Source organism: Lutispora saccharofermentans, from assembly GCF_024363565.1.
Lineage (GTDB): Bacteria > Bacillota > Clostridia > Lutisporales > Lutisporaceae > Lutispora > Lutispora saccharofermentans.
In genome coordinates this window covers 1-57671 of record NZ_JAJEKE010000023.1, presented here as the reverse complement: position 1 = coordinate 57671, position 57671 = coordinate 1, and the positions used below count along the sequence as shown (strand labels likewise).

At 42.7% G+C, this 57671-nt stretch carries 55 protein-coding genes (1 of these 55 running past the window's edge); 52 read left to right on the top strand and 3 right to left on the bottom strand.

All coding sequences use genetic code 11. From position 1 onward, the window contains the following. The 19 genes from ftcD to ade (LJD61_RS18340) all read left to right on the top strand — a co-directional run. A protein-coding gene (gene ftcD / locus LJD61_RS18430) for a glutamate formimidoyltransferase (RefSeq protein WP_255229032.1) crosses the window boundary here: on the top strand, positions 1–359 show its 3' portion. It extends 547 nt beyond the left edge of the window; the window shows 359 of its 906 coding nt (coding positions 548–906); the start codon falls outside the window, past its left edge; it ends in the stop codon at positions 357–359. Between the two features lie 33 nt (positions 360–392). Further along, positions 393–1805 (top strand): allantoinase AllB, encoded by a 1413-nt coding sequence (gene allB / locus LJD61_RS18425; RefSeq protein ID WP_255229031.1) that lies wholly within the window; start codon positions 393–395, stop codon positions 1803–1805. A gap of 313 nt (positions 1806–2118) precedes the next feature. Further along, entirely contained in the window at positions 2119–2733 is a 615-nt protein-coding gene (locus LJD61_RS18420) for a cysteine hydrolase family protein (protein WP_255229030.1), read from the top strand. 19 nt (positions 2734–2752) lie between these two features. Then, positions 2753–3328: a UbiX family flavin prenyltransferase gene (locus LJD61_RS18415; protein WP_255229029.1), complete on the top strand. Its 576-nt coding sequence runs from the start codon at positions 2753–2755 to the stop codon at positions 3326–3328. Beyond that, on the top strand, positions 3318–4679 hold the full coding sequence (locus LJD61_RS18410) for a UbiD family decarboxylase (protein ID WP_255229028.1): 1362 nt from the start codon (positions 3318–3320) through the stop codon (positions 4677–4679). Before LJD61_RS18415 ends, LJD61_RS18410 begins: the two co-directional genes overlap by 11 nt. Before the next feature lie 19 nt (positions 4680–4698). Then, positions 4699–4983 (top strand): BMC domain-containing protein, encoded by a 285-nt coding sequence (locus LJD61_RS18405; RefSeq protein WP_255229027.1) that lies wholly within the window; start codon positions 4699–4701, stop codon positions 4981–4983. A 12-nt stretch (positions 4984–4995) separates the two neighbouring features. Beyond that, complete coding sequence (locus tag LJD61_RS18400) at positions 4996–5298, top strand: hypothetical protein (RefSeq protein ID WP_255229026.1); 303 nt, start codon at positions 4996–4998, stop codon at positions 5296–5298. A gap of 2 nt (positions 5299–5300) precedes the next feature. Beyond that, entirely contained in the window at positions 5301–5639 is a 339-nt protein-coding gene (locus LJD61_RS18395; protein ID WP_255229025.1) for a BMC domain-containing protein, read from the top strand. Beyond that, positions 5640–5921: a BMC domain-containing protein gene (locus LJD61_RS18390; protein WP_255229024.1), complete on the top strand. Its 282-nt coding sequence runs from the start codon at positions 5640–5642 to the stop codon at positions 5919–5921. It begins immediately after the preceding gene. A 32-nt stretch (positions 5922–5953) separates the two neighbouring features. Then, positions 5954–6178 carry a hypothetical protein gene (locus tag LJD61_RS18385; RefSeq protein ID WP_255229023.1) on the top strand — a complete coding sequence of 75 codons (225 nt, stop codon included), beginning with the start codon at positions 5954–5956 and terminating at the stop codon, positions 6176–6178. 204 nt (positions 6179–6382) lie between these two features. Next, positions 6383–6652, top strand: a complete 270-nt coding sequence (locus tag LJD61_RS18380) for a EutN/CcmL family microcompartment protein (protein WP_255229022.1) — start codon at positions 6383–6385, stop codon at positions 6650–6652. A 12-nt stretch (positions 6653–6664) separates the two neighbouring features. Beyond that, on the top strand, positions 6665–8473 hold the full coding sequence (gene ade, locus LJD61_RS18375; protein ID WP_255229021.1) for an adenine deaminase: 1809 nt from the start codon (positions 6665–6667) through the stop codon (positions 8471–8473). A 420-nt stretch (positions 8474–8893) separates the two neighbouring features. After that, positions 8894–10189 carry an NCS2 family permease gene (locus LJD61_RS18370; RefSeq protein WP_408615845.1) on the top strand — a complete coding sequence of 432 codons (1296 nt, stop codon included), beginning with the start codon at positions 8894–8896 and terminating at the stop codon, positions 10187–10189. 190 nt (positions 10190–10379) lie between these two features. Next, on the top strand, positions 10380–11726 hold the full coding sequence (locus tag LJD61_RS18365; protein WP_255229020.1) for a 5'-deoxyadenosine deaminase: 1347 nt from the start codon (positions 10380–10382) through the stop codon (positions 11724–11726). Between the two features lie 19 nt (positions 11727–11745). Further along, positions 11746–12606 (top strand): FAD binding domain-containing protein, encoded by an 861-nt coding sequence (locus LJD61_RS18360; protein ID WP_255229019.1) that lies wholly within the window; start codon positions 11746–11748, stop codon positions 12604–12606. A gap of 294 nt (positions 12607–12900) precedes the next feature. Further along, positions 12901–13395 carry a (2Fe-2S)-binding protein gene (locus LJD61_RS18355; protein WP_255229018.1) on the top strand — a complete coding sequence of 165 codons (495 nt, stop codon included), beginning with the start codon at positions 12901–12903 and terminating at the stop codon, positions 13393–13395. After that, the gene (locus LJD61_RS18350) at positions 13376–14656 is read left to right on the top strand and encodes a xanthine dehydrogenase family protein molybdopterin-binding subunit (RefSeq protein ID WP_333783154.1); all 1281 of its coding nucleotides are present in this window, start codon (positions 13376–13378) and stop codon (positions 14654–14656) included. The genes LJD61_RS18355 and LJD61_RS18350 overlap by 20 nt, the downstream gene beginning before the upstream one ends. Next, positions 14653–15600, top strand: coding sequence for a xanthine dehydrogenase family protein molybdopterin-binding subunit (locus LJD61_RS18345; protein ID WP_255229017.1), 948 nt, complete (start codon positions 14653–14655; stop codon positions 15598–15600). Before LJD61_RS18350 ends, LJD61_RS18345 begins: the two co-directional genes overlap by 4 nt. Further along, entirely contained in the window at positions 15600–17321 is a 1722-nt protein-coding gene (gene ade, locus LJD61_RS18340) for an adenine deaminase (RefSeq protein ID WP_255229015.1), read from the top strand. The genes LJD61_RS18345 and ade (LJD61_RS18340) overlap by 1 nt, the downstream gene beginning before the upstream one ends. Positions 17322–17337: 16 nt before the next feature. Here ade (LJD61_RS18340) and LJD61_RS18335 read toward each other — a convergent pair whose 3' ends face one another. Continuing rightward, positions 17338–17889 (bottom strand): TetR/AcrR family transcriptional regulator C-terminal domain-containing protein, encoded by a 552-nt coding sequence (locus LJD61_RS18335; protein ID WP_255229014.1) that lies wholly within the window; start codon positions 17887–17889, stop codon positions 17338–17340. A gap of 487 nt (positions 17890–18376) precedes the next feature. On the opposite strand from LJD61_RS18335, the gene LJD61_RS18330 reads away from it, so the two are divergent. From LJD61_RS18330 to LJD61_RS18265, 14 genes are all read left to right on the top strand, one after another. Further along, entirely contained in the window at positions 18377–19738 is a 1362-nt protein-coding gene (locus tag LJD61_RS18330; protein ID WP_255229013.1) for a radical SAM protein, read from the top strand. 40 nt (positions 19739–19778) lie between these two features. Further along, the gene (locus LJD61_RS18325) at positions 19779–20663 is read left to right on the top strand and encodes a DegV family protein (protein WP_255229011.1); all 885 of its coding nucleotides are present in this window, start codon (positions 19779–19781) and stop codon (positions 20661–20663) included. Positions 20664–20778: 115 nt separating this feature from the next. Further along, on the top strand, positions 20779–21855 hold the full coding sequence (locus LJD61_RS18320) for a GNAT family N-acetyltransferase (RefSeq protein ID WP_255229009.1): 1077 nt from the start codon (positions 20779–20781) through the stop codon (positions 21853–21855). A 334-nt stretch (positions 21856–22189) separates the two neighbouring features. After that, positions 22190–23407 (top strand): IS110 family RNA-guided transposase, encoded by a 1218-nt coding sequence (locus LJD61_RS18315; protein ID WP_255229007.1) that lies wholly within the window; start codon positions 22190–22192, stop codon positions 23405–23407. Between the two features lie 176 nt (positions 23408–23583). Further along, the gene (locus tag LJD61_RS18310) at positions 23584–24537 is read left to right on the top strand and encodes a PIG-L deacetylase family protein (protein ID WP_255229006.1); all 954 of its coding nucleotides are present in this window, start codon (positions 23584–23586) and stop codon (positions 24535–24537) included. Continuing rightward, entirely contained in the window at positions 24512–25666 is a 1155-nt protein-coding gene (locus tag LJD61_RS18305; protein ID WP_255229005.1) for a glycosyltransferase, read from the top strand. The genes LJD61_RS18310 and LJD61_RS18305 overlap by 26 nt, the downstream gene beginning before the upstream one ends. Then, entirely contained in the window at positions 25650–26141 is a 492-nt protein-coding gene (locus tag LJD61_RS18300) for a DUF4330 domain-containing protein (RefSeq protein ID WP_255229004.1), read from the top strand. Before LJD61_RS18305 ends, LJD61_RS18300 begins: the two co-directional genes overlap by 17 nt. A 12-nt stretch (positions 26142–26153) precedes the next feature. Continuing rightward, positions 26154–26564, top strand: coding sequence for a hypothetical protein (locus LJD61_RS18295; protein WP_255229002.1), 411 nt, complete (start codon positions 26154–26156; stop codon positions 26562–26564). 11 nt (positions 26565–26575) lie between these two features. Next, positions 26576–27823, top strand: a complete 1248-nt coding sequence (locus LJD61_RS20625) for an O-antigen ligase family protein (protein WP_255229001.1) — start codon at positions 26576–26578, stop codon at positions 27821–27823. Between the two features lie 15 nt (positions 27824–27838). After that, positions 27839–28942, top strand: a complete 1104-nt coding sequence (gene csaB, locus LJD61_RS18285) for a polysaccharide pyruvyl transferase CsaB (protein ID WP_255229000.1) — start codon at positions 27839–27841, stop codon at positions 28940–28942. Next, complete coding sequence (locus LJD61_RS18280) at positions 28939–29670, top strand: WecB/TagA/CpsF family glycosyltransferase (RefSeq protein ID WP_255228999.1); 732 nt, start codon at positions 28939–28941, stop codon at positions 29668–29670. Before csaB ends, LJD61_RS18280 begins: the two co-directional genes overlap by 4 nt. Positions 29671–29757: 87 nt before the next feature. Then, complete coding sequence (locus LJD61_RS18275; protein WP_255228998.1) at positions 29758–30585, top strand: transketolase; 828 nt, start codon at positions 29758–29760, stop codon at positions 30583–30585. Beyond that, on the top strand, positions 30585–31520 hold the full coding sequence (locus LJD61_RS18270; protein WP_255228997.1) for a transketolase family protein: 936 nt from the start codon (positions 30585–30587) through the stop codon (positions 31518–31520). Before LJD61_RS18275 ends, LJD61_RS18270 begins: the two co-directional genes overlap by 1 nt. A 38-nt stretch (positions 31521–31558) precedes the next feature. Continuing rightward, entirely contained in the window at positions 31559–33952 is a 2394-nt protein-coding gene (locus LJD61_RS18265) for a Lon protease family protein (RefSeq protein ID WP_255228996.1), read from the top strand. A gap of 368 nt (positions 33953–34320) precedes the next feature. Here LJD61_RS18265 and LJD61_RS18260 read toward each other — a convergent pair whose 3' ends face one another. Beyond that, the gene (locus LJD61_RS18260; protein ID WP_255229040.1) at positions 34321–34881 is read right to left on the bottom strand and encodes a 5-formyltetrahydrofolate cyclo-ligase; all 561 of its coding nucleotides are present in this window, start codon (positions 34879–34881) and stop codon (positions 34321–34323) included. Positions 34882–35036: 155 nt separating this feature from the next. On the opposite strand from LJD61_RS18260, the gene LJD61_RS18255 reads away from it, so the two are divergent. The 16 genes from LJD61_RS18255 to LJD61_RS18180 all read left to right on the top strand — a co-directional run bounded on the left by LJD61_RS18255 (position 35037) and on the right by LJD61_RS18180 (position 50852). Continuing rightward, a complete protein-coding gene (locus tag LJD61_RS18255; protein WP_255228995.1) occupies positions 35037–35585 on the top strand; it encodes a LiaI-LiaF-like domain-containing protein in 549 nt (182 codons plus the stop codon). A 349-nt stretch (positions 35586–35934) separates the two neighbouring features. Beyond that, positions 35935–36672, top strand: coding sequence for a LytR/AlgR family response regulator transcription factor (locus LJD61_RS18250; RefSeq protein WP_255228994.1), 738 nt, complete (start codon positions 35935–35937; stop codon positions 36670–36672). Beyond that, the gene (locus LJD61_RS18245; RefSeq protein ID WP_255228993.1) at positions 36669–37955 is read left to right on the top strand and encodes a sensor histidine kinase; all 1287 of its coding nucleotides are present in this window, start codon (positions 36669–36671) and stop codon (positions 37953–37955) included. Before LJD61_RS18250 ends, LJD61_RS18245 begins: the two co-directional genes overlap by 4 nt. A gap of 165 nt (positions 37956–38120) precedes the next feature. Further along, positions 38121–40088 carry a metallophosphoesterase gene (locus LJD61_RS18240; protein ID WP_255228992.1) on the top strand — a complete coding sequence of 656 codons (1968 nt, stop codon included), beginning with the start codon at positions 38121–38123 and terminating at the stop codon, positions 40086–40088. A gap of 145 nt (positions 40089–40233) precedes the next feature. Then, the gene (locus LJD61_RS18235) at positions 40234–40392 is read left to right on the top strand and encodes a hypothetical protein (protein ID WP_255228991.1); all 159 of its coding nucleotides are present in this window, start codon (positions 40234–40236) and stop codon (positions 40390–40392) included. 784 nt (positions 40393–41176) lie between these two features. Further along, on the top strand, positions 41177–41368 hold the full coding sequence (locus LJD61_RS18230) for a hypothetical protein (protein ID WP_255228990.1): 192 nt from the start codon (positions 41177–41179) through the stop codon (positions 41366–41368). Between the two features lie 54 nt (positions 41369–41422). After that, the gene (locus LJD61_RS18225) at positions 41423–41992 is read left to right on the top strand and encodes a hypothetical protein (protein ID WP_255228989.1); all 570 of its coding nucleotides are present in this window, start codon (positions 41423–41425) and stop codon (positions 41990–41992) included. 196 nt (positions 41993–42188) lie between these two features. Beyond that, positions 42189–43331 (top strand): murein hydrolase activator EnvC family protein, encoded by a 1143-nt coding sequence (locus LJD61_RS20420; protein WP_303740827.1) that lies wholly within the window; start codon positions 42189–42191, stop codon positions 43329–43331. A gap of 110 nt (positions 43332–43441) precedes the next feature. Beyond that, positions 43442–44122, top strand: a complete 681-nt coding sequence (gene ftsE / locus LJD61_RS18215) for a cell division ATP-binding protein FtsE (protein ID WP_255228987.1) — start codon at positions 43442–43444, stop codon at positions 44120–44122. Then, entirely contained in the window at positions 44119–45015 is an 897-nt protein-coding gene (gene ftsX / locus LJD61_RS18210; RefSeq protein WP_255228986.1) for a permease-like cell division protein FtsX, read from the top strand. The genes ftsE and ftsX overlap by 4 nt, the downstream gene beginning before the upstream one ends. Positions 45016–45030: 15 nt before the next feature. Then, positions 45031–46176, top strand: coding sequence for a murein hydrolase activator EnvC family protein (locus LJD61_RS18205; protein ID WP_255228985.1), 1146 nt, complete (start codon positions 45031–45033; stop codon positions 46174–46176). Between the two features lie 126 nt (positions 46177–46302). Continuing rightward, positions 46303–47016, top strand: a complete 714-nt coding sequence (locus tag LJD61_RS18200; protein WP_255228984.1) for a metal ABC transporter ATP-binding protein — start codon at positions 46303–46305, stop codon at positions 47014–47016. Then, a complete protein-coding gene (locus LJD61_RS18195; protein ID WP_255228983.1) occupies positions 46994–47806 on the top strand; it encodes a metal ABC transporter permease in 813 nt (270 codons plus the stop codon). The genes LJD61_RS18200 and LJD61_RS18195 overlap by 23 nt, the downstream gene beginning before the upstream one ends. 19 nt (positions 47807–47825) lie before the next feature. Next, complete coding sequence (locus tag LJD61_RS18190) at positions 47826–48254, top strand: Fur family transcriptional regulator (protein WP_255228982.1); 429 nt, start codon at positions 47826–47828, stop codon at positions 48252–48254. Between the two features lie 117 nt (positions 48255–48371). Then, positions 48372–49571, top strand: coding sequence for a S41 family peptidase (locus LJD61_RS18185; RefSeq protein WP_255228981.1), 1200 nt, complete (start codon positions 48372–48374; stop codon positions 49569–49571). A gap of 12 nt (positions 49572–49583) precedes the next feature. Beyond that, positions 49584–50852 (top strand): hypothetical protein, encoded by a 1269-nt coding sequence (locus LJD61_RS18180; RefSeq protein WP_255228980.1) that lies wholly within the window; start codon positions 49584–49586, stop codon positions 50850–50852. Between the two features lie 26 nt (positions 50853–50878). Here the strand turns inward: LJD61_RS18180 and LJD61_RS18175 are convergent, their stop codons facing one another. After that, complete coding sequence (locus LJD61_RS18175; protein ID WP_255228979.1) at positions 50879–51046, bottom strand: hypothetical protein; 168 nt, start codon at positions 51044–51046, stop codon at positions 50879–50881. Positions 51047–51257: 211 nt separating this feature from the next. On the opposite strand from LJD61_RS18175, the gene uvrB reads away from it, so the two are divergent. The 3 genes from uvrB to LJD61_RS18160 all read left to right on the top strand — a co-directional run bounded on the left by uvrB (position 51258) and on the right by LJD61_RS18160 (position 57252). Continuing rightward, a complete protein-coding gene (gene uvrB, locus LJD61_RS18170; protein ID WP_255228978.1) occupies positions 51258–53234 on the top strand; it encodes an excinuclease ABC subunit UvrB in 1977 nt (658 codons plus the stop codon). Positions 53235–53244: 10 nt separating this feature from the next. Beyond that, on the top strand, positions 53245–56094 hold the full coding sequence (uvrA, locus tag LJD61_RS18165; protein ID WP_255228977.1) for an excinuclease ABC subunit UvrA: 2850 nt from the start codon (positions 53245–53247) through the stop codon (positions 56092–56094). Between the two features lie 129 nt (positions 56095–56223). Continuing rightward, positions 56224–57252, top strand: coding sequence for an NAD/NADP-dependent octopine/nopaline dehydrogenase family protein (locus LJD61_RS18160; protein ID WP_255228976.1), 1029 nt, complete (start codon positions 56224–56226; stop codon positions 57250–57252). Positions 57253–57671: the final 419 nt, after the last annotated feature.

The window sequence follows — 57671 nt, the reverse complement described above, 5'->3', positions numbered from 1 at the left end:
TGGTGGCTTTTAATGTGATTCTGGATACTTCAGATTTAGAAATCGCCAGGAAGATAGCCAGGATCGTCAGAGGACCGAGCGGCGGATTTACTACTGTCAGATCGGTAGGATTAAAGTTCGAGGAGCGTGATAGGGTTTGCGTGTCTATGAATATGTTTGATTATGTCAATACGCCTCTGTACCGCACCTATGAGGTTGTAAAGCTTGAAGCGTCAAGGTACGGCATCAATGTCATCGGCAGTGAGCTGGTGGGAGTAGTGCCCGTTGAATCTCTGATAAATTCCCTGGAATTTTACATAGGTCTGGAGAATTTTAATAGGAATCAGATATTGGAAAATCATCTTCTGGACTTGATTTAGGCTATATAATTTTAAAATAAAGGAGGTAACAAAATGTCTATTGACTTATTGATCAAGAACGCAATGATACCAAAGGGTGACATGACAGTGAAGGTTGATATCCTGGTGGATAAGGGAATTATAGTAGGATTCATGGAACAGGCACAAATCGAAGCGAGGGAAATAATAGATGCCTGCGAGAAGCTGGTGATCCCCGGATGTATAGATTCTCATACACATATCAATGATCCGGGATTCACTCACAGGGAGAATTTTTTGACGGGAACTTCCGCTGCGGCCAGCGGAGGTGTTACCACCATAATAGACATGCCATGCTGCAGCGTGCCTTCGGTGAGAAGCGTAGATAATCTGGAGTACAAGCTGAGCCAGATTGCAGACAAAGCCATAGTTGATTATGGCATGTGGGGAGGAGTTACCGGAGAAGATGTAAGAAATAATTGGCTTCATAATGTCAAGGAGCAGGCTGATTATGGGGTTTGTGCTTTTAAGGTATATATGACGCCTTCTGTGCCTACTTATCCCAGAGTGACTGACCCTGAAATGCTGGAAGCCTTTAAATCTGTTGCAGCCACAGGCTTGCCCATAGGGATCCATGCTGAAAACTATGCTATGTGCGATTTCTATGTCCAGAAGCTAAAAAATGAAGGCAGGCTGGATGGGCCTGCATGGGCCGAAGCAAGGCTTGAGCTGGCAGAAAAGGTTGCCATTGAGCTGGGCATAAGCTTTGCAGAGTTCACGGGAGCAAGGCTGCATATCGTTCATATGAGCACGGGCATTGGTGCAGTTTTGGTTAAAAATGCAAAGATGAGAGGCCTGGATGTGACTTCCGAAACCTGCCCTCATTATTTGACCATCAACTATCAGGATGCCATGTCAAAATATGAAAGCTTTGCCAAGATAGCCCCACCTTTGAGGACTGTAAAGGATAATGAAATGCTCTGGCAGGGTGTGGCAGACGGAAGCGTTGATTTCATAGCCACCGACCACGCTCCTTATGAGATCTCTACCGAGAAATGTGCGGAGGGCATGAATATATGGAACAGCTTCCCGGGAATACCGGGAGTTGAAACAATGGTTCCCGTAATAGTGAGTGAGGGCTATAACAAAGGGAAAATAAGCTTAAGCAGAATGGTTGAAATACTATGCAAGAATCCGGCAATACATTATGGCTTATATCCCAAAAAGGGAGCCATGGATATAGGCTCCGATGCGGATTTCACCATAATCGACCTGGACAAAGAATGGACTATTGAACAAGAAAAGATGTATACAATGGCAAAATATACTCCCCTTCATGGGATGAAGCTCAAAGGGAAGCCAGTTAAAACCATCGTAAGGGGAAGTTTGGTATATGAAGACGGCAAAGGCATAATCGCAAAACCCGGCTATGGACGATTCGTAAAAAGACAGACCATAAGCAAACTGCCAAGGCAGATTAAATTTTGATTTTACTGCATAAGCTATTTGTTGTTCTGACTGATAACGATTGCAGAGCTCCGGGACTAAGAGTTTGTAAGCTTGCATAGGGCTGCGTCAAAACTCGCATACAGCGCTTGTAATTACTGTTAAGAATCAAGTAAGTTATGCGGCTTTCTGATTTAACAGCATATAGGCTCAAACAGTTGACGCAGCTTTTCCTATACTGCGCTAACAAACTCTAAGTCCCTTCACAAAGCACTCTTTTATCAGTCAGAATAACAAGATTATCAAACCGCTGAAAATGAGTTGTTTAAATAAATATAAATAGAGGAGGGCTTTTATGGGAAAGCATTGCATTCTTGTCATCGATATGTTGAATGACTTTATTGGGGAAAATGCAGCCTTAAGATGTCCCGATGGGGAAAAGATTGTCCCCGCATTGCGCAAGCTGATGGATTATGGAAGAACAAGGCCTGAAGATATCCATATCGTCCATATCCAGGAGGCTCACAGGAAGCATGATGCGGATTTTAGAGTAAGGCCTGTCCATGCCGTCGCCGGAACCTGGGGCTCCCGGATAATCGATGAGCTTAAGCCGGCGGGAGATGAATATGTAATTCCCAAGAGAAGGCACAGCGGGTTTATGTATACGGACCTCGATCTATATCTCAGGGAGGAGAATATAGAGACAGTTGTAGTAACAGGAGTGTGGACCAATGTTTGCGTAAGAAGCACTGCTTCGGATGCCTCCTATAGGGCATACAAGGTGATTGCCATATCCGACTGCTGCGCATCAAAGGACGAAGAAATGCATAGAGCTGGGCTTAGAGACATGGCTATCTTTGCCAAGGTGATGACTGTCGATGAATATATCAAGGCATGGGAAGAAGGGGAAGATCCATGGAAGGATGCGGGGCAGCCCGATAATAAAGAAAAAGGCCGCTGCTGCTCCTGATATGTTTGGAGGAATTTAAATGAGGCTTATTATAGGCATCAGCGGAGGCAGCGGTGCAATCTATGCGCTGGGGCTCTTGCAGACCTTAAAGCTACTTGGAATAGAGACACATCTTGTGATGACGAAAATGGGAGAGGATGTAGTCAAATATGAATGCGGTTTGGATAAAAATGATCTGAGAGAGTTTGCCAAAGAGATTTATTCCTATGATGATCTATATGCTCCGATTGCCAGCGGTACATTTAAAACTGAAGGCATGGTGATCATACCATGCTCGATGAAGACATTGGCTGCCGTAGCCAATGGATATTCCGACAATTTGCTCAGCCGCAGTGCCGATGTGGTTTTGAAGGAGAGACGGAAGCTGGTGGTAGTGCCCAGAGAAACTCCGCTGAGCATCATCCATCTGAAAAATATGCTTGAATTATCCAGAGCAGGTGCAGTCATCATGCCGGCTGCGCCTGGATTTTACACTCACCCTCAATGCATTTCGGATATTGTAGCCATAATGACGGGAAAGATTCTGGATGCCTTTGATATAGATCATGATCTCATCGAGAGATGGGGGGAGAAGGGGAAGGTTGGTGAGAGATAGCGTGATTAGGCAGTCGATGAGGGATTACCTGAAAATATTAGAAGAAAAAAAACAGCTCATGATATGTGAGAAGGAAGTAGACCCAAAATTCGAATTAGGCGCGGTGATAAAAAAGCTGAACGGCATCAAACCCATATTGTTTAAAAAAATCAAGGGCTGCGATATAACTGCAGTGGCGGGTATCTGCGGCGAAAGGTCCAGATATGCAGAGCTGCTGAATACAAGCGATGAAGGAATTGTTTTTTCTCTGATGGAGGCTGTTGCAAATCCGATGCCCTATGAGGTTGTCAGCAGCGGGCCTGTAAAAGAAAACATAATCCGTAGGAACATAGACATTAAAAAGCTGTTTCCGATTCCTACCTTTCATGAAAAGGATTCCAATCCTTTTATTACAGCAGGCATAGTCGTAGTAAAGGATAGGAAAACCGGCAAAAGCCATACCTCGGTGAGGAGACTGCAAGTTTTGGGAGGAAACAGGCTGAGCGTGCTCATAGAGTCGCCGATGCTTCTGGACCAATACTTTGATATGGAAAAAGAAGGCGAGCCTATGGAAATTGCGGTCATACTCGGCTATGATCCGATATTTATGGTTTCATCTCAGGTCAATTCTCAGATATACGGGCTGGACAAGTATGAGGTCGACAGCGCCTTGAGAGGAGAGCCGCTGAAGCTAATAAAATGTGAAACCGTAGACTTGTTGGTGCCGGCATATGCCGAGATCGTGATTGAAGGCTTTATGCCGCCCAAAATCCGTGAAAAAGAAGGGCCCTTTGGTGAAATGGCGGGATATTACGGCGGCGGCACCCTGCAGCCTGTTATGGAAATAACGGCTGTATGCCACCGCAGCAACCCTATATTCCAAATAAATTTTCCTTCGAGCTCAGAGCATGTTTTGCCAAATGGGCTGATGAGAGAAATGCATCTCTATCAACAGATAAAGAATATCATACCCACAGTTAAGGCTGTGTATTTGCCAACGATCGGAGGTTGCAGGTTTCATGCGATAGTTTCAATACGCAAGACCTCTGAGGGAGATGGCAAAAGCGCCATCATTGCTGCCCTGGCAAGCAATAAGGATGTAAAACATGTAGTGGTAGTCGATGAGGATGTGGATATTTTTAATGCTGCTGATGTAGAGTGGGCTATAGCGACCAGGGTTCAAGCGGACAAAGATGTGATCATCATTCCGGGGGCAAGAGGCTCGGGATTGGAACCGACCCATGAGCTTAGAGGTGTTACAGCCAAAATGGGCATTGATGCTACAGCACCCTTGGGAGGGCTGGAAGGCAAATTTGAGAGGACAAGCATACCCGGCTGGGAAAGAATAAATATTTCGGATTATTTCCGGTAATATTTCTGGAGGGATATAAATGGGGAGAGAAGCCCTTGGCATGATAGAGACAAGGGGAATGACAGCAGCCATACAAGCTTCGGATTCGATGGTGAAGACCGCCGATGTAAACATATCAAAGTTTTATGTTGTAGGCTCAGGCTTTGTCATTGCCATGGTAGAAGGCGATGTGGCTGCGGTGAAATCAGCAGTGGAGGCAGGGAAAAACTCCATCGGCAATATAGGAGAATTGATAGCCTGCAATGTATTGCCAAGGCCTCATGAGGATGTAATAAGATTCATTTCTCTGATAGATATGATATAGGAGGGATGCGTTGTGCCGAATCCTTTGATGAGAGTCATGCTTAATAACACGATAAACAAACCTTCAATCAATGCACAGGTACAAAACAAGAATACCGGTGCCGCGAATCTCAGGAAAGAGCAAGAAAGGCTGCTAAAGGAGATATTAGCGGAGCATGATCATATTGCCGACAAAGGGATAAAGCTGATTACTTTAGAGGAACTGCAGAAAGATTATCAAAGAGATGAGCCTGCTGAAGAGCAAAATGAAATGAATAAAGCGAGTAAGAATTTAGTGAGTTTGGCTTCTATAGGCAAGCTGTACAGGGAGGTTTGATGATGGCTGGAGGTGCTTTAGGTCTTATAGAGGTAGTAGGGTTGACAACAGCTTTAGCAGCTCTGGATGCTGCCTGTAAAAATGCGGACGTAAGGCTTGTCGGCTGTGAAAAGGTGATCGGAGTGGATAAAGCAATAAGCATCACTATTGAAATAGCAGGTCAGGTAGCTGCCGTTCAGTCATCTGTGGAGGCGGGTGAAATAGCAGCAAAAAAAGTGGGGAAGGTCATTGCTGTCCATGTAATACCAAGGCCCCATGAGGAATTGGAACAAATCTTTATGAAATTCGAAGAGAAATACAATCAGATATTATTGGATAATAAAATTGAGGAGGAAAAGTAAATGAACGGAGAAGCATTGGGATTAATAGAAACCAAGGGCTTGGTAGGGGCAATAGAAGCTGCTGATGCAATGGTAAAGGCGGCCAATGTAACCATAGTAGGCTACGAGAGGATAGGTTTCGGCTTGGTCACCGTTATGGTGCGGGGGGATGTGGGCGCAGTAAAGGCTGCAACGGATGTAGGCGCCGAGGCCGCCAGAGCGGTGGGAGAGCTTTTCTCGGTGCATGTAATACCCAGGCCTCATGCAGAGGTTGAAAGGGTAATGCTGAAAGAAAATAAGTAGATACATGATTGTTGTGATTGGAGGTCTACTCCGTGGCAGACAAACGAAAATTTACTTATGAGGTTCTTCAAAACCTCACGCACGACAAGAGGTCACCGGTATTCACCGAAGCTGAGAGAGGCAAAAGGGTTATCACTGAAAGCGATATAAACGAGTTGAAAGACGGTCAGGAGCTCATCCTTTCAAAGGGATATATCATCACTCCCCTGGCAAAGGATAGGCTGAAACAAAGAAAAATAGCCCTGATCTTGAAATAAGAAGGATGCAGATGCATGTCAAACGAGACTTCATTGCTATGATAGTCCAGCGACCTTGTCATCCTGAGAGCTATGCCCGAAGGATCTAATTTAAGATTCTTCAGTCGCAGGCTCCTTCAGAATGACCGGGACTGTTTTTGTTTACCGTTGTGCGGATACCGCATGATAATTCAGTGTTAAATAGAAGTTTTGGAGGAATATAAAATGCTTATAGGAAGGGTAATAGGTACGGTTATCGCTACCAGAAAGGATGAAGGCCTGGTAGGGTCCAAGCTTTTGATAACCCAGCCCATGGATTTTGTGGGGCAGGATAGGGATAACCCTCTTATTGCAGTAGATACCGTGGGTGCCGGAGTGGGTGAAGTGGTTATTTATGTCACAGGCAGCGTAGCGCCCTATGCTGTGAAAAAATCCGGAGTTCCCGTGGATGCAGCAATAGTTGGAATAGTTGACAAGATAGACCTTAACGGATAAGGGGTTGAGCATGTGAAAACCGATCATATAAAAATGGCAGTAGATCATAGGATGCTGATCAATCATTTATTGGGTGAGGGAGGATTTGCCGATATCGTGCTTTACGGAGGCAATATAGTAAATGTCATCACAAGGGAGATCTATCCCGGAGATGTAGCAATAAAGGGTAAATACATAATGATGGTTGGAGATGCATCCGGGCTTATCGGGAGCAGGACAAAGGTCATTGATGTACGAGGCAAGCACATTTCTCCGGGCTTTATAGATTCACATATGCATTTTGAAAGCAGCATGCTCACTATTACTGAGTTTTCAAAGCTATCGATTCCGTCGGGCACTACGACGATTGTTGCAGATCCCCATGAAATAGGCAATGCGTTGGGTCCCATAGGTATAAAGGCTATGGCGGAGGAAGCTGATGCGGTGCCAAACAGGATAAGGCTTGTGGTTCCCGCTATGGCTCCTGACAGTCCTACTCTTGAAACGGCGGGTGCTGATATCGATTCAACGGATATGGAAGATCTGCTTCACTATAAAAATATAGCAGGAATCGGGGAGCTCCAAGGATTCAGCAATGTTAAAAATGTATATAAGCATACACCGGAGGCCATCGATGATTTGGTCGCATCAACTGCCTATGCGGCATCATTGGGTAAAATCGTTGACGGAAATGCACCGGAGCTTTTTGGTGAAGAACTCGCCGCTCATATAATCAGCTGCGGAGGGCGATGCTCCTGCCATGAGACTACCACTAAAGAGGAATGCGTCGAAAAATTGAGATACGGCATATATGTTTTTATGAGAGAGGGCTCAACTCAGAGGAATATGGCTGAATGCATTAAGGCGTTGACTGAGGAAGGCTTGGATTCACGAAGGCTTATCTTAGCCACTGATGATATGCTGTCCGATGATTTGGCGGAGCAAGGTCATATGAATGAAATAATAAGGAGGACCATAGCCCAAGGGGTGAGACCCGAAGAAGCGATACAGATGGCCACGATCAATCCGGCCGCCTATTTTGGTTTCAATGATATTGGAGTATTGGCGCCGGGGAAGCTTGCAGACATCGCAATCATCGAAGATTTAGCTCAGATGAAGATAGCGGCAGTATTTATAAACGGGAAGCTCATCTCCAACGGCGGAGAATTGCTGATAAAGCTGCCGCTCTACAAATATCCTGATGCTGTTAAGAATTCGGTTAAGTGCAGCCCTGTTTCCAAAGAAAAATTGGAGATATATAAAGACGGCGATAAGGCGGCGGCCAGATGCATAGTCCTCATACCCGATCAAAATCTTACGGATGCAAAGGTCGTAGATTTGAGGGTATCTGATGGAAAAGTTCAATGCGATATAAGCAATGATATTTTGCACATCGCTTGTGTAGAACGATATGGGAAAACCGGAGGCATCGGCAAAGCTTTTGTGACCGGCTTTGGCCTCAAGGAGGGTGCTTTTGCTGAGAGCATTGCACATGATGCGCATAATATCATAGCGATAGGCACGAATACAAAGGATATGGCGCTGGCGATCAACAGGGTCATAGAAATGAAAGGCGGTATAGCCATAGCAAAGGGCGGGGCAGTATTGAATGAATTGTCCCTGCCTGTCGGGGGCTTGATCACCGATGAGCTGACAGCCTATGAGCTCAGCAGCAAGATGCGGGAGCTCAACAATGCGGTAAAGGATAGGCTTGGATGCAAAGTTCATGCGCCTTTTATGCACCTGTCATTCCTGGCTTTGACTACAAGCCCCAAGTGGAAGATCACCGACAAAGGTCTGATAGATGTCAACAGCTTTGAAATATTGCCGCCTGTAATTTAACTCATTGTGGTAGCTGATAAAAAAGTATTTTGTGAAGCGGCTTAGAGTTTGTTAGCGAAGTCAAGGTGAATTGCGACACAGGAGCAAGAGAAGGTGCCCTGGGGCAATAGGAAAAGCTGCGTCAACTGTTTGAGCCTATATGCTGTTAAATCTAGAACTCTCATAACTTACTTGAATCTTAAAAGTAATGACAAAGACTACATGCGAGTTTTGACGCAGCCCTATACAAGCTTACAAAGTCTTAGCCTTGAAGCTTTATACTTGTTATCAGCTACCACAACCGATTAATTTAGTTATCGGATACAGGATAAAGGCAAAAGCGAAGGGAGGTATAGCTATAACTTTTTCCAAAATAGATCAATAAAAGGAGGGAATAACGTGGATTTGCAGACAAGAGCAAACAAAAATCCTAACTCAGGTATGTTGGAAAAGCTGTTTAAATTAAACGAGCATAAGACTACTGTTAGAACTGAAATCATAGCCGGGTTAACCACATTTATGACTATGGCTTATATCATCATTGTAAATCCTTTGACATTGAAAGAAGCAGGTATGGACTTCGGCGCTGTATTGACCGCCACCTGCCTTGCATCCGGACTCACAACGATCCTGATGGCCTTTTTGGCCAATTACCCCTTCGCCCTGGCACCGGGCATGGGGCTTAATTCTTTCTTTGCCTATGGAGTGGTAATCGGCATGGGCTATAGCTGGCAATTGGCTTTAACTGCGGTATTTGTGGAAGGAATAATATTCATAATAATGTCCTTTTTTAAGGTCAGAGAAGCAATTATCGATTCGATACCCATGAACTTGAAATATGCGGTCAGTGCAGGCATTGGGCTTTTCATTGCCTTTATAGGCTTTGTAAATGCGGGGATCGTCAAAGCCGGAGGGGCAATATTAGAGCTTGGAGACATGAAAAGCCCGTCTGCCATACTTGCCGTACTGGGTTTAATAATAACCGGAGTATTGTTGCATAAAAGAGTAAAGGGAGCCTTATTCATAGGTATATTAATATCAACGGCTATAGGAATAATCATGGGTGTGGCCAAGCTGCCGGAAAGCATTATTCAAGCTCCTCTGTCCATGGCTCCTACATTCCTTGCAGTATTAAAAACAGATTGGTCAACTATATTCAGCATTGATTTTTTGATCATCATGTTTACTTTCCTGTTTGTAGATGTCTTCGATACTGTGGGAACAGTCATAGGAGTTGCTTCCAAGGCAGATATGCTGGACAAGGACGGAAAACTTCCTAAGGCCAGCAACGTACTCCTTACGGATGCCATTGGAACCGTTTTGGGTTCACTGTTTGGGACCAGTACGGTAACCACCTATGTGGAAAGCGCATCGGGGGTTGCTGAGGGGGGAAGGACAGGGCTGACAGCTTTAACAACAGGAGTTTTATTCTTGCTGGCTCTGTTGTTCTCTCCCATATTCCTGATAATACCCGGGGCAGCTACCGCCCCTGCATTGATTTTGGTAGGGTTGTTTATGATGGAGCCGATCTTGAGGATCGATCTGAAGGACTATACTGAAGCAATACCTGCGTTTTTAACGATCATCATGATGCCTATATCCTATAGTATTGCCGAAGGCATTGTTTTTGGAATGCTGTCATATACTTTACTTAAAACATTAACGGGAAAAGCAAAGGAAGTATCAATCGTGATGTATGTACTGTCACTGATTTTTGTTTTTAAGTTTATAGTATAGTCAGGCCGGGAGGCTGTTGCAAAATTCCAACTTTTACATTAATATGAAAGTCCAGCGACCTTGTCATCCTGAGGGCTATGCTCGAAGGATCTAATTTAAGATTCTTCAGTCGCTTTACTCCTTTAGAATGACAGGTTGAATGTGTTATGCAACAGCCCCCTTATTGAAACAATGAAAGGGGGACACAGACATGGACACCTTGCTGATCAAAGATGGTACTATTGTAACTATGAACCCAAAGAGAGATATCTTTGAGGGTGATATATTAGTAGCAGACGGCAGAATACAATTTATGGGGCATGATCCGGATATTAAAGCAGATAAAGAGATAAATGCCTATGGCAAAGTCATAATTCCGGGCCTTATACAATCTCATGTGCATCTTACGCAGGCACTTTTCAGAGGGCAGGGTGACGATTTGGAGCTTATGGATTGGCTGAAAAAGAGGATATGGCCATTAGAAGGTGCCCATGACAGTGAATCCAACTATTATTCGGCAAAGCTTGGCATATCAGAGCTGATCAAAGGGGCGACAACAACGGTAGTGGATATGGAATCCGTGCATCATACAGACAGTGCGATAGATGCCATATATGAACCCGGCATCAGGGCGATAACAGGAAAATGCATGATGGATTATGGCGCAGATGTACCTTCAACTATGATGGAAAGGACAGAGGATTCTATTGAGGAGAGTCTCTATCTGTTAAACAAATGGCATATGAAGGATAATGGCAGGATCAGGTATGCCTTTGCCCCAAGATTTGTAGTCTCCTGCACCGAGGAGCTGCTGATGCGCGTCAGGGATTTAGCCGGGGAAAACAATGCGATGATACATACTCATGCCTCTGAAAATCTGGGGGAAATCGAATTCGTCATGAAGGACAGGGGGATGAGGAACATTTCATATCTAAAGAAGATAGGGCTTACAGGGTCCAATCTCATTCTTGCCCATTGCATATGGCTGGATGATGATGAGATGAAAATCCTTGCGGAAACGGGGACCAAGGTTGCCCACTGCCCAAATTCCAATTTGAAATTGGCATCCGGCATTGCGAAAATACCGGAAATGATGAAAATGGGCATCAATGTATCTATTGGAGCGGACGGAACACCCTGCAACAACAATATGGATATGTTTAATGAAATGAGAACAGCAGCGTTGATTCAAAAGGGAAGGCTGTTAGACTCTACCGTCATGCCTGCGGAAACCATTTTTGAGCTTGCTACCTTAGGCGGGGCCAAAGCCATAGGCCTGGAAGATGAAATAGGCAGCTTGGAAATCGGAAAAAAGGCAGATTTAGCAATATTGGATTTAGATAATATTCATACCGCACCATCTATGGAAGTCAATTTGATATCACGGGTAGTATATTCTGCCAAGGCTTCGGATGTGATCACGACCATAGTAGATGGCAAGATACTGATGGAAGATAGGATGCTTAAGACTTTAAATGAAGAGGAAATAAAGGATAATTGCAATAGGCTTATCAGCAGACAGATAAGCAAAAGCAGAATAATCAAAGATAGTCTTTAAGGATGATGGGGGAATATATATGGATATCAAGCTATATAAACCCGGTACATTGAATGAAGCCTTAGTATTGGCATCTTATGAGGGAAGCAAAATCATTGCAGGCGGTACGGATTTAATTATACAGCTTAGAAATCAAGAGGAAAAACCGGAGCTTCTGGTTGATATAAGCGGCCTGTCTGAACTCAGGGAAATAAAGATTGAGAAAGATAAGATAAGCATAGGCTCTGCCGTAACCTTCACAGATATAATTGAAAATCGGTATATAAAAGAGCGATTGCCTTTTCTTGTAAATATGGCTATGAAGATGGGGGCAGTTCAAATACAAAATCGGGCAACCATAGGGGGAAACATTTGTAATGCTGCACCGGCAGCAGATAGCATACCTTTATTTATGGCCCTGGGCGCTGAATGCGTGATCATCAGCCAAAGGGGCGTAAGGCAAGCACCTCTCAGCAGCTTTATAAACAATAAAGGAAAAACTGAGCTGAATGAGGTCGAAATATTAAAGTCAATAAATTTTAACATTTTAAGAGAAAATGAGGGCTGTGGATTTTCTAAGCTGGGCAGGAGAAACGCTTTAAGCATATCCACCATATCCTGCGCAGTCAAAATATTATTGACCGAAAACAGGATTCAAGATATCTGCATATATACAGGCAGCCTTGGAATAAAAGCGACTAAAGAAGAAAAGACAGAGAACTACCTTAAGGATGCCGTATTCAATGAGCAAAATATAGAAGGAGCAGCAGATGTTCTATCCAGGGAAGTGGCTGAAAGGCTTGAATCCAGAGCTTCTATGCCTTATAAGAGAGTTGCGGTAAAGGCTGTTTTCAGGGAAGCCTGCCTCACGGCCGCAGAAAAATTGATTTTACTGTATTAATTGTTGCGCTGACTGATAAAAGAGTGCATTCCCTGTCATTCTGAAGGAGCAAAGCGACTGAAGAATCTCAAATTAGATCCTTCGGGCATAGCCCTCAGGATGACAAGGTCGCTGGACTTTCATAGCAATGAAGTCTCGTTCAATGTGAAGAGACTTAAAGTTTGTTAGTTTTGACGCAACCCTATGCAAGCTTACAAAGTCTTAGTCCCGGAGCTTTCGCAATCGTTATCAGTTAAAGCAACAAGTATTTGAAAACTGCCAAAAATGGGTTATTGCAGTAGGGGGTATGGGTTTATGAAGGGAAAAATAAGCTTTACACTAAACGGCAGCCATATATCCATGGAGGCTGATCTGAGCACAAGATTGATAGATTTTTTGAGAGATGAGCTCAAGCTGGTCGGCACTAAGGAAGGATGCAGCCAGGGAGAATGCGGCGCCTGTACAGTCATAATCGACGGCAGGACGGCAAATTCTTGCCTTGTCCTTCTTGGTCAGGTCCAGGGAGCTGCTGTAACTACTATAGAAGGCTTAGGAGACGAGCAGAATTTACACCCTATACAGGAGGCCTTCATTGAAGAGGGAGCAGTGCAATGCGGCTATTGCATACCGGGTATGGTACTGTCGGCAAAGGCTTTATTGGATAAAAACAATAAACCGGGCAAAGAAGATATCAGAAGGGCTATATCGGGAAACCTGTGCAGATGCACCGGATATAAGAAGATTGAAAAAGCGATAATCAGAGCCTCGGAGAAGATGAAGGAGGCGGGATATGATGATGGAAACTCTTAAGACTGTGGGGAAAAGCGAGATAAGGATAGATGCAAGAGAAAAGGTTATGGGCAGAGCGCTATATCCCGGTGATGTCTATATGGATAACATGGCCTATGGATATACATTAAGATCTTCTATCCCTTGTGGAGAAATCAAGGTGGATAAAAGCGAAGCCCAAAAGCATCCGGAGGTGCTGCATGTTTTTACTGCTGAGGATGTAACGGGTAATAACCACCATGGCGTTATTATCAAAGATCATGAAGTGTTCTGTTCAAAAAAGGTGAGAAGGATCGGCGAGCCCATAGCTTTTATAGTGGCTGAAAGCTATGAAGCAGCCAAAGAAGCTGCAAAATCAGTAAATATAGAATATAAAGAGCTGCCTGCCATATTTGACCCGGCGGAAGCCATGAAGGATGATGCGCCAAGGGTCCATGACGATAAAGAAAATCTGATATTTCATTTTAAATTAAGAAATGGAGATATAGAGCGAGGCTTTAAAAATTCTGATATAATAATAGAAAATAATTATGAATCTTCAATGGCAGAGCATGGTTTCCTGCAGCCGGAGGCAGGAGTTGCATATATCGATGAAAATGGTAGCCTCAGCCTTATTGCTGCAACTCAATATCCTCATTATGACAGGGATGAAATTGCCCAGGCTCTAGACCTTCCCCAGGGAAAAATAAGAATAATAACGTCAGCAGTGGGGGGAGCTTTCGGCGGCAGGGAGGATATAACGCTGCAGATCCATTTGGCTCTGGCTGCATACAAGCTTAAAAGGCCTGTAAAAGCAATATATTCAAGGGAGGAATCCTTTATCGCCCATTCCAAGAGACATCCCTTTCACATGCGCTATAAAACAGGAGTCAAAAAGGACGGCACTTTGATGGCAATGGAGGCCGAAATAATCGGAGACTCGGGCGCCCATGCATCCTGGGCTATAAATGTATTGAGAAAAGCCGGAGTCCATGCAACTGGCCCTTACATGGTACCCAATGTGAAAGTTGATTGCTATGCAGTATATACAAACAATCCATTCACAGGAGCCATGAGGGGATTTGGCGCTGCTCAGGTAGCTATGGCTTATGAACAGCAGATAGACGAAATAGCAAGAAGGATAAATATAAGCCCTATAGATTTGAGACTAAAAAACTGCTTTAAGCCAGGCAGGAGAACAGCTACCGGGCAAATATTGGAGGAGTCGGCGCCATTGGAGATGATGATAAAAAAAGCGGCAGAGAAAATAGGCTATAACATCTCTTCGGAGGTGAGAACATGAAAAAAAGAGGCAAGGGCATAGCTGCGACATTTTACGGAACAGGCTATGGCAATGGTTTTCCTGACATTTCCATATGCGAGGCAGAGGTGGATGAGCAAGGGAGGATACTGATATACACCGGAGCTACAGAAGTGGGCCAGGGTGCTAAAACCGTATTGTCTCAAATTGCAGCGGAGGCGATGGGAGTCGGCTTGGAAAGCATAGTTCTCATTTGCGAAGATACTTGCTGCACCCCGGATGCCGGAACAGCAGCGGCAAGCCGGCAAACTTATAATACAGGCAATAGTGTACGCCTGGCTTGTATGAGGCTGGAAGAAATGGTCAAGGGGATTGAAGAGCGATATATGAGCTTAAAGGGTATGCCTGTTAAAAAGCTGAGCTTGAAAGAAATATATGAAGCTGCAAAAGCAGAGGGGATAGCTCTGAAAGCTGGAGATTCCTTTACAGCCCGCACATATGCTGTGGATGAAGAAAATGGCCTGGGCGATCCTTACTGGCCTTATACATTTTCTTGCTATGCGGCCGAGGTAGAGGTTGATACTGAAACCGGGAGGGTGGAAGTGCTCAAGGCTTATTGTGTGCAAGATGTAGGCAAAGCGATCAATCCTCTGATGATTGAAGGGCAAATAGAAGGGGGCTTTGCCATGGGTATGGGCTGGGCCCTTTACGAGGATTTGAACTTAAGCCGCGGCATCATCAAAAACAATAATTTTTCAAAGTATATCATACCCACTTCTATGGATATGCCGGATATATGCAGCGTTATTGTGGAAGAGGTCGAATCGACGGGACCTTATGGTGCCAAAGGTATCGGTGAGCCTGTCATGCTCGCTGCAATGCCCGCAATACTGAATGCCGTATATGATGCGGTGGGCATAAGGATCACAAAGCTTCCTGCAAGTCCGGAGCATGTTATAAAGAAATTGAAGGGAGGCAGGCCTTGATGAGAGAGATAATAACTGCGCTGATAGATGTAGCAGCCGGGAGAGCCAAGGCTCAGATCGTATTTAAAAACATCAATATAGTAAATGTATTTACAGGAGAAATAATAAAGGCTGATGTAGCAGTACATGATGGATATATTGCAGGCATAGGTGAGTATGAAGGGGCGGAGGAATATGACATGGAGGGCAAATTTTTATGCCCGGGCTTTATAGATTCACATATGCATATAGAATCCGCCATGGTCACTCCGGGAGAATTTGCAAGGGCAGTTACGGTAAGAGGCACCACGGGAATAATAGCCGACCCTCATGAAATTGCAAATGTCAAGGGCATAGCAGGGATAAAATATATGCTGGAGGGAACCGAAAATCTGCCCATCGATGTGTACATAATGCTGCCGTCATGTGTGCCTGCCACTCCCTTTGAAAATTCAGGCAGCATACTTAAAGCCGAGGATCTGATAGAGCTTATAAATCATCCGAGGGTATTGGGCTTGGGGGAACTGATGGATTTTGAAAATGTTATAAACTGCGAAAAAACAATTATAAATAAAATAGTTCTATGCCAAAATTCCGGCAAGGTTGTTGACGGGCACGGACCCGGCTTAAGCGGCAGGGATATAAATGCATATGCAGCCTCAGGCGTAAGAACAGAGCACGAATGCACGACCCCGGAAGAAGCTGTGGAGAGGCTGAGGTTAGGAATGCATATAATGTTGAGGGAAGGCTCTGCGGCAAAGAATCTGGTAGACTTGCTTCCCGCGCTGAATAGCAGCAGCATAAACAGATGCATGTTCTGTACTGATGACCGACATCCGGAAGATATTTTGAAGCATGGTCATATCGACAACAATGTGAGATTGGCAATAAAAAATGGTGTTGATCCTGTTACAGCTATTCAGATGGCTACCATCAATGTTGGCCGGTGCTATAATTTGCACAGGGTGGGGGGCATAGCTCCGGGATATAAAGCAGATTTGCTGATCCTCAATGACTTAGAAAACATAGAAATATACCAGGTCTATAAAAACGGCAGGCTGATAGCTGAAAATAATGAGGCTCTATTCGATATAATTTCTATAAACGACTCAAAGATGCGCAATTCAGTAAATATCAAAGAGCTGGAAGAGGATAGCTTCCAGATCAAGAATGACCACGGCCAATTGAGAATAATAGAATTGGTTCCAAACTCGTTGATAACAAAAACATTGATCAGTGAGGTAATAAAAACTGATGGCAAATATTATTCTAAAGACGGAGAAGAACTGCTCAAGATTGCCGTGATTGAAAGACACAATGCTACCGGCAACATAGGCTTGGGGCTTGTTTCGGGATTAGGGCTTAAGGATGGTGCCATAGCTTCTTCTGTCGCTCATGACTCTCATAATATAGTAGTGATCGGTGACAATGACAGGGATATGAAAAGGGCCGTAGAAGAGCTTGAAGAGATTGGCGGCGGTGTCGCCATCGCTTCCGGAGGAGAAATAATTAAATATCTGGGCTTGCCCATAGCAGGTCTGATGAGCGACAGCCCTATAGAGGAAATACAGAGCATTTTAGCAGATCTTATCGAGACGGCTTATAAAATGGGGGTTAATAAGGATTATGATCCATCCATGACATTATCTTTTTTAGCATTGCCTGTAATACCTGAGATAAAGCTGACGGATTTAGGCCTTTTTGATGTAAATAGCTTTAAATTTGTGAGCATAAACATATAACAATTTTATGGCATCATCATTTCTTAAAGTATTTTTCAATGACAAACTCCAGACATTCCTCAGTCATAGGATAAAAAAGAAAATCATATTCATCGGGAGGCGTTTTCATGCCTTCCTTTGCCCATTGAGTGATGCATCCGATAGCAGCATTGGTAAAATAATTTGCAATCATATGCATATCGCCGAATGCCATCTCACGTGCTCCGATGATCGATGCGATCTTCATCATTATTATATCATAAGCAATCTTGAACAGATGCTCTCTTAGATTGTTCTGCACATCCGATGTTAGGGCAGCGATATAAAAATCTTTATTCTCATACAGATGCTCAACAAGATCATCTATAACCGTATTGTCCGGATTCGAATCAGTAAGGCTTGCAAACTCACTGTCAAAAATCCAGCAGATCAGTGCTTGTTTATCGTGAAAGTGATAATAAAATGTTTTTCTGTTAATGCCGCATGCTTCTACGATATCCCGAACGCTTATTTTGTCGAGGGGATTGTGTGTCATTAGCTGCTTTAGAGTTTGAGCTATCAATAATTTGGTAAGTTCAGGCTTCGCCATTCATCATCACTCCATATATGGACAATTTATCAAATTTGTCTAAAAATCCAACATTATTGGTTTATTGTGTAAAATTTGGACACTTAGACAGGACTATTGGTTAATTATAATCTTACAATATGCTAAGCTAGTTGTAAAGCTGTGAGAAATTGATGCGGCCGAGTATGCTTTAATATGTCATTATAGCTGTCAAGTTGTAATATATTATTTTAGACAGGATATTGCTTGAACTTGTTGAACGAGACTTCATTCAGAGGGGGATTCAGCCCCCACTGAATGTTAGTCGAGTCCATAGAAGGTGAATTGCCCCACAGGGGCAAGAGAGGCTGCCCTGGGGCACTGGACTTAGCCGCTCTTGGCACCCGCCGCCTATAGAGGCGGGGGTCGCCTGTGCCCTGTGGGTATAGAGCGGGTTAGTTCAGTGATAAAACTGGGATGTATCAGAATTGATAATGGGTTAAGTAAATAAATATGGGGGTCGTAAATAATGAAAACTCTAAAAGAAAAGGTTGAAGCTTACGGTTTGAACAAAGTGCTTGCCTATATGGATTCCGATTATGAAAATAACATTCCAAAGGTGCTTGATTGGCTGGAGCGTTTTGACAAGGGAGGCTTATACTCAGGCGCTTACAGGGCTGTAAGAGAGATCATAGAAGATCCCGACAATAATTGGAATGTATATCTTAAAAGCATTTATACGGATTTGGATGAAGAGACAAGATGCATGTTTATGAAAAACTTCTTGGTTAACGCCGCCATTCTCGGAAGGAAGAAGCAGCTTGACATAGCCCAAAAAGAAGACTGCAATGTGCCGTGGGCAATACTCATGGATCCGACTTCAGCCTGCAATCTGAGGTGCACCGGCTGCTGGGCGGCAGAATATGGCGATAAGCTGAATATGAGTCTTGAAACGCTGAATAGAATTATTGAGCAAGGCAAGGACCTTGGCATATATATGTACATCTACTCAGGGGGCGAACCTCTGGTCCGCAAAAAAGATATAATCACATTGTGTGAAAAGCATGATGAATGTGTCTTTCTTGCATTTACAAACGGTACCCTCATAGATGAGAATTTTGCAGACGAAATGAAGAGGGTGCATAACTTTGTTCCTGCCATCAGCATCGAAGGCTTTGAAGAAGCTACCGACAGCCGCCGTGGGAAAGGAACCTACAATCAAGTTATAAAAGCTATGGAAATACTGAAAGAGCGCATGCTTCCCTTCGGCATCTCTACCTGTTATACATCAAAGAATGTAGCTGAAGTGGGAAGCGACGAGTATATTGATGCGATGATAAAAAACGGTGCAAAATTCTGCTGGTATTTCACCTATATGCCCATCGGAAACGGTGCTCCCACTGACCTTATGGCTACAGATGAACAAAGAGAGTTCATGTATCACCAGGTACGCCGCTTCAGAAAGGAAAAACCAATATTTTTATTGGATTTTTGGAATGATGGAGAATATGTCGAAGGCTGCATTGCCGGAGGTCGTAATTATCTGCACATAAATGCAAACGGTGATGTGGAGCCCTGCGCATTTATACATTATTCCAATGTGAATATAAAGGATGTTTCTCTGATGGAGGCTCTCAAATCCCCATTGTTCGCGGAGTACCGAAAAGGTCAGCCTTTCAACAAGAATCATCTTCGCCCATGTCCGCTGCTGGATAATCAAGGGGCTTTGGCCGGCATGGTCAAGCGTTCCGGTGCTCATTCAACCGATATGGCAAGCCCTGAGGATGTTGATCTTTTGACCGCTAAATGCAAGGATGCCGCCGATAGATGGGAAGTGACTTCGGAAAAAATATGGATCAATTCTCCTGCAGGTAAAAAAAGCATAAATTGATACGATTGAAATATATAAGTACTATGATAAGTCTTTTTGTATGATCGATACTATAAATTTTGAGGTGAAAATGGTGGGCAAAATCGTATTGAGTGCAGACAGCACCTGTGATCTTGATGATATGCTGAAGGAACGCTATCAGGTAAATATCCGTCCTTTGCACGTCATATTAGGCAATGATCAATATAAGGATGGTATGGACATAACTGCAGACGATATCTATAATGCTTATAGCCGTTATCATATAATACCCAAAACTGCAGCAATTAATGTTCAGGAGTTTATAGACTATTTCAAGAAATGGACTGATGAAGGATACTCGGTTATCCATTTCAATCTTGGCTCCGGGCTTTCTTCGTCATATCAAAACTGCTGCATAGCTGCTCAAGAGCTTGGCAATGTTTATCCCATTGATTCCTGCAGCCTTTCAACCGGCACGGGTTTGCTCGCCATAGAAGCGGCTGAGCGCATAGCCCAAGGGATGGAAGCTCCCAAGATCGTGCAGGAAATAAATGACATAAAAGCTGAGGTTCACGCCAGCTTTATAATCGACACTCTTGAATTTTTGCACGCAGGCGGAAGATGCTCAGCATTGGCGGCTTTGGGGGCAAATATATTAAACATAAAGCCCTGCATTGAAGTGGATATTGCAGACGGAAAAATGAGCGTAGGTAAAAAATATCGGGGTACGCTGGATAAAGTGCTTAAGCAATACACTGCAGATAAGCTTGAACAATATCCGAATATTAAGCTTGATAGGATTTTTATCACCCATTCCGGCATATCTCAAGAACGAATTGATCTTGTAAAGAAAACCATACAAGATATTGCCGGATTTAGGGAAATATTGGTCACCCGAGCAGGATGTACGATCTCGTCTCACTGCGGGCCAAACACGCTGGGCGTGTTATTTATGACAGAATAATAAATTTAATTACATAGTTTCTGCCCCTTTGAGGGCTTTTTTTTATGTCTATACATCTTCATATATGCTATAATATTAAAGATAAACTATTGAGTCAGGTTAGAGGTGAGATTTATTGAACCCGGATTACACGATAAAGGACTATGAGGACAACAGTTGGCCAGGGGTATCTGGATTATTCAAAGAGGTTTTTGGAAAGAATATAGACCTTAAGCATTTCAAATGGAAGAATGAAGATAATCCCCAGGGCAAGTCTATAATAAAGCTGGCTGTCAAAGATGATAAAATCCTGGGGCTCTCTTGCATTTGGAGATTTAGAGTGAACTTTTTGGGGGAAAGCATCCAGGCAGGCCAGTCGGTTGACGCAATGGTAGATAAAGATCATAGAAAGATGGGCATATTTGAGAATATGGCTATGGCAGCTGTTGATGATATGAGAAAGGAAGACATGCAGCTGAGGTTTAATTTTCCCAACGAAGCTGCATATATGGCATCGTTGAATAAAATCAACATAAAGAAGGTTTGCCAGATTCCCCAGTATATAAAAATACTAAAAGGAAGAAAGGCTTTGGGCATGTTTTCCGGCAAAAAGATCATCAATGCTGTTGGAGGAGCTCTTTTTGACCTCTATGGCAAAGCCGGAAATATAATTTTTAAAAAGCCAAAGATCTATGATATCAGGGAAGTTAAATCGTTTGACCAGGATTTTGATACGCTATGGGATAAAGTAAAAAATGAATATCCTATTTCTATCGAGCGCAGCTCACAATACCTCAACTGGAGGTATATTAACGGGCCTCAAGGGTATAAGGCTTTTGCGGCTTATAAAAATGATGAACTTATAGGGTATATAGTTGCGGCATTGGAAGATAAGCCGGGCAAAGCCGGGGAAACGCTGCTTCTGGGTCATATTGCAGATTTGATCTGCATTAAGGAACATAAGGATGGGGCAGCAGACCTGATCAATGAAGCTGAAAAATACTTAAAGGACAGCGGAGCCTGCGCTATTTCTTGCTGGATGATAAAAGAGTGGTTTTATGCAGAAATGTTGACAAAGCTGGCGTTCTTGCAGCTTCGCTCGCCTTCGGTGCTGACGGCTCTGCCTGTTGGAGATACGGCAGCGGCTATGAAGGATTTCATCTATGACTATAAAAACTGGTATGTTACTATAGGAGATTCGGATTATATTTGAACGAGACTTCATTGTTATGTAAGCCCAGCGACCTTGTCATCCTGAGGGCTCTGCCCGAAGGATCTAATTTAAGATCCTTCAGTCGCTTTGCTCCTTCAGAATTACTACGCGTTATCCGCACCACGATAAACGAATACAAACCGTTATCTCCTTACTTTCTTGGATATACTTTAGTTATGGCATGAGTTCGAGTGTCATTGTCACAATGAGGTCGACTCAGAATTTGTAAGTATCCCTGTTGCAGCACCACAAATTGTCCTCGAAGGACGTATAGCAATGTAGCTATTAAGACAGGGATAACGCCATAATTATTAGTAGCAAAGGAGAATTCTTTATGCAAACTGTTTATGAGCGTTGTTGTGGGATTGATGTACACAAAAAAGTTATTGTTGCCTGCTTCAGAAACGGGAATAAAGCAGAGCTTCGTAACTTCGACACCTTAACCCATAGTCTCAAAGAGCTTGGTAACTGGCTCCTTGAAAATCGTTGTCAGATGGTTGCCATGGAAAGCACAGGTGCTTACTGGAAACCTATCTACAACATATTAGAGTTACTAAACCTTGATGTCATGGTTGTTAATGCCCATCACATGAAGAATGTTCCCGGCCGCAAAACTGACGTTAAGGATGCGGAATGGATTGCCCAATTGTTACAACATGGTCTTTTAAGGGCAAGTTACATTCCTGACAGAAAACAACGTGAACTTCGCGAAATAGCACGTTACCGCAAGAACATGATTGAAGAGCTTACGAGAGAGATTAATCGTCTCGAAAAAACACTAGAAGGTGCTAACATAAAGCTAAGCTCTTTCGTTTCTGACCTTACTGGTGTAAGCAGTCGCAAGTTGCTTGAACAGGCTCTCGTCGGAGAAGTAAATAAAGAAAACATCGGGGATTTGATTCACCCCTCTATGCTAGAAAAAAAAGCGGATCTTCTTCTAGCTATGGATGGTTTTCTTTCGCCGATACAAAAGCAGCTTGTTAAAGCCATCTTGGATCATATCGATGATATGACCAAACGTATCAAAAATCTTGATGACATCATTGATAACCAGATGAAAGACTACGAAGATGCAATCAAAAAGATTGATGAACTATCAGGCATTGGCAAACGCAGTGCCGAAGTCATTGTTTCAGAGATAGGAATAGACATGAGCCGTTTTCCTACCGATGCACACATAGCTTCTTGGGCAGGGCTATGTCCTGGAAACAACATAAGTGCCGGCAAGCGTAAAAGTGGAAAAAGCAACAAGGGCAACAAATATTTAAAAAGTATACTTATTCAGTGTGCAAAAGCAGCTAAAAATGATAAAGATAGCTTTTTCCATGCCCAATATGAACGTTTAGTCGTACGGCGCGGTGCAAACAGAGCAACTGTTGCAGTGGCACATTCCATGCTTATTGCAATATATCACATGTTAAAGGACAATGTTCGTTTTAAAGACTTAGGCAATGATTACTATACAAAGTTCAATGCAGAGGCAAAAGCCAAATACTACATTAGAAAGTTACAAGAATTAGGTATGTCAGTTCCCGTTTCATTGGCCACCTAAGACCATATACCACTCATTTTACAGTTTTGGAGTGGTGAATGAGCCACTCTTAGTTAATTGCGGCTTTCTATTGAGTGTATTCATAACAATGACAGGAAATGCTTTCGTTTATCGTGGCGTAGGTAACATATGAAAATTCAGTGATAAAATTTTTGCGGGGGGTGGATATCTAAGATATGAAGGATATATTAAAGAAGCTGCTTGCAAAGCCTGTAAAAATTATTAACAATATGGTGTTAGGCTTGTATCTGCGCTTTGTAAAGGCAAGAGCCAAAGGGATCAAAGAGATAGACCTTGCAGGGAAAAAACTGCTGATACTTGCACCGCATCAGGATGATGAAATTTTAGGCTGCGGCTGCTTGATAGAAAAAGCTTTAGAGAGCAAAGGCGCTGTAAAATGTGTATATATGACAGACGGCTCCCGGAGCGTAAGCGATGAATTGACTCCTGATGCCATGAAGGAAATGAGAAAATTGGAGGCAATGAGACTGGCTGAGAATATGGGCATGGAAGAGCCGGTATTTCTTGGATGTCCGGACGGGTCCTTGAAGCCTGATGACGAAAGGGCGATAAAGGATGTTGCAAAAACCATAGATGATTATAGGCCTGATGCAGTCTTTATTCCATACTTTTTAGACGGGCATAGCGACCATACCGCAGTAAGCGGCATATATCTTGCTTCGTTGAAGATGTTTAGAGGCCATAAGGAATACGATACCTATTGCTATGAAATCAACTCTCCAATAAGCGTCTATGGAGTTTCTCACTATTTTGACTGCACCGGATACCTGGAGGCAAAATCGGATGCCATGAGTTTCTACAGCTCTCAGACTATGAGCTTTGAATCCATATTTGCCATGAATAGGCTTAACAGGATTTTAGCCTCATCAAAAGAAGGGGCTGAGCTGTTCAAAAGAATCGAATTAAGAACCTATGAAATTGCTTATAATAAATATAACAAAGACAACAGGATTTCATCCTCCTTCAGACAGATGTACAGCATATATTTTATGATACCGGCATATTTTAAAGGCTTAAAGATAAAGAAGGAGATTGCTTTGTTTCAAAATGCGGGGGCTGACCCGGTTAGGAGGGTAGAGGATAGTGAAAAAGGTGCTGCACTTAATTAGCGGTGGGGATGTAGGCGGTGCAAAGACTCATGTTTTAACTCTGGTCAAAGAATTGCAGAAGAACCTGACCGTAAAGATAGTATGCTTCATGGAAGGGCCTTTTGCCCAGGAAGCGAGAGATATGGGCATAGATATAATGGTACTTCCTCAGCAGCGCAGGTATGATTTGAAGGTCATAGATACCTTGGTAAAGCTGATAAAGGATGAAGGCTTTACTTTGATTCATTCCCACGGCGCGAGGGCTAATTTTATCACCAGATTCATCAAAAACAAGCTTCCAATCCCTTGTGTTACAACAATACATAGTGATTTTATGCTGGATTTCAAGGGAAATTTGTACAAGCATATAATTTATACCAACTTAAACGTATTTGCGCTCAAAAAATTTGATTATTTTATTGCTGTATCTGAAAGCTTCAAGGAAATGCTGATAGGAAGAGGCTTTCCTGCGGATAAGATTTTCACTGTGTATAATGGTATGGATTTTGATGAAGATATAAGCTATAAAAGCCGGGAAAAGTTTTTGGAAGAAAGAGGCTTAATAAGCTTAAAGGATAAAAAGCTTATCGGTATTTTGGCCAGGCTTCATCCCGTCAAAGGGCATGAAATATTTATTAAAGCCGCAGCCGATATACTAGCCGCCAATAAGGACATCCATTTTTTGATTACAGGCGAATCCACAGAGATGCCTGCCTTAGATGATCTTATCAAGCAGCTTGGCATAGAAGACAATGTTCATTTTATAGGCTTTGGAGATGCTCCCTATGATATTTTGAATGCTATTGATATCAATGTGCTGACTTCTTATAGCGAGAGCTTTCCCTATGCGCTTTTGGAAGGCGCCAGGCTGGAGAAGCCGACGATATCATCAGCGGTGGGAGGCATACCTATGCTTATAGAAGACGGAGAGAACGGGTACTTGTTTAAGGCCGGCGACAGCAATGAGCTGAGCAGGAAGCTAAGCCTTATGATTGAAGATGAGGCAAGGAGCAAGGCCATGGGAAAAGCTCTGTACAAGAAGGCTGACAAGAACTATTCTCTGAAGAATTTAGCTTTAAATCATATAAATATATACGATATTATGCTTGAAAACAAGAAAGAGAGGAATACGGATGAAAATAATAGATAAAAGGGGAAGACTTTTCGGATTGATAAACATCATCGATCTGTTTATTAGTATTGTATTGATAGCTCTTATAGGATTTGGCGCTTATAAGGTATTTAAAGTAAATCCTACCGTTGCGGTGAACACTGAAAAAGTGACTATGGTGTATATGATCCAGGAGGTCAGGGATGTGACCTATAATGCTATTGAAGAAGGCGAAATTGCCAAGGACTATGACAAGAATACCGTCTATGGTAAAATTGTAAAGAAAGAGGCCCTGCCTGCAACGAAGATGGTCAATACTGCTGATGGCAGGATGGTTGAGGCAGAAATACCAAATAGATTTGATGTCAAGATATATATAGAAGGCGACGCTGTAGTAAGCAAAACCGGAGTATATATGGGAAATCAAGAGGTAAGGGTAGGTTATCCCGTAGCCGTAAAGGGAAGAAAGTTCGGAGTAAGAGGTTTTGTGTACGATTTGATCATGAATGAGTAAGGGGATTATGGCATGTATGATAACAGTAAAATAATATCTTTTGCTATGAACCTTGGTGATGGGTTTGAGAAAGCCTATAGATATAGCTATTTTTGCAAATTTACTAAAAGCATCAGGCACTCCTTTAAAAATATATGGAGTGACAGTGTTTTTGGGCAGATGATGAGTGGAATTTTCAATATCGAGACCCAAAGGAATTCGCTATCCTATAAGCTTTTCACACAGTCATTTTTGGCTGTGGCTGATTTTTTCAACAGCAAATTCAGTCTGGAGCAGGGGATTGCAGAGAGCAAATATATTAACCTGATCAAAAGGATGAAGCCATCAGGTGCAAGGGCTCAAGCTAAAGAAAGCATAGCAGGAATTGTATCCGGCAGCATTTTTATGAGATGCCTGTATGAATTCTGGGAAGGTATGGACTAGGAGGTGTTTGTGTGGAAACTGCTTTAAAGCTGTTGGGAGGTATTGGGATCTCCGGTTTAACTCTCAATAGTCCGCTTTGGGGCTTATATGCTTTAATTATAGCATTGCCTTTTTTACCTAACGAAGCCACGCTGATATTTGCAGCAGTGGTGGTATTTTCGTTTTTCATCAAGACTGCGGTGAACAAAGAGAAAGATTTTGTTAAGGATCCGGTTGCAATGCCTTTGATGGCTTTTGCACTGGTTCAGATAATCACCACGCTCATATCCGTTGAACCCGTGCTGAGCGCTCAAAATCTTGTGGTAAGCCTTGTGAGTCTGGCATTGTATTTTGTGATTGTCAACACATTAAAGACCAAAAAAGACTTTGATAAGGCTATGAAGATTTTTATTATTACTGCATTTATATTGTCCATCTACGGGATAATGCAGTATTTCACCCTTGGAACTACCAGCAAGGCCTGGGTCGATGTGAATTTGAACCCTGATTTAGAGACCAGGGTAGTGGGAACCTTCGGCAATCCAAATGTCTTTGCCGAATATCTGGAGCACATATTGCCTGTTGCGATAACATTGGTATTTGTATACAGGAAATGGCTTAATAAAATAATCATGGGATCAATAGCCGGTGTTATGTTCGTATGCCTCGTATTAACCTTTTCCAGAGGCGGTTACCTTGGATTTGTTTCTGCCGCCATGCTGTTTGTATTATTGAAGATGGCCAAATTTATCCCTCTCTTTATTGCAGGAGGCATAGCTGCTATACCGCTTTTGCCTAATGTAGTCCTGCAGAGGATAAATACCATAGGCAATGTTCAGGATACTTCAAATGCCTATAGGACATATATATGGGAAGGCACCATCAATATGATAAAAGACTTCTGGATCACAGGCGTGGGTTATGGTTATTGGGCTTTCAAGAATACTTTTCTGGAATACGGCATAAAAGGCAGCAGGGCATGGCATAGCCATAATATGTACCTTGAGATCATGGCTGAAATGGGTATATTCGGCATGTTGACTTTTATCTGGGTGGTTCTTTCGATCTTTATATCAACAATAAAGTTTGCGAAAAAGACCAAGGATAGATATTTCAGTTACGTTTCTGTAGGGCTTTTAGGCGGTTTTTTATCAATAATGGTTCATGGTATTGCAGAGCATATATTATATATGCCCAAATCTGTAATACTTTTTTGGATGTTTGCAGCCTTCATATCTGCTGCGAGAAATTTAGGTGCCAATTTGCAGGAAATGCAATAGATAGGAGAGCGTTGTATGAAGAAAGTAGTGATTTCAGGATACTATGGATTTGGCAATAGCGGCGACGAAGCAATCTTAAAGTCTATAGTTCGGGATTTTCGAGAAATCGACCCTGATATTCAGATAACGGCCTTATCCAACAATCCCGCCAAAACAAGTGCCGAATATGGGATAAATGCAGTAAACCGGCTGAACATTAAAAGCATAGCTCAGGCCATAGGCGGGTGCGATTTGCTGCTGAGCGGCGGGGGCAGCCTGCTGCAGGATGTGACAAGCACCAGATCCTTATTGTATTATTTATCCATTATACGTATCGGCTTATTGTATAATAAAAAAATCATGCTCTATGCCAATGGAATAGGTCCTATAAGTTCCGGGACTAATATGAAAAGAGTAAAAAAGGTAATTGATAATGTAGATATGATAACACTAAGGGAAGAGGACTCGCTGAAGCTGTTGAACAGCATGGGTGTGCAGAAACCGAAGATAATGGTAACGGCAGATCCGGTGCTCACTACTATGCCTGCGGGTAAGGAGACTATAGACGCAATCTTTAAAAAAGAAGGATTGCCCCTTGATTCTAATTATATAGGAATAAACATCAGAAAGTGGAAGCTGTCCAGGGATCTTGAGGTGCAGCTGGCTGCTTCTCTGGAATATATATATAAAAAGTACAATTTGCTGCCTGTTTTTATACCCATGTATCAATCAGATACAGAGGTAATGATAAAGACAGCGGAAAAAATGAATGTGCCCCATAGGGTTTTATCAAAAACCTATGCGCCGGAGGAACTGATCGGTATAATGGGGCATATGGAGCTGGTAATAGCTATGAGGCTTCATACCCTTATATACTCTTCCATCACTGCAACGCCTATGATAGGCCTCATATATGATCCCAAGATAAAGGGTTATCTGGACTATATAGGCCAGAGCGATGCCGGCAATGTAGAAAGCATAAGCAGTGATATGATAAGCATGAGGGTTGATGAAATAATGCAAGGTTATTGGGATAAGAAAAAGAGACTGGAAAATACTATGAAAGTCATGAAGAAAAAAGCTAAAGAAAATGCAGCTTTGGCCTATGAACTGATGAAAGCTGAGAAGGTGGGAATATGAGGGATACTGTTGAAATAGTAGGAATTAATATAGACAAAGTAACCTTTGAAGAGGCAGAAGATAGGCTTTTGGATTTTTTGCGGCAGGATGAAACGAAGATGATCTTTACACCAAACAGCGAATTTCTTGTTGATGCAGTGAAGGACCGTGATTTTTCAGAGATACTGAACGACGGTGACCTGGTCATACCTGACGGCATCGGCTTGGTCATAGCCTCAAAGTTTTATGGTATGCCGCTTAAAGAAAAGGTGGCAGGCTGCGAGCTTATGACTAAACTGATTGAAATCGCCTATTCTGAAAAGAAAAGCATATATTTCCTTGGAGGAAAAGAAGGAGTGGCAGAGGAGGCATCACAAAGACTCAACGATAAATATCCGGGCATAAAAATAGCAGGCTTTCATAATGGGTACTTTGATGAGGAAGAGGAAAAGAATATCATCGATGATATAATTCAGAAAAGGCCGGATATAATATTTGTGGCTTTGGGGGCCCCAAAGCAGGAAAAATGGATTTATAATAACAGGCATAGATTGGGCGCTAAGATTGCTATGGGCGTCGGCGGAAGCCTTGATATCCTTGCCGGAAGATCTAAAAGGGCACCCGAGTTTTATCAAAAGACCGGCCTGGAATGGTTGTACAGGCTGCTGAAAGAACCCAAAAGATTCTTTCGAATGCTGAAGCTGCCCAAATTTATAGCCCTGGCTTTTTACGATGCAAAGACAAGGTGAATTGCCCCGAAGGGGCAAGAGAAGGTGCCCTGGGGTACAAGGTGAATTGCCCCGTAGCCCTGAGCTTCTAATATTAAGGAGGTAACTATGGAAAACAGAGTTTTAGGAGAATTAAAAGCAACTGCAAATGCTATTCGCAAAGATATAATTACGATGCTTGCTGAGTCAAAATCAGGTCATCCGGGAGGATCTTTATCGGCGGTTGAGATTTTGACCTATCTTTATTTTAAGGAAATGAATGTAAACCCAAGCAGCCCTAAGGATGAAAACAGGGACAGATTTGTACTTTCAAAGGGTCATGGAGCTCCGGTGCTATACAGCACCTTGGCTGAGAAAGGATATTTCCCCAAAGAGGAACTGATGAAGCTGAGGAAAACAAATGCAATGCTTCAAGGCCATCCGGACATGAAAGGCACACCGGGAGTGGATATGTCTACAGGCTCATTGGGTCAAGGCTTATCTGTTTCAAACGGTATGGCTCTTTCTGCAAAGCTGGATAACAAGTCTTACAGAGTATATGCACTCCTTGGAGACGGAGAGCTTCAAGAAGGTCAGGTATGGGAGGCTGCTTTGACCGCAGCGCATTACAAACTGGATAATTTGACCATATTTATAGATCATAACGGTTTGCAGATAGATGGAACCAATGAAGAAGTAAAGAATGTAAATCCTATAGAAGATAAGTGGAAAGCTTTTGGTTGGCACACTATTTCCATAGACGGCCACGATCTGCTGCAAATAGAAAAGGCTGTAGAAGAAGCTAAGGGTACTAAGGGCAAGCCTACCGTCATAATTGCAAGCACAGTAAAGGGCAAGGGAATTTCCTTTATGGAAAATGAAGTAGGCTGGCACGGTGTAGCCCCAAATGCTGAGCAGAAAGAGCAGGCCTTAAAGGAATTGGAGGTTTTGAAATAATGGGTAATATTGCAACTAGAGAAGCCTATGGAGCGGCTTTAGCAGAACTGGGCGAAAAATATAAGAATGTGGTGGTTTTGGATGCCGATCTCTCAAAATCCACCAAAACCCATGACTTTAAGAAAAAGTATCCTGACAGATTTTTTAATATGGGCATATCCGAGCAGGATCTTATAGGGACTGCGGCTGGCTTTGCTACCTGCGGCAAAATTCCTTTTGCCAGCACCTTTGCCATGTTTGCAACAGGCAGGGCTTTTGAGCAGATAAGAAACTCCATAGCATATCCCAGGCTAAATGTGAAGATCGCTGCTACTCATGCAGGGATTACATTGGGAGAGGACGGAGCATCCCATCAGGCCATAGAGGATGTGGCGATAATGAGGGCAGTACCAAATATGACTATAGTCAATCCCGCTGATGCTCTGTCTGCCAGGAAGGCCATAGAAGCAGCAATACAATATAACGGACCTATGTATATAAGGCTTGGCAGGCTTGGAGTGCCTGAAGTATATAAAGAGGACATAGATTTTACAATAGGAAAAGGGATATTGGTAGAAGAAGGCAAGGATGTGACCATAATCGCTGCGGGTTTTATGGTTCATCTGGCCATAGAAGCATCCGCAATGCTGAAAGAAGAAGGCATAAGTGCAGAAGTCATAGATATGCATACCATAAAGCCCATTGATAAGGATCTAATAATTGGATCAGCCAAAAAAACAGGAGCAATTGTTACCGCTGAAGAGCATAATATTATAGGAGGACTTGGCGGAGCAGTAGCCGAAGTGCTATGTGAAGAATATCCCGTACCTGTGGTACGAGTGGGTATAAAAGATGTATTCGGCCAATCGGGGAAACCTATGGAGCTGGTAGAATTATACGGTATCAGCGCCAAGGATATTGCTGCAGCAGCAAGACAAGCAATAGCCAAGAAGTAGATTTTGTTAACGGAAAAGCTTTAGATAGGGGGGTCTCCATGAGTAGATATAGAGAATTAGAAGTCGATGAGCTCACTAACAGATGCAGATGCGAAGAATTGGGCTTTCAAACCACAGAAGAACTGGAGCCTTTGGATGGCATAATCGGCCAAGAAAGGGCAGTTTCCTCCATGGAGTTCGGCCTTACCATAAAAAGAGAGGGCTATAATATCTTTGTAGCAGGCTTGACGGGTACAGGCAGGAGCAGCTACACAAGGTCCATAGCAAAAAAAATAGCTGAAACAGAGAAGACTCCTGAGGATTGGTGCTATGTATATAATTTTAGAAATCCGGATCGCCCCATCGCTATTAATCTGCCTTCCGGTACAGGAAATACCTTTGTAAAAGACATGAAGAAGCTTGTAAAGATGTTGAGGATGAAGATACCCAAGGCCTTTGAGGGCGAAGAATATGAGAAGCAAAAAAGTGAGATACTGCAGGCTTTTCAAGACGAAAGCTCAGATATAATGGAGTCTTTCAATAAATATGCCCAGGACCAGGGCTTCATGCTTAAAAGAAGTGAGCAAGGGCTCCTTACCATTCCCGTGGCTGACGGTAAGCCTATGGAAGAAGGAGATTTTATAAATCTGGATGTCTCTAAAAGAAAAGAAATAGAAGAAAAATCCTATATTGTACAAAAAAAGCTTATGGAGTATTTAAAGCAAGTGAGGGATATGGAGAAGTCCGCCAGGGACAAGGTAGAGCAGCTGGAGGGAAAGATTGCCCTTATAACCGTTGAGCAGCCTGTCCGAGAGCTTATAGAAAAATACTCAGAATTTAAGAATGTAGTAAGCTATCTCAAAGCTGTACAAAAGGATATGATTCAAAATATTGAAGACTTCAGAAAAACTGATAAGAAGAAAGAAGAAGAGATAGATATTCTGGAGAAGATCAATGCTAAGGATTTCACATTAAAATATAAGGTAAACCCGATAATCGATAACAGGGAGACTAAGGGAGCGCCTGTGGTCTTTGAACCTCATCCCAAATATTACAATCTTCTGGGCCGGATTGATTATGAAAGCAACATGGGGGTTGTTACTACCGATTTTACAAAAATAAAGCCGGGTTCAATCCATGCAGCCAATGGAGGGTACTTGATAATCAATATGTCTGATATCGCCAAGAGCCCTGAGAGTTGGGACGGCCTTAAAAGAGCATTAAAAAACAAAAGCATAGCTATAGAGAATATTTTTACAAATACGGGTCTTGTTTCAGGAGGCCTGAAGCCGGAGCCCATACCTCTCAATTTGAAAGTTATATTGCTCGGGAACAGCTATCTTTATCAGATGCTGTTCAGCTATGACGAAGATTTCAGAAAGCTGTTTAAAATAAAAGCAGACTTTGACATGGAAATGGTTTCAAGCCCTGAAAATATTGATAAGTATTCAAGATTTATCAGCTCTCACTGCCGGGAAAAAAATCTTATGCATTTCGATTGCACAGCAGTAGCCTATATAATAGACTACAGCAGAAGGCTTGCAGATCACAAGCATAAGCTTTCCACAAGATTTAATGATATCGTGGAGATATTATATGAAGCAGACGCTTGGGCAAGGATAGCTGCATCTGATATCGTCAGGGATGCGCATGTGAAGAAGGCCATAGAGCAGAAAAGATACCGCTCAGGCAGAGTGGAAGAAAAGCTGCAGGAGCTTATTGATACAGGAGTGATACTTATTTCCACCGCAGATACCATGGTAGGCCAGGTCAACGGGCTATCGGTGATGGATATGGGGGATTATGCCTTCGGCAAGCCCAGCAGGGTCACCGCCACAACCTTTGCAGGGGATAAGGGTATTACCAATATTGAGAGAGAAGTGGAGATGAGCGGCAGCATACATGATAAAGGCGTACTGATCCTTTCCGGTTATCTGGGAGAAAAGTTCGCCCAGGAGTTCCCGCTTACATTGTCCGCTCATATATGCTTTGAGCAGCTGTATGACGGAGTGGAGGGCGACAGCGCCTCTTCAACGGAATTATACGCATTGCTGTCCAGCCTATCTGATGTGCCTATAAAGCAATATATAGCCGTCACAGGCTCCGTAAACCAAAAAGGCAAGATTCAGCCTATCGGCGGGGTTAACGAGAAAATAGAGGGCTTTTTCCAAAGCTGCAAGCATAAAGGCTTAAAAGGCAATGAAGGGGTCATTATACCCCATCAGAATGTGGATAATCTTATGCTGAATGATGAAGTGATCGAAGCCATAGAAAAAGGCTTGTTCCATATTTATCCCATAGCCGACGTAGAGGAAGGCATCGAGATTCTGACGGATATACCTGCAGGCAAAGCGGATGAAGACGGAAATTATCCTGAAGGAACTCTCTACCGCCTGGTGCAGAAGAAAATAGAGAAATATGCCCGATTGGTCGAGGAATTTGACGGGGAATGAGGGTTATAGAACTCAGGATTCAGAACTCAGAGCTCAGGAGATTCCAAGGCATTCCTTTGGAGCCCTAGGTTGTGGAGAACTTCGTGAAAAAGTAGCAAAAAAGCAAGCCACTCTGCAATTGCAGCTTGCAGAGTGGTAGTTAACTAATCCACTTACAGGAGGCAACCACATCATGTGGCGGTCTCTTTAATATTATTATACCAAATCGAAAAAATTAATCAATAGACAAAAATTTTGCAAGCTATTCACAAAACAACCTACTTTCGCTCTCGCAACTAGATAATAAAACCCTTCCGTGTTTTTTCGTGAAAAATTCCGTGCCTTTCAGTGGTTTCCGTCCCCTGACCTGCTCAGATATACATACCGTTCTACTCATGGCATCGGATAATTTCCTTTTCAGTGATTATGTAATCCATAGGCACATCATGGGGATCGGGTGCGATATGATCAACAAGCTGGAAGGAATAACAAATCGCGATCTTTACTATGTCCTTCTTCAAGGAAGAGAAGAATTTGTCATAATATCCTCCGCCGTAGCCGATCCTGTTGCCTGCCTTGTCAAAAACTGCACCGGGCACAATAGCCAGATCCAATACCTTTCTATCAGAAATCCTGATCGAATCCTTTGCAGGCTCCAATATGCCCATCCTGTTAGGGCGCAGCTTATCCCAACCATCAAAGCTGCATAATACTACTTCCCTTATTTCCATATTGCATATAGGAATATAGACCTTCTTTCCCTTTTGAAGGCAATCATTGATAATAGGCTTAGTAAGGACTTCTTTGTTAAAGCTCAAAAATGAAAATATATTTTTTGCTTCAGCATACATAGGAGTGCTAATAAGCTTGCTTTTTATCTCTTCACTCCTTGAGGCAACCTCTTCAATACTTATCGAATCCCTTAAGGACAATATTTCTTTCCTTGTCACGTTTTTCAAACATATCATCTCCTGTTAAAATGTGTTCTCACACTGTATCATCACATATATACTGTTATTATACAATATTTCAACCATACAATCAGACTTTTCCGCATTGAAGGCGTATCATATAATGACACGAATAGTTGATGGAGGTTTTATCGATGAAAAAGAATCATAATATATTTATTGGCGGGCTGTTCATTATAATCGGTACGCTGTTTTTACTCTCAAACCTTGGCTATCTTAACTTTTCTTGGAGCTATGTATGGCCGCTGGCTCTTTTAGTACCCGGTGTTTATCTGCATATATCCTTTTTTACAGGTATGGATAAAAACCCAGGCATATTAGTACCCGGAGGGATACTGGCCACCTATGGATTGCTTTTTTATGCAAATGTAGTATTTGGATGGAATATCATGGCTGACCTCTGGCCTGTATTTCTCATAGGCATAGCAATAGGCTTGCTGGAGCTGTATCTATTCGGCAGCAGGGACAAGGCCTTGCTAATTCCTATCACAATCTTAGGCGGGCTTGGGTTGATTTTCTTGACTAATACCATATATATTCTCAACAGAAAATATTTAGCGCCTGCTTTCCTTATAGTTCTTGGAATACTCATATTGCTCAAAAGCGACAGGAGACAAAACACTCAGAGCAGACCAAAACCTGATGGCAGTGAAATTATAATAAAAGAAGAAAAGCAAGAGTAGGGAACAACATAAACAAAAAGAAGAAAAGCCGCAGGATTTTGAAGTCCTGCGCTTTTCTTCTTCCAACGGTCGGCGTTCAGCATTTTGTCCCGTTCTGTGCTGATTTCCTGCTCCAGCTTGTCAGACAGGCTTTCCGACGCCATATGCCTAAAGGCTTTGCGGAACAGCTTATCCGCATCTGTAATTTTTTTGTGTATGCTATTGAAACCATACGGATATTCGTATATGATATATTTTGTATTTTTATATTTACATGTAGGTGAAACGGTTGAGCAGTTTGCAGGAATATATCTCGGTGCGAGAAGCCTATTGACCCCCGAAAAGAACATACCATAAGGAAGTGACCGCCATGCTGCGTATTGCTATCTGCGATGACCAGCCGAGAGAACTGGAAATCATAAACGAATACATAACAGAATACCTTGACACTAATACATTGGAAGCAGAGATGAAAGAATTTTCTCACCCGGATAAATTGCTGACCGCCATTGATGCAAAGAGCTTTCACATTTACATACTGGACATTGTCATGCCCATGGTGAGCGGCTTGGAATTAGGCAAAGAAATACGCCGCCTTGACCGTGAGGCGCAGATTATCTACGCCACCACCGAGCCGCAGTTTGCCCTGCAGGCATACGCCGCAAGCCCCATCAATTATCTCATTAAACCCATCGAAAAGCAGCAGCTGTTTGATACGCTGACTCTCGCCATCTCCAAAGCAGATCTTGCGGAAGAGCAGACATTTGCCGTCAAAACCGCTGACAGTCTGCGGATAATTAAGCTGTCGGACATCGTCTGCTGTGAATACCGCAGCCACGCTGTCATTTTCAGCTTGACAAACGGCGAGGAAGTGCTCAGCCGTACTATTCGGGAGAATTTTTCGGAATATAGCTCGCCAATTTTGAAGGACAGGCATTTTCTTCAATGTCACACCTCGTTTGTGGTCAATCTGCGTCGGGTGGAGCGCTTTGCCAAGGACAGCTTCACGCTGTGCGGCGGCAAGATTGTCCCTATTGCAGCAAAGCAATACCCTGCGGTGCGGGATACATATATGGACTACCTGATGGCAAAGGGGGTACAGAAATGAGCGGGCTTTTTCCTGACTTATTGCGGGCGGTAATCTCCACCACCGCCAATGTCCTGCTGATGATGACGCTTTTGCAGCCGAAATATTCTAAAAAGATAACGCTGCTGACCATGCTCGGCATTCTTGCCGCCGATTTGGGCACGGCGATTTACTGCTATCTCAGCGGAAATTTGACCTTGCTTTCAAAGCTTGATATTGTTCTGTTTGCGGTGCTTTGCTTTGCGGTGCGGCCTCTGTTCAAAGACACCTTCATGCAGTGGCTGTTTTCCTATCTCACCGTCCAGAACATCAGCGACGCTGTGATTATCATCAGCTTCATCGGCTCAAGGCATTTGCCTTATCCTGCCTATGCCAACTCGCTGCTGCGCCTAGCCCTGTTCGGCACTTTTCTGCTTATTTTATCGCGCCATGTGCGTCCGCTGTATCGGCAGGCGGTGGAGCATTGGACGGCGTACTTCGCCGTGGCACTGGGCATTTACATCACGTTCAACCACTATGTACTGTCTTCGGACGACATTGTCGTTACCCTGACGGAGCAGGCGGTACCGCTGCTTCTGGTAATTTTTATCGGACTTGCCGCCTACGGCTCCATTTTTCTCTCTCTCAAAAATCTTCAGCGGGAGTTTCGGGTCAAGGAAGAAAACCGGAAAATGCAGGTGGAGCGAGAATACCTGCAACTGGCCGCAGGAAATATGTCCCGGCGATTGGAGCTTATGGCGGAGGTGTCGGCGCAAAACAGCCGCGCCGCCCATGACCGCCGCCACTTCAACAATGTGCTTCTGGAGCTTTTGGAGCAGGGAAAAACCGGCGAGGCTTACGCTTTGCTGCAAAGTCAAAATCAAGCTGCGCACAAAATCAGCAAGGTCTACTGCGAAAACCCCGCCGTCAACGCCGCCGTCTGCCACTATGCGGGCCTTGCGGAGCAGGCAGGTATACGGTTGGAGATCGCGCTGGATATTCCGGGCAATGTGACTGTTGATGCGCTGGAGCTTTCCATGGTGGTTTCAAACCTGATGGAAAACGCAATTCAGGCCTGCGAAAGGCTGCCGAAAGAACAGGTCCCCTACCTCCGCTTCACCTGCCGAAGCGTGGGGCGGCTGCTGCTGGAAATGGGAAACCCTTGCGCGGAGGGCACCTCACTCGACGAAAGCGGCTATCCTGTCGCCTGCAAAGAAGGCCACGGAGTCGGCAGCAAAAGCGTCATCACTTTTGCGAAAAAGTATGACGGCGAGCTGATGTATAGAATCGAAAACGGCGTTTTTCGGGTACGCCTTCTGGTGTGAGAAAACATAGAGTTCAATTTGTCAAGAGCGAATTTTAAGTGAATAGATGGTTTTTTAAGTGTAAAAATGAACTTTTTAAGTGTAAAGGCTCATTTTTTCTTTTTTTTGGGTTATTCTTAGGACGAAAATTTACAAAATATTATTGAAATATTGGAGGAAATGAACATGAAAAGAAAAATGCTCTCTTTACTGCTGGCGTCCTGCATGGTGATTTCTTTGGTGCTGCTCACCACAGGCTTCTCGCCGAATACCGGAGCGTCAGTTTCAGACGCAGCGAAGGGCACCGCAGCTTTGTGGGGTGCCGGCAACACAAGAGACAAGATCGTCGTCATAAGCGATATTCACCTCGGCATCGATGACCGCTATACAGAAACACTGAAAAACCGTCCGCTGCTTATAGAGTTCTTGCGGCGCCTGCAAAGCACAACAGATGTGCGAGAGCTGGTCATCAACGGTGATTTTTTGGACGAGTGGTTTTTGCCGGTCTATTATCCCAGCTACACGGATGCAAGACAGTTTTACAAGGACGTGATAGCCAACAATCAGGACGTTATCGACGAGTTGAACAATGTGGCCGACAGTGGGATAAAGCTGGTCTACGTAATCGGAAACCATGACATGACGCTGGAGGCCGACGTTTTGCAGGAAGCGATCCCTAAAATCGTTCAGGCCAGGGATGCCGAAGGACTCGGCACTTATTACACAGGCGACCGAAACGAGATCGCAATCGAACATGGTCACCGTTACGATGTGTTTTCCGCTCCGGACACGGTCACCAACGCGGAGCTGTGCGGCAATGAGGACACCATCCTGCCGGCAGGCTATTTTTACGCCCGCTATGCAGCGACGTGGGTGCTGGAAGGCCGGCCGAAAGTTGAAAAGGATTTGCCGGTCGTTACGATCGTACCGGATAAAACCGATACGGACCAGTACGGCGCTTATATTTATTACTCGCTTCTCAAAAACATCTCCGCTCGGATGACACCCAACGAGAGCCTTGACGAGAAAATATTCGATATGCATATAGCCGGATTTGACGATGCGTATACCTATCTGGATTTCTATCCGGCGCAGCAGGCGGACGGGACGATTTCCGCGCCGGTGCTGTTTAAGAATATTCAGCGCACATGGGACGAGCGTCAGAGGCTTAACAACGTCAAGGTTCCCAACAGCTTTTTACAGGCGGTCTCCGGAACCTTGGACTGGGAGTATTTTTTCAGGCAAGCAAAGGCGCAGTATCTGGATAATGCGAAGGAAAAAGTGGATGTGGTTGTGTTCGGTCATACCCATGTGCCTACATACCGATTTACGGGCGACGGGAAATACTACCTGAACGAAGGAACCTGGATCGACCATAACACTGACTATCCGGATGCCACCAGAACATTTGCGGTCATCACTACCGGCAATAAGGATACGGCCGCGCTGTGCCGCTTTATGGAGGATGGCTCTGTTACCGATATTGGCGCCAGCATCAGCAAGGCAGATGTGACATTTGATTACAAAGCGGTTGAAAACTACGGCGATGACGACACGCAAGCGCGTTATGTTGAAGTGAGCGGGTTAGCAGATGATAATATACAGGCTAAACTTAATGAGGAATTAAAAACTTTCTGCCTCTGGCCGACTTTTGCTGCTGAAAGCAATACCACATACGACATTATGCCTGTTTTTGAAGTTGTAGCCGGGGACTTGCTGAGCATAAGGACATATAATACCGCCTATACCGCGGGAGCGGCTTACCCTGTCAATTCAATACGGACACAGCTTTTCAGCTTGACTGCGGGCAATAAGGGTGCAGGGAATCTGTGGGATTTCATAAAGGACAAGAATGCGTTTAAAAAACTGGCACTTGACGGCAGATTCGGTCTGACAGTTGCGGGAGTTGACGGTGAAATTACCGAAGAATTCAGGATGGCGGCGTATAAAAAACTTGCAGAGAGCATTGGCACTCCTGAATTGGCAACGCAATTTTACTTTGGCGACGGAGGCAGATTGAATGTATGGTGCGACGGTGAAAATCACGCGACAGGGGACTATTGGCTGTTTGATATACCTGTCGTAGATTTAGAAGGTCTTGCAACCGACCGATTGCTCCCCATTATTGAAACTCTGAAGAATCTTAGCAATTGAAATTTGGGTATGCAAATTTGAAAATAAACGGCAAGCCGAAGTATTCGAAAAAATATCACTGTATTCTCGCCTGAAGGAGTGTGATGGAATGGAAAAGCGCAGGCGTGAGGATGCACCGCTGAAAGCCCCCAATACTGAGGGTAACGTGTGGCCAAAGCAGGTTTGCCCTGCCTTTGAACCGAGAGCCGATACTCCCGAAGGGCTGCGGCAGTGCTGGTACTGCCGGTATGCCGACTTTCATCTGGACAAGCCCCGCGCGCTGGATGTGGGCGTATGCTATTGGCCGAAAAAGATATCAAAATAGGAGGGTGGAAACTTATATTGGTTTCCACCCTCGCTTTTCCGTATTCAGTTTGCTTTTCTCATAATATTTGGAATACTCATATTGCTCAAAAGCGACAGGAGACAAAATGCTCAGGATAGGCCAAAACCAGATGAGAGTGAAATTATAATAAAAGAAGAAAAGCAAGAGTAGGGAACGCATGCAATGCGCTCCTTGGTTTCTTCTAAAGAAAAATATTTCTTATCAAATACCAGGCTATAGGTATCATCTATAAGTAGTACCTATAGCTTAGGTAATTTTTTGCTTTGTCTTTATAAAAGCCGAAATATATCGAATTGTTGTAAGCTTATAGCGGTTACATTTTAGGGGGATTTTCCATAAGAACATAGAATTGTGTAAAAAGTAATAATATTGATTACATGGAAGGCGGCTAAAGCTTCAGGTATTATTATCCATAGAGGAACCAAACAAATCTGATCTACTAGAAAAATATAGACAAGGAGGAGATCGGCAGAAGAAAAAGTTTAATGTTAATCTGCATAAACCCATGACTGTGGTCACATATCCTCTGAATTGGAGAAAACTATCAGGAAACTTAAACCAAAGAAGATCGGACCTATGCATATCTTTGAAGAGGGACAATCTGCCGACTTTAGCAGCAATGTAGCGCTGGCGGATGATGGGGTGGGTATGAGCTATGACATTTTTTATAACTGTTCAACGAAAAGCTAAATAGCTCGAAATAAGCCTAGAAGGCTATAGCAATCTATCAAAATAGGTATAAGTTGGGAGGTATATAATAAAAATGCTTAAAATACTTGATAGTTATAATAGAAAAGAAAGGAATTATGTAGCTAATTATTGTTTGTCAGGTAATATACAAGGTTCACTAAAAGTACACGATAATTTTATTAAAGAAATTGAAAAGTCAATTGGTATTGATAATAAATTTATTTATAAGGAATACTTTGCAGCTCTTGAATATAACTTTGATTAGCTATATGCTAGCTTACAAGAGTATGATGCTAATAATAAAGGAAATGTTTTCCTTATGCCCCAGCCTGGGGTATTAGATAATTTTATTAGAGGAATAAATAATTTTGACACAGATTTATTAATGGTATTTTATCAAAAAGGCACGGGGAAATATGATTTCTGCTTTCTAGAAGCTAAATATGAGCAAAAATGGAATAATGCTCAAATTTGTAATAAGTTATGCTTGCTAGAGACACTGTTTAAGCAAGGCAATTACGGTTTTGTAGGGGATGTATATTATATTTTCTATTCAGATGATATAAAAAGAAATGCAGCAGCTATACAATTTGCAAAAGGAAGAAGTATACAATTTCAAGGATTTAAAGGGTTTTATGGAATAGATGTTAATCCGGACCCATATGGGCAAGGCATTATAGAAGCGTTTAAGAAAAATTCAAAAATTGAAACCAGTGTCCTGGCTGAACATGCAATTTTAGGAGGATTCAATTTCAATACAATATCATCTCAATTTAGAGATGATTTATCAATAAAATTCAATATTAAGCTTGGTAATTTTTTTACTTCGATCGATTACTCGTTTAAAAACATTTATAATAGAATAAAGATATTATCTATTTTTACATAAACAAAAACATGCCCGGCGGATTGCCAGGCTTGTTTTTTTATGGCAATTTATAAAGATTTATAAAGGATTCTGGGTTTCTTTGTAGAAGTCATAGAAGATAGAGGAAGAGTTGTCGCTTATTTATAGAAATGGGAAAGGTGATCAAACTCTTTTTGAAGGAGTATTTTTAGAATATTGTCAACAGGAGGATCTGTATATGAGGATGCGCAGAACTATCGTTATGACTCTTGCTTTAATTTTTGTTCTTTCTGTTATACCTGTTTATGGACAAAATCCCATAGATATAAAGAAGCTCCAAAAGGATTTAGATAATACAGAGAGAAAGATAGAGCTTAATAAGCAGGAAAAAGTCAAAAAGGAAAAAGAAAGCAAAAGTGTATCAAACCAAATACAGGAACTGGATAGAAAGCTCGAAGAAGCCCAGAGCAATCTGGAGCTTGTGGAAAGCCAGCTTTCTGAATTGGAAGGGCAGATAGCCATAACCCGGAGAGAATTGGATAGAGCAACTGAAGAAGCGGCTAATCAAAAAGACCTGTTGAATAAAAGGGTCAGGGTGATGTATCAAAACGGCAGCATCGGATATCTGGCGGTCTTGCTGAACTCTGCCAGCTTCAGCGATTTTATATCCAGGATGGATTTGCTGAGAAAAATAATAAACCATGATGTAAATCTGTTAAAAGAAAGAAAAACCTATAGGGATGCTGTTGATGAAAAGAAACAGCAGCTTGAGAACGAACAGCAGCAAAAGGAAATTCTAAAAGCAGATATGAACAATAAAAAGCAAGAAGTAGAATCTGCAAAAGGTGATAAGGAAGCACTGTTAAAGGAAATATATCAAGATTTAAAGGAGCTTGACAGATTAGAGGACAAACTGCTGGAAGACTCGGCTCAATTGACCAGGATGATACTGGCAGCCCAATCCTCAGATAAATATGTAGAAGGAGAGATGACCTGGCCTTCACCGGGATACACTCAAATAAATGACTATTATGGTTATAGGAATCACCCGATATTAAAGAAGAAGAAATTTCATACGGGACTGGATTTAAAAGTTCCGTCAGGGAGCAAGATCGTGGCTGCCAATGCAGGAAAGGTAATTCTCGCCAGAAGCTATGGCGGCTATGGGAAGACAGTGATCATAGACCATGGAGGCAAGATCTCTACACTATATGCACATAACTCCAAGCTTCTGGTAAAAGAAGGAGATAAGGTTGCAAGAGGTCAACAGATAGCCAAGTCCGGCAGCACGGGAGTGTCAACAGGGCCGCACCTTCACTTTGAGGTGAGGGTAAACGGAGCTCATACCGATCCATTGCCATATCTGAGGAAGAAGAAATAAGCCTGGCTGTAAGCCGGGTTTATTTTTTTATGGTAATTTATAAATATTTATAAAGGATTTTACGCTTTTTTGTAGAAGTTATAGAAAGATGCGCGAAAGGTTGTGATTTATTGATAGAACTGGTCAATGTAAGCAAAACTTTTTCAGATGGTCACAGAGCTTTGAGCAATATTAATATTAAGATAGATAACGGCGAATTTGTTTTTTTGGTAGGTCCCAGCGGTGCTGGAAAATCAACTCTGATCAAATTGCTGCTGAAGGAGACAGAAGCAGATCAAGGCAAAATTTTAATAAACGACAAAGATGTGACGCGGCTGAAAAGAAAAGAAATACCATTTTTGAGGAGAAGTATAGGGGTTGTCTTTCAAGACTTCAGGCTGCTTCAGGAGAAGACTGTATACGAGAATGTAGCTTTTGCCATGGAGGTCATTGAAGCACCTGCTAAGGATATAAGGAGGCAGGTTCCTATAGTATTGAGCCTTGTGGGCCTTAGCAAAAAATCTAATCTATACCCGAGCCAGCTTTCCGGAGGGGAGCAGCAGAGGGTTTCACTTGCCAGGGCAATGGTAAACGGACCGTCTATACTTATTGCTGATGAACCTACAGGAAATCTTGATCCGGATACATCATGGGAGATCATGAAAAGCATTAATGAAATAAATCGCAGAGGTACTACCATTCTTATGGCTACTCATGCCAAAGAAATAGTAAATGCTATGAAGAAAAGGGTTATAGCTATTGAAGAAGGGACCATAGCCCGCGATGACATGAAAGGCGGGTATGGCATATGAAAGCAAGAACCGTAAGATATTTTTTCAAGCAATCGACGAGAAGCATTTGGCGAAATAAGGTGATGAGCCTCGCTTCCATAAGCTCTGTTATGGCGGCGTTGCTTGTTATCGGGATATTTTTGGTATTGGTGCTGAATGTAGATTATCTGGCTACAAAGCTTGAATCTCAGGTAGAAATAAAGGTACATCTGGTTGATGGGCTGAGCCAAAACATTATAAATGATATAAACAAGGAGATAAAGGAGCTTACAGGAGTAAGAGATTCTGTTTTTCTTTCTAAGGATGAAGCTTTAAAGAAATTTAGCGAAGAATTGGGAGAAAACTCCGATCTTCTTGAAGGCCTGGAGGGAGATAACCCCTTGTCGGACTCCTTTATTGTTACACTGGAGGACCCAAGGCTCGCCCCAAAGGTTACTTTGGCAATAAGCGCCATGTCAAACATCGAGAAGGTAGTTTATGGGAAAGAAGAGCTTGAAAAGCTGTTGGGCATTACTTATTTTCTTCGCGTAGGAAGCTTGATAATCGTGGGTATATTGCTTTTGATCTCTGTGTTCATCATATCCAATACGATAAAGCTCACGGTTTTTGCCAGACGAAGAGAAATAGGAATAATGAAGTACATAGGAGCCACGGATTGGTTTGTAAGAGGTCCGTTTTTCTTTGAGGGCATTTTATTGGGACTGATTGGAAGTATAGTATCTATTGCTTTGTTAGGTACGGGATATTATTTTGCGGCGAATTATATCAAGCAGCAAATGTTTGGCCTTCTGGTCATATCTCTGATGCCTTTTTCCGAGGTTATATCCAGCCTTGTTACGGCGCTTTTGATCTTTGGAGTTATCATAGGCTCCCTCGGAAGCATGATATCCATTAGAAAATTTCTTAGGGTTTAATAGGAGGATCTGCACATGAACATGCGTAAAATTATCGCTTTGACTCTTGCTTTAATTTTTGTTCTTTCCGCTATACCTGTTTATGGCCAGAAGCCCACTGATTTAAAAAATCTCAAAAAGCAGCAGGAGGAAACCAATAAAAAATTAGAGCTCACAAAGGTTCAAAAAGCTCAGAAAGAAAAGGAAAGCAAGAATTTATCCAAACAGATAAGCGAGCTGGATAAAAAACTGGGGGATGCAGAAAGCAATCTGGAGCTTGTGGAAGGGCAGCTCTCTGATTTGGAAGGCAAGATAGCTATAACTCAGAGAGAATTGGATAGAGCGACAGAGACTGCTGATAATCAGAAAACTTTGTTGAATAAAAGGGTCAGGGTGATGTATCAAAGCGGCAATACCGGATATCTGGCGGTTTTGCTGAACTCTGAAAGCTTCAGCGATTTTATATCCAGGGTGGATTTGCTGAGAAAAATAATAAACTATGATGTAAATCTGTTAAAGGAAATGAAAACCTATAGAAACACCGTTGATGTAAAGAAGCAGCAGCTGGAAAGCGAACAGCAGCAAAAGGAAGCATTGAAGAGCGATATAAGCAAAAAAAAGGAAGAAGTAGAATCTGTCAAGAAGGATAAAGAAGAGGTATTAAAAGAAGTATACAAAGACCTGAAGGAGCTTGAAAGATTAGAGGACAAGCTTCTAGAAGATTCTGCCAAGATAGCGAAGATGATAGTGGCAGCCCAGTCTTCAGGGGAATATATAGGCGGGGAGATGGCCTGGCCTGCTCCCGGGTATACCAAGATTACATCGCCATATGGGTATAGAAATCATCCTATATTAAAGAAGAAGAAGCTTCACACAGGGGTCGACATAGCGGTTCCCTTAGGCAAGGATATTGTTGCCGCCAATAGCGGTAAGGTAATTTTCTCAGGACCATATGGAGGCTACGGGAATGCGGTAATTATTGACCATGGAGGAAAAACCTCTACACTGTATGCACATAACTCCAAGCTTCTGGTAAAAGAGGGAGACACTGTTGCAAGGGGCGAGACCATAGCTAAGGCAGGGAGCACAGGTTTGTCCACCGGACCTCATCTTCATTTCGAGGTCAGGATAAATGGAGCTCACACCGACCCGATGCCGTACATAACCAAAAAGAAAAAATAGAATTTAAGCTGTGCGTAGTCACAGCTTTTCTTGTTATATGTTTGCATAAATCTGGGGAATAATATAAAATGGTATTGCAAATAATTTGCAAAGACATATCTTTTAGAGAGAAACGGATTGATGAGAATGGATAATATTGTACTTAAAGGAGAAGGTATTAATTTTTCTTATGATGGCTGCAAGGTATTGCGGGACTGCAGCTTTATGGTCAAGGATGGAGATTTCGCTGCGGTAGTAGGTTCAAACGGAGCAGGAAAGAGCACACTGCTCAAAATATGCCTGGGCCTTCTGAAACCTGACAGCGGCAGTATTTGGTTGTTTGGCAAGCCGCTGGATAGGTTTGAGGATTGGAGTAAAATCGGCTATGTACCTCAGAGGATACTTACTCTCAATCTTGGCTTTCCAGCTTCGGTAGAAGAGGTAGTGAGCGCGCCGTTGCATGCAAACAAGCTGAGGCTGAGCAAAGGAGAACAGGATGCTCTTATAGTCAGATCCCTTGAACAGGTGGGGATGGCAGGCTATAAAAGAAGGCTCATAGGAAGATTATCTGCAGGTCAGCAGCAGCGAATTTTTATTGCCAAGGCCCTGGTAAGCTCACCGAAGCTGCTTTTTCTTGATGAGCCTACGACAGGGATAGACAATGAAACTGAAGAAGATTTCTATAACCTGCTCAACAAATTAAATAAAGAGGATGGCATAACGATAGTCATGGTAACACATGATTATACAGATATTAAATCAATGGTGAACAGGGTCGTACAATTAAGCGAAGGGAGCATAACGGATAATATTCGAAAATCCGAGGGTGAGGATAAAAATGATGGAAATATTTCAATATGAGTTTATGCAGAGGGCATTTATAGCAGGGATCATGGTTGCTGTTACATGCCCGTTGATAGGAATTTTTATTGTTCTGAAAAGATTATCGATGATAGGGGATACGCTTTCCCATGCTTCTTTAGCAGGCATAGCTGCAGGAATGCTGTGGGGCTTCTATCCTTTCTGGGGGGCACTGGCTTTCTCTGTGGGTGGGGCTATTGCCATTGAGAAGCTTAGAAAAACTTTTTCTAAATATGCGGAAATATCAAATTCTATAATATTATCTGCAGGCATTGGCCTCGCAGTTGTCATGATAGGTTTAGCCAAAGGCTTCAATACGGATTTGATGGGCTATTTGTTTGGCAGCATCGCTGCGGTAAATTCTCAAGATATATACATAATGGGTGCATTGAGCTTGATAATAATTTTATCGGTGATAGCCTTGCACAAAAAGCTGTTTTATATAGCCTTCGATGAGGAAGGCGCACAGATTTCAGGCATTTCTGTTGGGCTTCTCAACCTGTACCTGACCGTTTTGACAGCTTTGACCGTAGTGGTTTCGATGAGAATAGTAGGGGTATTCATGGTATCCTCTATGCTGGTCATTCCTGTTGCGTCTGCTATTCAGGTTGGGACCGGATTTATCAAGACTATGGGTTTATCGGTAGCTTTTGCGCTCATATCAGTGATATCAGGCCTCATACTATCCTATTATTTAGACATAGCTCCGGGAGGTACCATAGTTCTTTTATCTGTGCTTATATTGCTGATAGTTCTTTTTGTGAAGAGTGTAATAAAAAAAGGAAAATAATGATTTGGTGGTGACTTGCATGAATAATGAACTTAGCCCTGAGAAAATATTGAAGAATAAAGGCTGTAAGCTGACACAGCAGCGGAAGGCCATTATAGACGTGCTGAGCAGCGGAGGCCATCATACTGCTAATGAGATATATGCTCTTGTGAGCGATAAATATCAAGGAATAAACTTCTCTACAATATATAGGAATCTTGAGCTTTTAGTGGGGCTGGGAATAGTAGAGAAGCTCAATATAAACAACAGCTGCAGTCATTTTGAGCTAATAAACGGGAAGCATCATCATCATGTCATATGCAATAAATGCGGAGAAGTAAGGGAGATAGATATCTGCCCTTTCACCGCTGCGGAGGACAGGGAAAAGCTGAAAGAGCTTGATTTCGAGGCTACAGAGCATAAGTTTGAAATATACGGCATATGCAGCAATTGCAGGCGCAAGGAATAAACACAAAATATGAAAATTTACCCCACACAAATAGTATTAATGATATAATTACATAATAGAATATTAATGGCATTTAAAAATAATGTTAATGACCCAAAAATGATGCGAGGTGAATTTATGGTAAAAAAGAGACAGCTCATACTTTCTGTGATTGCAGCTATCTTAATAACTGCAGTATTGACATTTACTTTTACCAACTTTATGTCTTTGAGGCTTGGAGATAAAGTGATTATCTCAAGCAGTGATTATGAAATAGTAAAAGAGAGCAGAAAATTACTGACACTGAAAAAATATATTGATAAATACTACCTGGAGCCTGCGGACTCGGAAAAACTGATGGATGGCGCTATAAAAGGGATGTTTCAGGCGCTGGGAGATCCATATTCAGTTTATATGAATGAAAAGGAATTCAAGGAATTCGATGAATCGACATCCGGCTCATACGGTGGCATAGGAGTGATTGTAACCGAGAAGGATGGTTATGTGACAGTGGTTGCTCCGATTGAGGATACGCCCGGTGAGAAAGCAGGCCTTAAAACAGGGGATAAGATAATAAAGGTTGACGGCGCAGAGGTGACCGGGATAGGGCTTGATAAAGCTACAACTCTTATGAAAGGCAAAAAGGGGACTAAGGTGGTCCTGACAGTTTCCAGGGAAAATAAAACTGAACCTCTGGTGATTGAAATAAAAAGAGAAGATATAGTGCTAAAGACCGTTAAAGCTGAAATCTTGAAGGATGAGATTGGCTACATACGTATAAGCATGTTTGATCAAGATACAGGCAAGGAATTTAAAAGGGCATTAGCTGACATCAAAACACATGATGCTAAAGGCTTGATCATTGATTTGAGGCAAAACCCTGGCGGATTTGTAACTCAGTGTGTAGAGGTAGCCGACGAGTTGCTGGATAAGGGTACGATATTTTATACAGAGGACAAAAATAAAAATCAGGTAGTGACGAGCTCCAAGGATGGCAAAATAGACATTCCTTTCGTTGTTCTTGTTGACGAGGGCAGTGCCAGCGCTTCTGAAATTGTATCCGGTGCTGTCAAAGACAGGAAGGCAGGGCTGCTGATAGGGACCAAAACCTTTGGAAAGGGCCTGGTTCAGTCAGTGGAAAAGCTGGGAGACGGAAGCGGATTTAAGCTTACTATACAAAAGTATTACACTCCAAATGGCATAGACATAAATAAAGTTGGTATCGAACCTGATATTGAGGTTAAAGCTTTAGAGATCAAAGAAGGTCAGAGACCGGAGGATGTAAAGGATGTTCAGCTTGATAGGGCTATTGAAGAGATACAAAAGCTTATAAAATAGTTGAGGTGTTAAATGCTTACTTTGATTAAAGTATCGGAGATGGTGCTTGTATCCATAGGTTCATTGCTGCTGAATCCTTTGTTTTTGCTCATAGTGGGTATTGCCTATTTTATGTATGGCAAAGGATCTGATATTGAGGAGCGAATGCTGGGATACAAGATCTCTCTCTGGGAGAAAACTAAGAATTCGGTTTTGGCAGGCTTGCTGGGCGGAGTGCTCGGAAGCAGCGTATCGGTTTTTTTAGGGATTACGATCGAGCAGTTCAATAAGGCCGGGTCGGGCAGCTTTAGCTCAGGTATATTATATATCTGGATCATAGCCTTGCTGCTTTCCCTGATAAATATAAGATATCTATGCTTTTCCTATGCCGGCGGCATTGTAGCCCTTATGAACTTAATTTCTGGATTCCCCAATATCAATCCTATAGGCATCATCGCTTTGGTAGGAATCCTCCACCTTATTGAGAGCTTGCTGATATGGATCGACGGATATTCCAATGCTGTGCCTGCATTTCTGAAGCGCAAGGATGGCAGTGTGGTGGGAGGCTATATAATGAACAGGATATGGCCTCTCCCCATGATGATATTATTTGCTGCTTTGATGACAGGCGGAGCAGGCGAATCCATACCTATGCCGGATTGGTGGCCCATTATCAGGCAGCCGGGCCTTGGTGCGGATATGGAGAATTTAATGTATATACTGCAGCCAATACCTGTGATGCTGGGCTATGGAGATATGGCTATCACCAATAGCCCTGCCAAGCGGTGCAAATATTCAGCCTTGAGGCTGGCTGCGTATAGTGTGATTCTGATCCTGTTGACTGCCATAGCTTCTAAGCTTCATCTGTTTGCTTATGCAGCTGCCGTGTTTGCTCCTTTGGGCCATGAGCTTTTAATAATATATGGACAAAAGGAAGAGGAGGAAGGCAAAGCTTTATTTGAGGCCCCTGAAAGAGGGCTAAAGGTATTATTTTGCAGGAAGGGCTTTCCCGGTATAAAGATGAGCCTTGAGCCGGGAGATACTATTATATCGATAAACAATATGAGGATCAACAGCGAAGGGGAGCTGTCCGATTTTCTTAGGAGCTATCCGACATATATCTGGCTTGATATAGTGAAATCCAACGGTGAAAAGAAAACCTTGGAATATAAGGATTACGAAAAAGGAATTTCCAGTCTTGGAGTGCTGATCGTGCCAAGAAGTCCTGAGCTTTATTTGCAGATAAATAATACCTCCAAGCTGGCACAGCGGATTAAAAGTCTGTGGAAAGGTAAAAAATAAAAAGGCTCACTATTGTGAAGCCTTCTTTATTTTTTCTTCTTCAAATTTGTATTATTTTTCAGTGTATAATCCAAAAGCTCTTGAAAAGCTGAGCCTTCTCTATGGCTTATGCTTTCAAAGTATCTATAAATCTCGTAAAATTTATCATTATTGTTTTTAGGCTCTTTGAAACCATAATTGAAACCTTTGTCCATTATAATACCCCTCAATCAAAATATATTTAAATCAATAATATTATATCATCATTTATTTATAATATTACAACAAAATTCAAATTTATGCAACAATAATTTTTATTTATGCATAAATGGATGTATATATACGCATATTTCAATAGTTGACAGAACAGTACCAAAGATATATAATTTTTACGAACACATGTTCTAAAACGACGGAGGGTTTTCCATGGATAGTTTTAAAATAGTATCTGAATTTAAGCCGATGGGAGATCAACCTAAAGCAATTTCCCAATTGGTTGACGGCATAGGTAAGGGGGAGAAATTTTTCACTCTGAAAGGTGTTACCGGCTCCGGAAAAACCTTTACGATGGCAAATGTTATTGAGCAGGTTCAAAAGCCTACTCTGGTATTAGCGCATAATAAAACTCTAGCCGCTCAGCTATGCAGCGAGTTCAAGGAGTTTTTTCCCCACAATTGTGTAGAGTATTTTGTCAGCTATTATGACTATTATCAGCCTGAGGCCTATGTACCCCACACTGATACATATATAGAGAAGGATTCACAGATAAATGAAGAAATAGATAAGCTGAGACACTCGGCTACAGCAGCACTTTTTGAAAGAAAGGATGTAATAATCGTAGCGTCCGTATCTTGCATATATGGTCTAGGTGATCCGGAGGACTATAGAGACCTGATATTGTCTCTGAGAAAAGGGATGATCAAGGATAGGGACGAAGTGATAAGGAAACTGGTGGATATACAATATGACAGGAATGACATCAATTTTATAAGAGGGACCTTCAGGGTGAGGGGCGATGTGGTGGAAATATTTCCTGCTGCTTCCTCCGATAAAGCCATAAGAGTAGACTTCTTCGGCGATGAAATAGACAAGATACTGGAATTTGACTCTTTGACAGGCAATGTGATAGGGGAAAGGCAGCATGTCTTCATATATCCGGCATCTCACTATGCCACAACCTATGAAAAGCTCCAAAGAGCTATAGGAACCATAGAGGAAGAGTTAAAGACAAGGGTAAAGGCGCTGAAAGAAGAGGACAAACTCCTTGAAGCCCAAAGACTGCTGCAAAGAACAAATTTTGACATTGAAATGATGCAGGAATTAGGTTATTGTTCTGGTATTGAGAATTATTCAAGGCATATAAGCGGAAGGGCCCAAGGCAGTGCCCCTTATACATTGCTCGACTTCTTTCCCAAGGATTATCTGATGATGATAGATGAATCCCATGTCACTATTCCGCAGGTAAGAGGCATGTACTTTGGGGATAGATCCAGGAAGGATACCCTGGTGGAATACGGATTCAGGCTTCCATCTGCTTATGATAACAGGCCCCTTAATTTTCAAGAGTTTGAAAGCAAGCTGAATCAAGTTATTTTTGTCAGCGCTACACCTGCAGCCTATGAAACGGAAAAGAGCAGCCGGATAGTGGAACAGCTGATAAGGCCGACGGGGCTTGTTGACCCGGAGATAGTGATAAAGCCTGTTAAGGGTCAGATCGACGATCTGATAGGGGAGATAAACTTGCGGGTTGAGAAAAACCAGAGAGTTTTGGTTACAACCCTTACAAAGAAGATGGCTGAAGACCTGACCTCATATTTTAAGGAATTGGATATAAGGGTGAGATATTTGCATTCAGATGTGGACACTATGGAAAGAATGGAGATAATCAGAGATCTGAGGTTAGGCGAGTTTGATGTTCTGGTCGGAATAAATCTTCTGAGGGAAGGCCTGGATTTGCCTGAGGTATCCTTGGTAGCCATATTGGATGCCGATAAGGAAGGCTTCTTAAGATCTGAAACCTCATTGATACAGACAGTAGGAAGGGCGGCCAGAAATGTTGACGGAAAGGTTATAATGTATGCGGATTCCATGACTGACTCCATGAGAAAGGCTATAAATGAAACCAATAGAAGAAGAAAGATACAAAGCGAATATAATGCTGCTCATGGAATAACTCCCAAGACTGTGTACAAGGCGGTCAGGGAGCTTATCGAAGCTACAAAGACCGGTGAAGAGATAGAAAAGTACAACATCAAGCCATCCAAGGAAAAGGTGAATAAGGAAGAACTAAAGACAATTATAGAGGCTTTGGAACTGGAAATGAAAGAGCACGCAAAGAACCTTCAGTTTGAAAAAGCCGCTGAGCTCAGGGACAGGATAAAAGAACTAAAGGACAATATGTAGAGGTGGAAGAATGTCAAAAGATAAAATTATTATTAAAGGTGCCAGAGAGCATAATCTGAAAAATATAGATATTGAAATACCAAGAGATAAATTTGTTGTAATCACCGGACTATCAGGCTCGGGAAAGTCATCCCTTGCCTTTGATACCATATATGCGGAAGGCCAGAGGAGATATGTGGAATCCCTATCTGCATATGCACGGCAGTTTTTAGGGCAGATGGAGAAGCCGGATTTAGACTACATAGAGGGATTGTCTCCTGCCATTTCCATAGACCAGAAGACCACAAGCAAGAACCCGAGATCAACAGTAGGAACCGTCACTGAGATATATGATTATCTGAGGCTTCTCTATGCACGAATAGGGATACCTCACTGCCCCCAGTGCGGCAAAGAGATCTCCCAGCAGACCATCGACCAGATGGTGGACTACCTGACAGCTTTGGGCAGCGGGACAAAGCTGCAGATCCTTGCTCCCATAGTGAGAGGGAAAAAAGGCGAGCATCAGAAGCTCATCGGAGAAATGAAAAAGTCCGGCTTTGTCAGAATCAGGATTGATGGAGAGGTCATGGACATCAATGATGAAATCAAGCTGGAAAAGAATAAGAAGCATTCCATAGAAGTAGTGGTAGATAGAATAGTAGTCAAGGAAGGAATTGAGAGAAGGCTTGCAGATTCACTGGAAACCGTGCTCAAGCTTTCGGGAGGCCTTGCCTTGGTGGATATAATGGGAGTTGAAGAAAGGCTTTTCAGCCAGAACTATGCATGCCCTGATTGCGGTATTGCCATGGAAGAATTATCACCGAGGATGTTTTCCTTCAACAGCCCCTTTGGTAAATGTCCCAGCTGTGACGGACTTGGCGAGCTTCGCAAGATAGATCCGGATTTGGTAATCCCGGATAGGAAGAAGAGCATAGCAGAGGGAGGCATTGAGCCCTGGAGAAACATAAACGGTGAATCCTGGTATTACAATATAGTCGAAGGGGCGGCAAAGCACTACGGATTCAGCATGGATACGCCTATTGAAGAGCTTGGCGATGAAGTCATCGATTTGCTCCTGTACGGAAACAACGGGGAAAAATTCAAGGTGAAGTATGAGAGAGAGTTTGGAAGAGGGGAGGCCATGCTATCCCTGGAAGGTGTAGTTAACAACCTTGAGAGGAGATACAGGGAAACAAAGTCGGATTTTATGAGATCCGATATTGAGAGCTACATGTCATCAATCCCCTGCCCGTTGTGCAAGGGAACCAGGCTGAAAAAAGAAAGCCTATCGGTATATGTGGGCGGTATCTCCATTGCTGAGCTATGCAGCATGCCGGTCCATAAAATACTTGGCTTTATGAATAAACTGAAGCTTACGCCGAAAGAGGAGCTTATTTCAAAGCAGGTGCTGAAGGAAATCAATGCACGGCTGGGCTTTCTTATAAACGTAGGGCTTGATTATCTTACCCTGTCCAGAACGGCAGGAACTCTATCCGGCGGCGAATCCCAGAGGATCAGGCTGGCTACCCAAATCGGCTCAAGCCTTGTAGGAGTTTTATATATATTGGATGAACCAAGCATAGGCCTTCATCAAAAGGATAACGGAAAGCTTTTAAAAACCCTGAGAAATCTTACGGATTTGGGCAACACCCTTTTAGTGGTGGAGCATGATGAAGACACCATGTATGCAGCGGATTATATAATAGATATCGGTCCCGGAGCGGGAGCTCACGGCGGAGAAGTTGTTGCAGCAGGCAGCCTGGAGGATATCATGGCCTGTGAGAGATCTATAACGGGCCAGTATATGAGCGGCGCCAAATATATTTCTGTACCGCAGGACAGGAAAAAGCCTAACGGCAATTGGATTACAATAAAGGGCGCAAGAGAGAACAATCTGAAGGATCTGAATGTACGCATCCCTATGGGCGTATTTACTTGCGTCACAGGGGTATCCGGCTCAGGCAAGAGCACTCTGATAAATGAGATACTCTATAAATCACTGGCTCAAAAGATATACGGCTCAAGGCAGAAACCGGGGGAGTATACTGAGATACTAGGCTTTGAAAACGTTGATAAGGTTATTGATATAGATCAATCACCCATAGGCAGGACGCCAAGATCCAACCCGGCAACCTATACCGGAGTATTTGACTTTATAAGAGATGTTTTTGCATCCACGCCGGAAGCAAAGATGAGAGGATATAAAAACGGCCGTTTCAGCTTCAATGTAAAGGGCGGACGCTGCGAAGCCTGCAAGGGAGACGGCATAATAAAGATTGAGATGCAGTTCCTGCCCGATGTATATGTGCCCTGCGAGATATGCAAGGGCAAGAGATACAACAGGGAAACCCTGGAAGTGAGATATAAGGGTAAAACCATATCCGAGATACTGGATATGACCGTCGAAGAGGCCTTGGGCTTCTTTGAAAATATACCAAGAATACAAAGGAAGATCCAAACCTTGTATGATGTGGGCCTTGGATATATAAAGCTTGGACAGCCTTCAACCCAGCTGTCGGGAGGAGAGGCTCAGAGGATCAAGCTTGCCTATGAGTTGTCAAAAAGAAGCACGGGCAAAACAGTGTATATATTGGATGAGCCCACTACAGGACTCCATACGGCAGATATCCATAAGCTCTTAAAGATATTGCACCGCCTTGTAGAGGGCGGCAATACGGTTATCGTTATTGAACATAATCTGGATGTGATAAAGAGAGCGGATTATATCATCGACCTGGGACCCGACGGAGGGGATAGAGGCGGCACCATAGTAGGCACCGGAACTCCCGAAGAATTAGCAAAGAATCCTGCTTCTTATACAGGTGAATATTTGAAAAAGATATTGGATAAAGCAATAATAGAGGGCTGTCGCACTGAGTAATTAGTGTGTCAGCACCTTTAGAATGCTTTTGTATAATCGGTGAGGAATTGGAAAAAGATTTGCAAGAGATACCAATCCGAAAATGAAACAATTAAAAATATATAGACCTATGCAAGGGAGTGTTGTTATATGAAATTTGCTGTTCTGGGAATGGGCAGGACCGGGCATACAATAACATCATATTTGATGAATAAAGGATATCAAGTTTCAGTATGGGATAGAAATGCTGAAAAAATAAAAATTATTTGCCAAAACGGCATACAAATCGAAGGCGCACTGGAGGGTCATTTTCAACCGATTGGTTGTGTGTGTATTGAGGATGCCCTAAAAGAAGCAGACTATATCATGATTATGACCACTGCAAATGGTCATAATGAAATAGCAAAAAGAATGAAAGGGAAGCTGCATCATGGGCAGAGAATCATTATATTTAATTGCAATTGGGGAGCCTATGAAGTCTATCATATTCTTAAAGACGAAATAAAAGAAAAGAATATTATCGTTGGTGAAACCGGCGGCATGTTGCTGATGTCTGCTCTCAAGGGAACAGGAGCATGTCTTCTGAAGTCCATCAAGAGCAAACTGTCTTTGGCCACCATTCCTGCAAAATGCTGCAGCCTTGTGCTAAAAGAACTTTCAGAAGCATTCCCACAATTATATGGTGTAGAGAATGTGCTGGAAACATCTATGAATGCGACCAATCCGGTTCTGCATGCACCGATCAATTTGTTCAATTTAAGCCGAATTGAAAATGGTGAGGATTACCTCATGTATGGTGATGCTGCCACACATTACAGTGTGAAGTATGCAGAAGAAGTCGATAAGGAACGCTTGACTGTTTTGCGTGCTATGGGGATTTCCGGTACGAGCTGTCTGGATATGCTTAATGATGCGTGGGGCAGTAAATATGAAAATCTTTATGATCTTTTAAAAAATACAAAAAGCTATAAAACAGCAAAAGGACCGGATTCTTTCTCGCATAGACATATTACTGAAGATATTCCTTTCGGTATTAAACCGATTCAGCAATTAGGCCGTATTTATGAGGTAAAAACACCCTACATAGATAATCTGGTAAAGTGCTATGAATTATGCTTAGGCACAAGCTTTGAAGAACAAGGACCTGATTTGTCTGCAATAAATCTGAGCGGATTGTAAAAGAAGAATTATCAATATTACGACCGAATAAGGGGTTATCAATATATGCGCCAATAATTATCCTGGGCTAGTTGATAATCCTTATTTGATTTTCGCGGCTCTGAGAATTGACACCATTTACCCTTTTATTTCAATATCTAAAAAACTATATCGGATTTGGTGATACATATCTTATTTAACAATTCTTTGCCGCTTCGAGAAACTGCATATCCTTGTGAGATAATTAGAATATAAAGTTAATAGTATTTTACTGACTGCCTTTATTTCATATCCAAATATGGGCATACAACAATTTCTATTACACCTTCGTATTCATATTCTAATCCCAGCAAAGAAGAATCGTGAAAAAAACTATTACTGCTAATAGTATTGAGCCAAATAGAGTATTGGCCTTAGTATCATCTTTATTAACAATTTTT

Excerpts from the sequence above, each read along its gene's own strand:
- LJD61_RS18195 (WP_255228983.1), top strand. The coding sequence starts at position 46,994 with ATGATGGAAATATTTCAATATGAGTTTATGCAGAGGGCATTTATAGCA.
- LJD61_RS18240 (WP_255228992.1), top strand. The coding sequence starts at position 38,121 with ATGAAAAGAAAAATGCTCTCTTTACTGCTGGCGTCCTGCATGGTGATT.
- LJD61_RS18245 (WP_255228993.1), top strand. The coding sequence starts at position 36,669 with ATGAGCGGGCTTTTTCCTGACTTATTGCGGGCGGTAATCTCCACCACC.
- uvrA (WP_255228977.1), top strand. The coding sequence starts at position 53,245 with ATGTCAAAAGATAAAATTATTATTAAAGGTGCCAGAGAGCATAATCTG.
- LJD61_RS18350 (WP_333783154.1), top strand. The coding sequence starts at position 13,376 with ATGATGATGGAAACTCTTAAGACTGTGGGGAAAAGCGAGATAAGGATA.
- LJD61_RS18160 (WP_255228976.1), top strand. The coding sequence starts at position 56,224 with ATGAAATTTGCTGTTCTGGGAATGGGCAGGACCGGGCATACAATAACA.
- LJD61_RS18185 (WP_255228981.1), top strand. The coding sequence starts at position 48,372 with ATGGTAAAAAAGAGACAGCTCATACTTTCTGTGATTGCAGCTATCTTA.
- LJD61_RS18365 (WP_255229020.1), top strand. The coding sequence starts at position 10,380 with ATGGACACCTTGCTGATCAAAGATGGTACTATTGTAACTATGAACCCA.
- LJD61_RS18420 (WP_255229030.1), top strand. The coding sequence starts at position 2,119 with ATGGGAAAGCATTGCATTCTTGTCATCGATATGTTGAATGACTTTATT.
- LJD61_RS18200 (WP_255228984.1), top strand. The coding sequence starts at position 46,303 with ATGGATAATATTGTACTTAAAGGAGAAGGTATTAATTTTTCTTATGAT.
- LJD61_RS18360 (WP_255229019.1), top strand. The coding sequence starts at position 11,746 with ATGGATATCAAGCTATATAAACCCGGTACATTGAATGAAGCCTTAGTA.
- ade (WP_255229015.1), top strand. The coding sequence starts at position 15,600 with ATGAGAGAGATAATAACTGCGCTGATAGATGTAGCAGCCGGGAGAGCC.
- LJD61_RS18325 (WP_255229011.1), top strand. The coding sequence starts at position 19,779 with ATGATCGATACTATAAATTTTGAGGTGAAAATGGTGGGCAAAATCGTA.
- LJD61_RS18205 (WP_255228985.1), top strand. The coding sequence starts at position 45,031 with ATGAACATGCGTAAAATTATCGCTTTGACTCTTGCTTTAATTTTTGTT.
- LJD61_RS18180 (WP_255228980.1), top strand. The coding sequence starts at position 49,584 with ATGCTTACTTTGATTAAAGTATCGGAGATGGTGCTTGTATCCATAGGT.
- LJD61_RS18380 (WP_255229022.1), top strand. The coding sequence starts at position 6,383 with ATGCTTATAGGAAGGGTAATAGGTACGGTTATCGCTACCAGAAAGGAT.
- LJD61_RS18250 (WP_255228994.1), top strand. The coding sequence starts at position 35,935 with ATGCTGCGTATTGCTATCTGCGATGACCAGCCGAGAGAACTGGAAATC.
- LJD61_RS18405 (WP_255229027.1), top strand. The coding sequence starts at position 4,699 with ATGGGGAGAGAAGCCCTTGGCATGATAGAGACAAGGGGAATGACAGCA.
- LJD61_RS18190 (WP_255228982.1), top strand. The coding sequence starts at position 47,826 with ATGAATAATGAACTTAGCCCTGAGAAAATATTGAAGAATAAAGGCTGT.
- LJD61_RS18225 (WP_255228989.1), top strand. The coding sequence starts at position 41,423 with ATGCCCCAGCCTGGGGTATTAGATAATTTTATTAGAGGAATAAATAAT.
- LJD61_RS18390 (WP_255229024.1), top strand. The coding sequence starts at position 5,640 with ATGAACGGAGAAGCATTGGGATTAATAGAAACCAAGGGCTTGGTAGGG.
- LJD61_RS18345 (WP_255229017.1), top strand. The coding sequence starts at position 14,653 with ATGAAAAAAAGAGGCAAGGGCATAGCTGCGACATTTTACGGAACAGGC.
- LJD61_RS18335 (WP_255229014.1), bottom strand. The coding sequence starts at position 17,889 with ATGGCGAAGCCTGAACTTACCAAATTATTGATAGCTCAAACTCTAAAG.
- csaB (WP_255229000.1), top strand. The coding sequence starts at position 27,839 with ATGAAGAAAGTAGTGATTTCAGGATACTATGGATTTGGCAATAGCGGC.
- LJD61_RS18175 (WP_255228979.1), bottom strand. The coding sequence starts at position 51,046 with ATGGACAAAGGTTTCAATTATGGTTTCAAAGAGCCTAAAAACAATAAT.
- LJD61_RS18355 (WP_255229018.1), top strand. The coding sequence starts at position 12,901 with ATGAAGGGAAAAATAAGCTTTACACTAAACGGCAGCCATATATCCATG.
- uvrB (WP_255228978.1), top strand. The coding sequence starts at position 51,258 with ATGGATAGTTTTAAAATAGTATCTGAATTTAAGCCGATGGGAGATCAA.
- LJD61_RS18270 (WP_255228997.1), top strand. The coding sequence starts at position 30,585 with ATGGGTAATATTGCAACTAGAGAAGCCTATGGAGCGGCTTTAGCAGAA.
- LJD61_RS18230 (WP_255228990.1), top strand. The coding sequence starts at position 41,177 with ATGCTTAAAATACTTGATAGTTATAATAGAAAAGAAAGGAATTATGTA.
- LJD61_RS18275 (WP_255228998.1), top strand. The coding sequence starts at position 29,758 with ATGGAAAACAGAGTTTTAGGAGAATTAAAAGCAACTGCAAATGCTATT.
- LJD61_RS18315 (WP_255229007.1), top strand. The coding sequence starts at position 22,190 with ATGCAAACTGTTTATGAGCGTTGTTGTGGGATTGATGTACACAAAAAA.
- LJD61_RS18295 (WP_255229002.1), top strand. The coding sequence starts at position 26,154 with ATGTATGATAACAGTAAAATAATATCTTTTGCTATGAACCTTGGTGAT.
- LJD61_RS18255 (WP_255228995.1), top strand. The coding sequence starts at position 35,037 with ATGAAAAAGAATCATAATATATTTATTGGCGGGCTGTTCATTATAATC.
- LJD61_RS18415 (WP_255229029.1), top strand. The coding sequence starts at position 2,753 with ATGAGGCTTATTATAGGCATCAGCGGAGGCAGCGGTGCAATCTATGCG.
- LJD61_RS18370 (WP_408615845.1), top strand. The coding sequence starts at position 8,894 with ATGTTGGAAAAGCTGTTTAAATTAAACGAGCATAAGACTACTGTTAGA.
- LJD61_RS18330 (WP_255229013.1), top strand. The coding sequence starts at position 18,377 with ATGAAAACTCTAAAAGAAAAGGTTGAAGCTTACGGTTTGAACAAAGTG.
- LJD61_RS20420 (WP_303740827.1), top strand. The coding sequence starts at position 42,189 with ATGAGGATGCGCAGAACTATCGTTATGACTCTTGCTTTAATTTTTGTT.
- LJD61_RS18310 (WP_255229006.1), top strand. The coding sequence starts at position 23,584 with ATGAAGGATATATTAAAGAAGCTGCTTGCAAAGCCTGTAAAAATTATT.
- LJD61_RS18395 (WP_255229025.1), top strand. The coding sequence starts at position 5,301 with ATGGCTGGAGGTGCTTTAGGTCTTATAGAGGTAGTAGGGTTGACAACA.
- LJD61_RS18280 (WP_255228999.1), top strand. The coding sequence starts at position 28,939 with ATGAGGGATACTGTTGAAATAGTAGGAATTAATATAGACAAAGTAACC.
- ftsX (WP_255228986.1), top strand. The coding sequence starts at position 44,119 with ATGAAAGCAAGAACCGTAAGATATTTTTTCAAGCAATCGACGAGAAGC.
- allB (WP_255229031.1), top strand. The coding sequence starts at position 393 with ATGTCTATTGACTTATTGATCAAGAACGCAATGATACCAAAGGGTGAC.
- LJD61_RS18300 (WP_255229004.1), top strand. The coding sequence starts at position 25,650 with ATGAAAATAATAGATAAAAGGGGAAGACTTTTCGGATTGATAAACATC.
- LJD61_RS18265 (WP_255228996.1), top strand. The coding sequence starts at position 31,559 with ATGAGTAGATATAGAGAATTAGAAGTCGATGAGCTCACTAACAGATGC.